A 52,655-nucleotide genomic window follows, 5' to 3' on the forward strand; every position below is an offset into this window, starting at 1 on the left:
CGACCACCGATCGAGCTGACCGTAGGTGACAAACCGACCCGAATCCTCGATCGCGACCGCATCCGGCGTCGACCCGACCCGCACCCCGAACCGCGAAACCAACGACATGGACGCGTCCCCCATACCTTCACCTCATTGAGCGATGCGCGAGTCAGGCCACCTTGGGAATCGCGGATGACTGTGCGCGTGCCGTCGGCGGCAGCGATCGGTAGATCTGCACCATGCCACCGAGTACCCCGCTGAGCCGGGGGAGCGCGGCGTACTCGGGGTCCTGCGCGAGGATGGCGTCGACCTCGCGCAGGCGCCACATCGGCGTCCTGGGGAACAGGTGGTGGACCAGGTGGAATCCTTCGCCATCGGTCTCACCGAACAAGAAGCGGGTCCAGAACCCGTAGTCCCGGTTCCACGACATGTAGAGGTCGATGCGCGGCGCGTTCTCGATGAGCGGGAAGTGCTCCATCAGCTCGGCGACCGCGCCGATCCAGACCTGGGTGGTCACCAGCGGAACGAACCAGAGCAGGATCAACCACAGCCACCAGCCGCCGAGCACGGCCCACACCAGCACGGCGACGAGCAACGCGATGCGCAGGGCGCGCTCGAGCGGTGCTTCAGCTTTCGACCAGATCCGGTGCCGCAGCAGGTAGAGGATGTACGAGCCGGTGGACTTCGGGCCGACCACCTTGCGCAGGTAGCGGTTCAGCGCCGGGCGGCCCAGGTTGTCGCCGCACAGCCCGTTGTCCTTGTACTGGCGGTAGTCGGGATCGCGCTCCGGGTCGCCCAGACGGCCGTGGTGTTCGCCGAGGTGGGACGCGCGGTACGCGGTCATGCTCTGCAGCACCGGGAACCCGCCGAAGAGGGCACCGAGGACAGTGCCGACACGGTGGTTGGCCATGAACGCGCGATGCGCGGACATGTGCAGCACGCCCGCCACCGCGCGCTGCCGGCCGCCGATGAAGTAGACGGCGACCACGTACACCGGGATCGACGCCCAGAGCGCCAGGTTGTTGAACGTCCACACCGACGCCGCGCACCAGAACGCGATCCAGAACCAGTGCCGGACGAGTTCGGCGGGACCGTGCCAGTTGTCCGGACGAGACGCGACGCGGACGGCGTCGAGAATCTCCGGAGCGAACCGATGACGAGTCCCTCGACCGCCTGACATGGTGTCGTCGATATTTGGCGACATGCTCCGACTGTAGCCAACTCCACCGTTACGATCTAGGAGCTGAGATCACCTCGCGCGGGCCGGTCGAGGAGCGTGCCGATCGGCTGGTCCGGCCCGGTCAGCGCCGCATCCAGAATGGCCAGCAGGTCGGCCCGCCACCGCGCGGCGGACTCCGGGTCGAAGGCGTCGGCGGCGTACTCGATCTCGCCGACCAGGCCGGTCGATTCGTGCCGCGCCGTCCAACTCAGTGCCGTCTTCGCCGTTCGAGAATGCACGAAATGCTCGACGATGGTCAGCCCGGCGATGCCGTCGAGGCTGTCGAGCGGTGTCGACTGGAATCCGAACATTGCCTGGAAGATGGGGTTGTCGCCGGCCCGTGAGCTGCGCGAGGACGCCTCGACCACATCGACGAAGGGCAACTCCTGGTTCGTCAGGGCTTCGGTCATCGCCACGTCGACGTCGGCGACCACATCGCGAAAGCTCATGGTTTGGTCCAACCGGGCGCGCACCACGACCATGTTCATCAGGTACCCGATGATGTTCTCGGTACCTGGGCGGTTGCGGCAGGCGACCGGCAGACCGACCACCGGCTCGTCCGTGCCGACCGCACGGCCCAAGGCGAGGAAAAAGGACGCGAGCAGGACGGTGAACGGAGTCGACCGGCACTCGCGGGCCACGCGCTCGACGGCCGCGGTGTCGATGGCCGACGGCGGCACCCGCAGCGCGAAGCCGGCCGAGCCGGCGCGGCGGGGCCCGGTGGTACGACCCGCTCGGTCCGCCGGCAACGGCGCGAGCGCGGGAGCGTCGGTCAGCTGCGCCGACCAGTAGGCCCGCTGCGCCGCCGCGTCCGGCCCCGCCAACCAGCGTTGCTGCCACGCGACGTAGTCGGCGTACCGCACGGTGATGTCCGGCAGCGGTCTGCCTTCGTAGAGCGCCGTGAGCTCACGCCAGAACACCGCGAGCGACCAGGCGTCGAACGCCGCGTGGTGCACGTTCAGCAACCACAACCATTCGCCGTCGAGCTGGAACGCGGACGAGCGCAGCAGCGGTCCCCTGCCCAGGTCGAAGGGCACCTCGGCCGCGGCCTGCGCGCGGTCGGCGGCGTCCGCGAAGTCGTCCGCGCGGACGACCTCGGTCCGGACCGGCTCGGCGGGCTGGATGTGTTGCCACACCGAGCCGCCCTTCCGGACCAGCACCGTTCGCAGCGCCTCGTGCCGGGCGACGATGGTGGTCAGGGCGGCGTCCAGGCGTTCGAGGTCGAGCGGTCCGGTGATCTGGTAGCACACCGGGATCGCGTACAGGGGCGCACCTCGGTTCACCTGGTCGAGGTACCAGAGGGCCTGCTGCGCACGCGACGCCGGCTGCCACTCGTCGCGGCTCGCGGCGGGAACGATCGCCTGCTCGGGGGTGCCGGCGGCCCGCAGGCGCGTCACCGCCGCGGCGATCCCGGCGACGTGCGGGGCCGCGCGGAACTGCGCGAAGGTCAGCGCCACGCCGGTCACCTCGGCGACCTGGCTCAGGATCCGCATGCCCTGCAGCGAGTCCACGCCTACCGAGAAGAAGTTCTCGTGCCGGTCGTGCACCGGCACGCCGCGGACGTCGGCGACGACCCTGGCGACAGCGCGCTCGAGCGTGGTCATGGCCGCGTCGTCGAGACCTCCGGCTCGTGCCCTGCCGACCGGCGGCAGGGCGGCGCGGGACACCTTCCCGTTCAGCGGCGAGCGCGGGATCTTCGCCATCAGCACGATCGCCGACGGCAGCATGGACTCGGGCAGCCGCTCGACGAGCCCGGTCCTGAGCCCCGCCTCCGACACGTCGGGTCCGGCCTCGACGTACGCGACGAGGGACGATCCCGTTGCCGGGTCGTCGACCACGACGGCCACGGCATCCTTGACGCCGTCCAGTTGGTGCAGCGCGCTCTCCACCTGACCGAGTTCCACCCGGCTCCCACGGATCTTCACCTGGCGGTCGGAGCGGCCGAGGAAGGAGAGCGTGCCGTCGGGTGCCCGGGCGGCGCGGTCGCCGGTCCGGTACATCCGTGCCCCGGGCCGACCCTGCGGGTCGGGGCGGTAGCGGTCGGCGGTCATCGCCGGGGCGCCGTAGTAGCCGCGGGTCACCGGCGGGCCGCCCACCCACAGGTCGCCGGGCTCGCCGTCGGGTACCGGCAGCAGCTCGTCGTCGAGGATGTACAGCGCCGCCCGCGCGAACGCACGGCCGAGCGATACCAGGGCATAGTCGGAACCGTCGGAACCGCCGATGCCGTCGCGGGCGGGATGGTGCAGGGCGACGCTGATCGAGGTCTCGGTCGGCCCGTAGTCCGACACCCAGTTGATCCGTTCCGCCCCCGGAACCTCGTACCAGGCCGCCAGCTTCTCGACGAGGATCTTGTCGCCACCGATGAACACGGTGCGCAGGCTCGGTGGCAGGCGCACCGCGCCGGCCACCAGGTCGTCGACCCACAGGTGCCAGTAGGCGCTCGGCAGGCTGACCATCGTCACCGACAGCCGCTCGACGAGGCTGGTGAACTCCCAGCTGGTGAACTTGCGCTGGGCGGGCATCACCACCGCACCGCCGGCCAGCCACGCCGGGAGGATCTCCTCCAGCGCGGCGTCGAAGGCCATCGCCGTGGACTGCAGCGAACGATCCCGCGGGCCGAGGGACAGTTGGTCCCGCAACGCCAGCGCGTGGTTGGCGAAGCTCGCGTGCGTGGCCGCGACCAGCTTGGGTTTGCCCGTCGAGCCCGACGTGAACACGCAGTACGCGAGGTTCGCCGGGTACACCTTCACCGGCGGCAGGACCGTGGGCGGGCCCGACAGGTCGAGGCCGTCGAGGTCGATCGTCCGAACTCCCGCGAGTTCCACCGCGACGGGACCGTTGCCGATCAGCAAGGTCACCCCGGCGTCCGAGACCATGCCCTCGGCGACGTCGCGCGGCAGCGACGCGTCGATCGGGACGTACGCCCCGCCGGCCTTCCAGATCGCGAACATCGCCACCAGGAGCAGTGGCGAGGGCTCCATGCTCACGCCTACCAGGCGTTCGGGCCGCACCCCGAGTTCGACGAGCAGGTTGGCGAGCACGGTCGCCCGCTGGTCGAGTTCGCGGAAGGTGTGGCTTCCGCCGTCCCAGGCCACCGCCTCCGCGTCCGGGGTCTGCTCGACCTGCGCCTCGATGAGCCGGTGCACCAGGCTCGATCCCGGCTCCATGACCGGCTTCATACGTAGGACTGCAGCTCGCCGCGACGGCGGACGTCGACTGTCGCGCAGTGGAACGAACCGCCGAAGCTGTTGAAGTTGCGGAACGGGCAGAGGACCGGGGTGATGCCCCAGCTCTCGGCCAGCCGCCGCATCGGCTCGTCCTGCGCCTCCACGAGCATGTGCTCCTCGTCGATCATCAGCACGTTCATGTTGATCCACTTGCTGGTCATGTAGAGCGGGTGGCTGTCCGGGATGACCGGTGGCGGCGCGGCTCGCACCTCCCAGTCCTTCAACAGGTCGGGCACCTCCGGCACCCGCTCGGGCTGGATGAGCAGCTTCCCGGGAGCGAGCGGCACCAGGCTCGCGTCGATGTGCATCGGGTGGTCGTCGTCGAGCGTGACCTCGTGGACGCGGTAGTCGTCGCCGAGGTGCCGGCGCAGCCATTCGATGCCCATCGCATTGGTGACGTGGCTGCGCTGGGCGAAGATGTCCCGGCCGAAGCGCATGAAGTCGGCCGCGTCGAAGGTCGGCTCGAACTCCGTGATCACCGAGCGGAACGGCTCACCGTCGGGCTGGTCGGTCCAGCCCTCGACGTACAGCTCGTCGGTCAGCTCCGGCATCGGCGCGGAGGCCCAGCGCGCCCCGCGCCGGAAGTACTCCTTCAACAGCGGTCGGAACGCCGACGACGCGTGGTGCCGCGACCGCCAGGACATCGGCGCTTCGATGATCTCGTCACCGACGACGAGCAACAGGTCGCGCGGCATCGCGTCGTACAGCCCGGTGCTCGACCAGCCGGGAACGCCGTACGAGACGGAGTGATCGCGCGGTTCCGGCCGACGCACCACGACGCCCATGCTCACCAGGATGTCCGCGAGCTGATCGAGCTCGTCCCGCGCGGCGGCCACCTGATCGGCCGGGAAGGGTTGCCCGGCCCGCTGCCGGAAGACCTCGCGCTGTGCGGGCGACAGCGGCGCGCCGACGGCGACGTGCCACGGCGGGAAATGGGCGTTGTCGACGATGCCGACAATGACTTCCTCGAGCGGATCCCACTCGTTGTAGGACTCGACCGGACCGGACGCCGCGGTCGCGGTGCCGAGAGCCTGGTCCAAGTCGTCGATCACGGTGTCTGTCCGGTCGCCGGCCAATCTGAACCCCCTACTCCGCTGACCCTCAGGTCGTGGATCTAGCTTAGTTGTACGTTCGGTCGGATGATCAACATGCGATGGCAGCTGGGACCATCAACGGCCTTGGCGTAGCTCGCCGAGCGGGACGGTGGGGTTGGACAGCACCTGCTCCACCGTGGCCGCCAGGTCCGCCGCGTACGGCGCGAGGTCACTGGCCTGCGACAGCTCCGAGAGGATCTCGAACCCGGTGCCGTGCTCCTCGACGGTCACCAACGCCGGCCGGGGCATGTGCTCGCGCGGCAACGCCAGTGGTGCGGCCGGGAACCCGAACAGGTCCCCTGGACTCTCGTACGCGTAGTCGAACGCGATGAAGGCGGCGGGAAGTTGGCGGTAGCGCCGCTCCTGCAACAGCCGGTACAGGCCGGCCGTGGCGTCCGAGGTGTCCACCAGCTGCGCCTGCACGTCCCTGGTCACGTCCGTCACGCTGTGACTGTCGGGGAGCTCCACGACGACCGGTAGCTGGTCGACGCAGAAGCCGACGAGCGGCTTGCCCGCGTAGTGCGGTTGCCCGGTCCGGTGGGCCATCATGATGGCCTGCGGGACCCCCATGAGCAGCGACGACGCCACCGCCACCACCGACAGCGCCGCAGTGTGCATCGTGGACCGGCCGGCGCGGGACAAGCCACGCAGGTCGGCCAGGCGCTGCTCGGAGAACGAGTCGACGCGGCTGACCGGGACGAACGGCCCGGTACCGTCGATCATCCGGCCCGCCGTCCAGTACCTGTCCAGCTTCGGCCGCCACACCGCGGCGTTCGCGTCGAACCGGGCGTCCTCCTCGGCTCGCTTGGACCGCGCGTACGCCAGGAAGCTGGCGGGCGTGGGTAGGGCCTCGCTCGCCGCATCCCCCAGGTAACAGGACGACAGTTCCGACCACAGAACCTCGAACGACCAGCCGTCCGCCACCGCGTGCGGCGCGGTTGCCTGAACGAACGAGGTGTCGCCGGTCCGCACGAGCTGGAACTGGAACAGCGACGGGACCGACATGTCGACCGGCCGGTTCGCGAACCGGCTGAGGATGGCCTCGACGTCCTCAGCCGACGCGTCGCTCATGGCGCACGTGGTCAGCTTCGGAACGGCGCTGGCGACGCAGTTCTGGGCGGCGCCGTCCTGGTCGAACCCGATCCGCAGCGCCTCGTGCCGTTGCGCGACCGTCGCGATCGCGTCCGCCAACCGCTGCTCGTCGATCGCGCCGTCGACCCGGCGCACGTCGGACATCTGGTAGGAGGCTCCGCGCTCGCCGCCCAGTTCGCTGCTCATCCACAGCAGCTTCTGACCGTCGGTGAGCGGAGCCTCGCCGACGACCCGCGCTGGGTCGTCGGTGGTGTCGGCGGGGTCGGGGGTCGGCGGTTGCGGTGACCGCGGCCGTGCTGGCGCCGCGCTGGTTCCCGGCCACAGGCCGCTCGCGGCGATCTCGGCCGCGGTGTCGGCGACGGTCCGCACGATGCGTTCGCGGTCCGCGTCGTCGTGCGCCGCGCTGAGAAAGCAGGTACGCCCCTCCCACACGTACACGCCGCGGCTGAGCAGGCCGAGGAAGAACATGTTCTCCGCGCGCTCGGAGCCGCCGACGTTGATGCGGAACAGGGACGAGAAGCTCTCGACCGTGACCGGATAACCGTGCGCCGCCGAGTGCGAGTTGATCGCCTCGGCCAGGTCCGCGGTCCGCCGGTTGAGGTCGGCCTGCAGCCGGGGCGACACCTTCTTCAGGTATCCGATCATGTGCTGCGCGACGGCCATCGCCATCGGTTGCTTGCTGAACGTTCCGGAGAACACCATGCTCGGCCGTTGCGGCAGTTCGCCCTGCCGCCAGCGACCGCCGTCGATGGGCGCCATGAACTCCGCGTCGCCCGCGATGACTCCGATGGGCATGCCGCCACCGATGACCTTGCCGTAGGTGACCAGGTCCGGGCGGACGCCGAAGTACCCGGCCGCGCCCGCCGGGTGGCACCGGAAGCCGGTGATGATCTCGTCGAAGATCAGGGCGGCACCCAGGTCGCTGGTGAGCGTGCGCAGCCGCCGCAGTAGCTCGCCGGGCTGGTATCCGGGACGTCGGCTCTGGACCGGCTCGACCAGCACCGCCGCCAGCCGTTCGCCGTAGAACTCGAGGATGGGGATCGCCGACTCGTCGTACGGGACGACGATGACGTCCTGGACCATGCCGGCCGGCGTGCCCCGGCCGAGGGTCGTCGTCTCGCCCGGCAGCCCACCGGCCCGAGGAGCCACCATGACGCCGTCGAACGTGCCGTGGAACGAACCGGTGAACACGGCGATCAGGTCTCGTCCGGTCCTGGCGCGAGCCGCGCGCACCGCCGCCATCACCGCCTCGGTTCCCGAGGTGGCGAAACCGACCCGGTCGACCCCCGTCAGTGACGCGATCCCGCGGGCCACGTCACCCGCGGTCGACGACTGCGGGCCGAGCAACAGTTCGGAGGGATCGAAGGAGCTCAGGGCCTGCCGCACCGGTTCGGACGCGTGTCCCAGCATGGTGACGCCGAAGCCCATGCACAGGTCGAGGTACTCGCAGCCGTCCACGTCGACGAAGTGCGAGCCCTCACCATGGACCCCGACCACCGGGTAGCTCACCTCGCGCCGGCCCGTACGCAGCGAGAACACCACGTTCCGCTGGTCGACGAGCGTGTACCGGTCCTCCTCGGTGACTCGTTTCGACACCGGGGTGCGCCTGGCCCACTCCTGCTCCTCCTCCGCCGGGAGCGCGGCGGTCTCCTCGAGCGACCGGGCGGGCTCGGACGGCGGAGCCGGGGTGCGGACCGGCGCCGGGGCCGCGGCGGGCGCTGCACCGTCGCCCGTCGGGTGCCAGCTCGCCGGCACGATGCCGGCGAGGTGCTCGGCCAGGAGGGCGGGCGAATCCCGCTCGAAGTACAGCAGACGGATGTCGACGGCGACCCGGAACTCGGCCGACAGCGCGTCCGCCAGCTGAATGAGCAGGAACGAGTCGTACCCGATGTCGATGAAGGACGCGTTCGGCGCCACCTCCTGCGTCGTGCGTCCCACCAGCTTCGCGACGACCCGGCGGATGCCTTCTTCGATGCTGTGGCGGTCCGCGTTCGGCAGCGGTTGCGCCGGCGCCGGGCTTGGTTCTGCCGACATTGGCTCCCTCTCCTCGCCGCCTCGGTCGACGTCGCCTCGGTCGACGTCGCTGCGGTCGAACGCGTAGGTGGGGGCATGGACGACCGCCGGCGCGCCGTCCGCGCGGTGCTTTGTGGTGGTCGGGAGCACCTGGTCGTGCCCGGCCGTCCAGGCCGTCGCGAGCAGCCGGGCGCGCGAGTTCGCGTCGTACCCGGCCTGGTCGGCGGTGGTCATGGCCACCGCGTCGGTACCGAACACGTCCTTGACGAACGGGGTGACGCCCGTGCTGGAGTCCAGGACGACGGCCAGGTTCGCGCCGTCCGCGTGCAGCGCGCTCATGGCGTCACCGAACCGGACCGTCCGGATCAGCTGGCCGGCCCAGAACGCGGGGTCCCGGGCAGTCGCCTCGTCGAGCCAGCCGCCGGTCGTCGGCGACATCAGTCGCAGCGCCGGGGCCCGCAGGTCGAGCTGGGCCCAGGTCTCGGTGTACTTCTCGACGAACGGCCGCAGGACCGCGCTGTGGAACGGGTGCGCGACCGGAATCCGGACCGAGGCGACCCGGTCGGCCCGCAACTCGGCGGCGACGGCCTCCACCGCGAGCGACTCGCCGCTGAGGATGCAGTCCTTGGCGCCGGGCACGATCGCCACCGAGACACCGTCGCGGAGGTACCGAGGCACCGAGTCCGCCGGCAGCCGCACGCGGATCATCGCGCCGGCCGGAGCGTTCGCCAGGATGCGGGCCCGATCGGTGATCGCGGCCGCGGCATCGGCCAGGGTGAACACCCCGCCGACCACGCCGGCTGCGACCTCGCCGAGGCTGTAGCCGCACAGCGACCGGGGCTGGATGCCGTCGGCGAGCAACGATCTCGCGATCGCCACGGATCGGACGAGCATCGCGAGCTCGGTGATCCGCGGCGTGGCCTCCGCCGCCGGCGCACCGGTGAGCCGGGCCGCCACCAGCGGCCGGTCCTCGACCGCCAGACTCGACAAAGCCGCCGAGAACACGTCGGCGAATCCGTCGATCTCGTCCTCGGCCACGGTCAGGTCACCGAGCGCGGTCCCCTGGCCGGGGAACACGAGCACGGTGTGGTGCTTCTTCTTCGCCCGCCGGATCCCCGTTCGCCACGTGCCGACATGCTCGGCGCGCCGCACGACGACAACCGCCTCCCGGTGGGCGAGCACCCGCCGGCCCGTCGTCATCGTGTGGGCGAGCCGGCCGAGAACGTCCGGGTTCCCGGTGGCGAAGTCCGTCACGCGGTTCGCCGTGTCCTCGGCGCTGCGCGGCGACGCGGCGCTGACCGGCAGCACGTGGACGCCGTCGCTCGGCAGCTGGGCCGGCTCGGGCACCGGCGCCTGTTCGAGGACGAAATGCGCGTTGGTGCCACCGACACCGAGCGAGCTCACGCCGGCCAGTCGCGGACGTCCGTCGTCCTCCCAGGGAGTCGAGTCGCCGGGAACGAACAACCGAGCGCTCGGCGTGATCCGCGGATTGAGCCGCGCGAAGTTCGCGACCGGGGGAATCCGGCCGTGGCCGAGGACGAGGGCGGTCTTGATCAGTCCGACGATGCCCGCCGCGGGACCGAGATGGCCGACGTTCGCCTTGACCGCGCCGATGGCGCACCGCGTCCCGTCGACACCGAGTGCGCGTTCGAGGGCCTCCCACTCGACGACGTCGCCGACCTCGGTGGCGGTGCCGTGGGTCTCCACGTAACCGATGTCGCCCTTGTCCACCCCCGCGGCGGCCAGCGCCTCGCTGACGACCTGGCTCTGCTGGTTGACGCTCGGCGCCGTGAACCCGACCTTTCGCTTGCCGTCGTTGTTGATGGCGCTGCCGCGGATGACGGCGTGGATCGCGTCGCCGTCGGCGAGCGCGTGGTCGAGTCGCTTGATGACGACCGCCCCCGCCCCACTCGCCGAGATCGTGCCACTGGCGGAGGCGTCGAACGGGCTGCAGCGGCCGTCGGCGGACCAGATGCTGCCTTCCTGGTGGTAGTAGCCACCCCGCTGGGGGTGCTCGACGTTGACGCCGCCCGCCACGGCCACGTCGGACTCACCGGACAGCACGCTCTGGCCGGCGAGGTGCAGTGCGACCAGCGAGCTGGAACAGGCGCTCTGCACGGTCATCGAGGGCCCACGGAGGTCGAGGGCATAGGCGATCCGGGTGGACAGGAAGTCGTGGTCGAGCAGCGCGACCCAGTTGATCGCCTCCGACGACTTGAGCGGCCTCGTCGCGTCGCCGTACCTCGGGTCGCCGACGCGCTCCAGGACCGTGATCGGCGACGCGGCGCCCCCGGCGGCGAACAACCCGATCCTGCCGGGATGGCGCAGCGGGTCGCACCCGGCGTCCTCCAGCGCCTCGAGGACGACTTCGGTCATGACCCGGTGATTGACGTTGATCCCCTGGGCCTCCCCGGCGGTGATGCCGAAGGCCGCGTGGTCGAACTCGTCGTGGTGCTCGATCGGCGCCGCGACGGGGACGTAGCGGTTTCCCACCTCCGCCGGGAGGCTGATCCCCTCGCGCCGGCGATCCTGCTCGGTGACCTCCACCATGCCGGTCGCACCGGCCTCGACATTGGCCCACAGCGCGCGATAGTCGTTGGCACCGGGAACTCGGCACGCCATCCCCACGATGGCCAGTGGCTCACGCATTCGGGCCTTCATTCATCGGCGGGGCCGTCCGGCTACCGCTTGAGGATCTCGGTCAGCCCGAGCGAGTCCATCGCGTTGTCGGGCTGCCGCAGCAGGGTTGCCAGGATCTCCAGGTACGCGTCGCAGTAGCGGTCGGCGAGTCGAGGTGAGTACGCGCGCAACGCGTACTGCCAGTCCAGGGCGATGCCGGCCGCGGTGATGTCGCAGACCACGCCGAGGTCGAACGGCCCCTGGGAGGTACGCGAGACCCGCTCCGACAGGTTGCCCTCGCCCAGGCTCAGCCCGCCGGCGGTCCCGGCGGAGAACGTCGTCCGGACCAGTTCGGCGTCGGACGGTGCGTCCTTGCGCCAGACCTCCAGCACCCGGCTGAACGGCACGTCCTGGTAGTCGATGGCATCCAGCAGACCGAGCGAGACGTCGGCCAGCGTGTCGGTGAACGTCCTGGACAGATCGACCCGCGACCGGGGCACGACCGTGTTCGCCAGCATCCCCACGGTGCGCGCGAATCTCGGGCCGCGACTGCTGGTCGTGACCCCGATGCACACGTCGTCGCCGCCGGTCGCGGCGGCGATCATGACGTTCATCGCGCCGAACAGCACGGCGAACGGCGTCGACTCGGCACGGCGCGAGAACGCGGACACCGCGGCGGCCAGCTCGGTGTCGAGCGTCATGCTCACCAGCATGGTGGCGAACGGTGCGGTGGAAACCGAGGTGGAGTCTCCCGGCAGCACACTGCCGATGGCTCCCGCGAGCCGTTCGCTCCAGTACGCCAGGTCCGCACCGGCCGCGTCGTCGGCCAAGCCGGCGAGCTGCTCGGTCACGAAGGCGCGGTATCCCGGCACGGCCGGCTCGGGGTCGGGCGTCGTGCCCAGCCGGGCCGAGCGGTAGAACTTCCCGAAGTCGTCGACGACGACCGCTATCGAGATGCCGTCACAGACGATCTGGTGAGCGGCCAGGACCAAGCCGGTCCGGTCGTCCGACAACAGCATGACGGTGAGCGTGATCGCCGGCCGGGCGGTCAGGTCGAACGGCGCGTCGGCCGCGGCGCTGATGGCGGATTCCAACCGCTCGGCCTGCTCGGCACCGGACAGCGTCCGCAGATCGACCACGTCGATCGGGATGCGCTCCGGATCGGGGCTGACGATCTGCACGACGCCGTCCGCCGTCTCGTGGAACGTCGTACGCAGGGCTTCGTGGCGGCGCGCCGTTTCGTGCAAGGCGAACCTGGCGGCGGCGAGGTCGAAGACGCCTTCGAAGAAGTAGACCTCCGGCATGACGTAGGCCGGGCTCTGCGGGTTGTGCCGCCAGAAATTCCAGATCGGTTCTTGCAGCGGGCCGAGTGGGAACGGTGTCGCCGGTTCGTCGGCACCCGTGCCCGTCAATGCACGACCCGGATGAGCTTGCAGAGGTTCCGGGTGTTGCGCGCCTGGAAGAAGTCCCGCAGTCGCACCCGCACGCCGAGTTCTTCGCGAATCTGAGCCAGGATGTTCAGCGAGTCCAGCGAACTGAGTCCCAGTGTGAAGAAGTCGTCGTCGATCGAGCAGTGGCTGTCCAACGTCGTGCGCACGATCGTGATGACTCGCCGCTCGACGTCGCTCAGGCCGGCGTCGTCGTCCTCGGCGTCCGGCGCGTCGGTCTCCGCCGGCTTGACCAGTGTCGCGAGCGCCGAGACGTCAACCTTCCCGCGTTCGGTCACCGGCAGGGACTCCACCCGCCGAAGGATCGCGGGCACCTCGTACGCGGGCAGTTCACTCACCAGGTGGTCGCGGACACTCGCCTCGCTGCCGTCACCGTCACCGTTGCCGACGTAGCAGGCGACCAGGATCGGGTTCGGTGCGTCGCGGTGGACGAACGCGACCGACTGGGCGACGGCGGGATGCCGATTGAGGACGGTCGAGATCTCGGTCAGTTCGATCCGCCGGCCGTTGACCTTGACCTGGTCGTCCAACCGACCCAGGAAGCTGTAGGCGCCGTTCGACGACGGCTTCACCAGGTCGCCGGTCCGGAACAGCCGCGACCCGGGCGGACCGGACGGGTTCGGAACGAATCGCTCGGCGGTCAGCCGCGGGTTGTTCAGGTAACCGCGTGCGACACCCGCGCCGCCCACGTACAGGTGTGCCGGCTCGCCGTCGACCGCGGGGTCGAGATCGGCGTTCCCGTACAGCTGAACGTGCACCCCGGGCAGAGCCGCGCCGATCGGCGCCTCGACGAACTCGTCGTTGTCCAACCGGCCGCCCGTCGCCGCGACGGTCGTTTCCGTCGGCCCGTACTGCACCATGACCGTGCAGCCGTTCGCGACCAGGGTGCGGACGAGGTTGTTGGGCACCGCTTCGCCGCCGATGAATCCGAGTCGCACGTTCGAGTCGGGCAGGTATCCCGCGCCCAACAATCCCGAGTACCACGACGGCACGCCACTCAGGACCGTGACCTTGTGTTCCGCGATGCAGTCGATGTGGTCCTGCCAGGAGCCTTCGGTCAGGTCCGGTGCGACGACGAGCTCGGCGCCCGCGGCGAGCAGCAGAACGGGGCGGAGCGACGCGTCGAAGGACAGGTCGGCCGACAGCAGCACCCGCTGGTCGCCCTCGCGGTGCACGCCCGGCTGGGTCACCAGGTCATGGAGATACTTCGTGTAGTTGTCCAACGCGCCGTACTCGACGCCGACGGGCTGCGGGACGCCCGTGGAGCCGGACGTGCAGATGGCATAAGCGAGATTCCGTTCGGTCGCGCTCGCGCCGTGCGCCCGGGTGCGTGCCTCGCCCAGGCGCCGGACCCGGAGTCCGGATTCCCCCGGCATGCCGGGCGTCGCCCCGGCGTCGGCCGGCTCCAGGACGAAGGTGGCCGACTCGGCGAGGACGAGCTCACGCCGGCGCTCTGGCCAGTTCTTGTCGACCGGCAGGTACGCCGCCCCGGCCATCCAGATGGCAAGCACCGCGACGACCGGGTTCCCGCCGCGCGGCAACACTGTCGCGACCACGTCTTCCGGGCCGACACCCTGAGCCAGCAGGAGATCGCTGACGCCCCGCACCGTCGACAGCAGATCGCCGTAGTCGAGGGATCCTTCGCCGGCGCGCAACGCGGCTCGGCGTGGGTCCCGTGCGGCGATATCGCTGACTCGCTCGAGCAGGAACGTTGCGGTCACTTATGTCTCCCCCCAGATCGTGGCTGTCTGCCGAAGACAAGGTCCCGAGCGATGCTACCGTGTTGGCCGAACGCCACGATAGAAGATCTTTTGGCGCCTGTTGGTCGAATCGGGCGAGACTGTCCACGCGCGAATGCCGGTGCGTGAGCCTGAGCAGCTGAGAGGAGAGGCGTGGCCCCGTTCACGCACCGCATCCCCGAGCTCGGGCCAGAAGGGATCGATCACCGATCGGCTGCCAGGTACTTTCTCGGGCTCATCGCGCTGCAGAAGGCCAGCACGGCCTGGGGCGTGGTGACCTCCGGAGTGTGGAACGTCAGCCAGGCGTTCATCCCGGTCTTCATCGGTCTGGCGGTGGATCGCGGTATCACCGGTGGTGACACCGGTGAACTGATCCTGTGGTCCGGCGTCGTCTTCGTACTCGGCCTGGTGCGAGCGGGGGCGGGAGTCGCGTTCTACCGACAGACGATCATCACCCGGACCGTGTCCAGTGGCCTGACGGTGCAGCTGATCACCCGGCATGTCACCAAGCTCGGCCGCTCGCTGTCGCGCGAGCACGACGTCGGCAACCTGACCGCGACGGTGACCTCGGACGTGACCACCATCGGACTCGGGCTGCTGCACGTCGGCCGGGTCCTCGGCTCGGTCGTGGCCGTCATCGCCGTCACCATCATCATGCTGACGATCTCGGTACCGCTCGGCCTTCTGGTCCTGGTGACGGTTCCCGCCCTCCTCGCGCTCAGCGGGCTGCTCCTACGAACCCTGCACCGGAACCAGGACGCCTACCGGTCGCAGCAGGGAAAGTTGGCGGTACGAGCCGTCGACATCGCGTCGGGCCTGCGGGTGCTGCGGGGGGTCGGCGGCGAAAAGCACTTCTCGGCGGCTTTCCATTCCGACTCCGCACAACTGCGGGTCGCCGACACCGAGGTGTCCCGGGCCGAGTCGAGTCTCGATTCGGCCCGCATCCTCGTACCGGCACTGATCACGGCGATCGTCACCTACGCCGCGGCGCGCTTCGCGCTCGACCAGCAGGTGACGATCGGCGAGATGGTGGCGTTCTACGGATTCGCGGTCTTCCTCGCCCTGCCCCTCGACGACATCATGATGGGCGCGAGCCAGGTGACCCAGACGCTCGTCTCGGCCGGTCGGGTGACGGCGTTGCTGAACACCGAAGTGCCGGACCGGACGCGCCCGGACACGCCCACCGGGGACTGGCACGGGGCCCGCCTCGTCGATCCGGTATCCGGATTGGACGTACCACCGTCGACGCTGATGTCGGTCGCCTGCGCCGATTCTTCCGATGCCGACCTGCTCGCTCAGCGGTTGACGCGCTCCGACGACTCCGGCGAGGTCACCCTGGGCGGCGAGCGGCTCGATTCGCTGCCGATCTCGGTCGTGCGTTCCCGAGTGCTGCTGGCGCACAACAGCGACCGGTTCTTCGGTGAAACCGTGCGCCACGAGATCGCACCGTTCGCGTCGGCCGGTCCGGAGCGGATCGCGGCCGCTCTCGAGGTCGCCTGCGCCGGGGACGTCATCGAAGCCCTTCCGGACGGCCTGGACACGAAGATGCACGGGCGCGGCCGCACGTTCTCCGGCGGTGAGTTGCAACGACTGCGACTCGCCCGCGCGATCCTGGCCGACGCCGAGATCACGTTGCTGGTCGAGCCGACCAACGCGGTCGACGCGTACACAGAGGACGCCATCGCCGCGAACCTGGCCAGGTACCACCGCGCTCTTCCGGACGGCCGGAGCACGATCGTGTTCACGGTGAGTCCACTGCTGCTGCAGCACGCGCAGCTGGTCGCCTACGTGGTCGACGGTCGCGTGGTGGCCACCGGGAAGCACCACGAGCTGCTCGAACAGCACCCCGGCTACCAGGACCTGATGATGCGCGACGAAGCCGCGGTGGTCGACGACTGATGAGTGTGCACATGCTTCCCGTCGCCGACCGGCGGACGGTTCGCCGGTTCGTGGTCACGCTCACGCGGCACCACCGGCGAGAACTGGTACTGGTGCTGGTGCAGTACGGGATCGCCGCGGCCAGCGGCCTCGTCGGGCCCAGGCTGATGGGCAACATCGTCCAGGGCGTGCGCGACGGTACGGCGACCACGGGCGACATCACGGCGATCGCCGGCGTGCTCATCGGATTCGTTCTGCTGCAGGCCTATCTCATCCGCGTCGCCTTCCGCGCGGCGGGCCGGCTCGCCGCTACCGTCCTGGGCGAGATCCGCGAGAAGTTCGTCGACGACACGCTCCGGCTTCCGCTGGCCGTCGTCGAGCGAGCCGACAACGGCGATCTGGTGAACCGCGCTTCGCGAGACGTGAACTCGCTGCGCCGAACCGCGCAGAAGGCGATACCTCAGGTCATCGAATGCGCGGTGTGGATCCTGCTCAGTCTCGGCGCGCTGCTGCTGGTGTCCTGGATTCTCCTGCTGGCGGCCCTGGTCGTGGTGCCGCCCCTGCTGATCGTCCTCCGGTGGTACCTGGCCCGCAGCTACGACGCGTTCCTGAGTGAAGCCGAAGCGTCCGCCCGCATCACCGAAAGTCTGACGGCGACCATCCAGGGCGCGACCACCGTCGAGGCGTACGGCCTGGAGGCCGACCGCGTCGACAGCACGGACCGCGACACCCGGGTCTGGTACCAGGCGGTCGACCGGACGCTACGGCTTCGCTCGGTCCTGTACCCGGTCCAGGAGTTCCTCTTCGTCCTGCCGCTGCCCGTCGTCCTGCCGCTCGGGGCCTACGCCTACAGCCAGGGCTGGGTCGACCTGGGCCAGGTCACCGCCGCGACGCTCTACATCCTGCAGGCGATGATCCCGCTCGAGACCATGCTCAGCTGGGTGGCCATCCTCCAGCAGGGCAAGGCGTCCCTGGCGCGCGTACTCGGCGTCGCGGAGACAGAAGAGACCGAGCCGACGCCCACGAGCAACGGCGCCATCTCCTCGTCCGACCTGTCCGCGAGCGGTGTCCACTTCGCGTACGAGGACGGCCCGGAGGTGCTGCACGGGATCGACCTCGCGGTGCGGCCAGGAGAGCGGCTCGCCATCGTCGGTCAGACCGGAAGCGGCAAGTCGACGCTCGCCCGGTTGCTGTCCGGGGTCTACCGCCCGCACGTGGGCGACGTGCGGATCTCCGGGGTGCCGCTGCACGAGATACCGCCGCACGAACTACGCCGGCACGTGATGTTGGTGACCCAGGACCAGTACATCTTCGGCGGCTCGCTCCGGGAGAACCTCGAGATGTCCGCCTCCCGCGCCGACTGGGACGAGCGGGCGCATCCCGACGACCGCGCGCTGTGGCGGGTGCTGGAGACGGTCGGCGCGAGCGACTGGGTCGCCGACCTGCCGGAGAACCTGGACACCGCGGTCGGCGTCGGCGGGGAGTCGCTCACCGACGCGCAGGCGCAACAGCTGGCCCTGGCCCGCCTGTTGTTGGCCGATCCGCCGGTGGTCATTCTCGACGAAGCGACCTCGCAGATCAGTCCGGGTTCGGCCAGAAGCCTCGAGCGGGCGCTCGGGACCGTACTCGAGGGCCGCACCGTCATCGCGATCGCACACCGCCTGCACACGGCATACGACGCGGACCGGATTGCCGTGATGGACCACGGGCGGCTCGTCGAGGTCGGTTCCCACCAGGAACTGCTCGACCAGGACGGCATCTACGCCCGGCTGTGGTCGAGCTGGCTCTGACTCAGTCCCGGCGTCGCTACGCCCGGTCGAAGACGAGGTCGAAGTCCTTGCGCCAGGTCGCGCCCCGGTCGTCGGACGCCTCCCAGCGGCCGTCGATGCGGTCCGGGCCCACCTCGGCGACGAACCGCTGGAACATGTCCGGGTCCTCGCGGCTCAGCGTCCAGTGTGCGCCGTCGAAGGTCATCGGGTAGACGCGGCAGGCGCCGCGTTCGTCGTGGTACAGGGCCACGTACTGGTCGTTCGCGTCGCTGCGGCCCAGGACCAGGACCATCTCGCTGGTGGCCTTGCCGACCTCGCCCTCCATCGTCCAGCGGAAGACCACGAAGGCGTCGCCGAGCCACTCGCCCGTCGCCGAACCGGATACCTCGAGGTCGGCCGGTTCCAGGAACCACGCGTTTCGCAGCGTCGTTCGCCACGTTCCGGTCAGGACGTTCAGGTGCTCCATCGGCTCGCTGCGCATCGGTGTCTCCCGGGGGTCGTAGAACGCCGGTCACGAACCGGCCAATTGTGGCCGGTGGCGCATCGATAGGGTGAATCCCGGGGTCGGCGGTGGCGAGAGGGACGATGTGAGCAGCCACTTCGGGGCGTTGCTGCGGGAGCTTCGACGGCGGGCGGGGTTGACCCAGGAAGCCCTGGCCGACCGGTCCAACCTCGGTGTGCGCACCGTTCGTCGACTGGAGACCGGGGACGGGGCGGACCCTCGGGTCGCCACCGTTCGGCAGTTGGCCGACGCGCTGGGGCTCGCGGACACCGAGCGGGTCGAGCTGCTCGCCGCCGCCGGGCACGTCACGGCCCAACCACCGACACCGGCCGCCCCGGTGGACGACGGGCTGGGCGGCGCGGCCCGCCAGCTCGCGCACGCGGTCCGCACTCGGTGGCAGCGCGAGGAGGAGCAGCGCCAGATCCACGACCCCTTCCCGCTCCCGGTCCGCTGGGAGACCCTGCCGCCCGACCTGACCGACTCCTGGGCGAACATCCGCCAGGTCCGCGCCCAGGACACCGCCACCCCCCTCGACCTGGCCGGGCAGCTCGACCACATCGTCGACGTCTACCGGCGGATCCCGTCCGGGCGGCTGGTGGTGCTCGGGCAGGCCGGCTCCGGGAAGACCATCCTCACCCTGCGCTTCGTGCTCGACCTGCTCGGGAACCGTGCGACCGGGGACCCGGTGCCGGTGATCTTCGGGCTCGGCGCGTGGAACCCGAACACCACCGGGCTGCGGGACTGGCTGATCGAGCAGCTGCTGCGGGACCACCCGGCGTTGAGCGCTCCCGGACCGGACGGCACCACCCTGGCCGCCGCCCTCGTCGAGACCGGGCGGGTGCTGCCCGTGCTCGACGGCTTCGACGAGATCGCCGCCGGACTGCACCGGGCCGCGCTGGCCGCCCTCAACGGCACCACCCTGCCGCTGCTGCTCACCAGCCGCCCGGACGAGTACGCCGCCGCGGTCGCCGGGACCGACGTGCTCACCGCCGCGGGCGGCGTGCGGCTGACCGACCTCACCATCGACGACCTCGCCGGCTACCTCCCCCGCACCACCCGCAAGGCCGAGTGGCACACCGTCCTCGACGAGCTCCGCGACCATCCGCACCTCGCCACCGTGCTGGCCACCCCGCTGATGGTCGGCCTCGCCCGCACCATCTACAGCGACACCCCCGACCACGACCCCACCGAACTCCTCGACACCACCCGGTTCCCCACCTCGGCCGCCGTCGAGGAGCACCTGCTCGGCCGGTTCGTCCCCACCGTCTACCGCTACCAGCCGGAGAACCGGCGCTTCGACCCCGACCACGTCCAGCGGTGGTTCGGTTACCTCGCCCGGCACCTGCACCGGCTCGGCACCCGCGACCTCGCCTGGTGGCGGGTCGGCACCTCCACCCCGCGCTGGGTCCGCGTCCTGATGATCGCGGCCGTCGTCGGGTCGATCGTCGCCGCGGTGGACATCGTCGTCGAGGGGATGGTGCTCGGCGCGACGACGTTGTACCTGGTGTCCTTCGGGACCGTGTTCGGGCTCGGCACCGGGCTGGCGTTCGGGCTCGCCTACGGCCTCGCGACCAGACGGACCGAGCACGAGCCGTCCCGGGTCCGGCTGCGGTTCGGCCGGATGACCAGGCCGTCGGGCGTGCGGCACCGGTTCGGGATCGGGCTCGGCCTCGGCTTCATGGTCGGGATCGGCTACATCATCGTCCGCGACGTGCTGCCCTGGCTCCTGTTGCGCGACGCGCTGTCGCCGCTCGTTGCCGTCGCGGACTCGCTCCTGTTCGGGACCATCTTCGGTCTCTCGGCGGGGTTCGTCGCCGCGCTGTCGGCCCTGTTCGAGACACCGCTGGACATCGAGTCGGTCGCCAGCCCGGCCGACCTGCTGCGCGCCAACCGCTCCACCGTGCTCGTCCAGGCGCTCCTGGTCGGGCTCTCGTTCGCGGTCGTGGCCCAGCTCGTCGGCCGGCTGGTGGTCCTGCTGGCGAACCTGCTGGTGGCCCCCGCCGAGTTCGTGCTCGCCCCGCTGTACACGATTCTGATCGGGATCATCGGCGGCCTCGCCGGCGGGTTGGGGTACGCGGTGAGCCTGACCGCGTGGGGCCAGTGGGTGGTGCTCGCGCGGCTGTGGCTGCCGCTGACCGGCCGGCTGCCCTGGGGCCTGCCGGCCTTCCTGGACGACGCCTACCGGCGCGGGGTGCTGCGGCGCGCGGGTGCGGTCTACCAGTTCCGGCACGCCAGGCTCCAGGACCACCTGGCGCGCTGACCCTCTTTCCCCTGGTCACCGCCCCCGGCCAGAAGTGGCCGGGCGGCTGGCCTGGTTCCGCGCGCCCGCCCGAGGACACGATTCGACCGGCAGGCAACAGGGGAAGGGGACTCCGGGTGACAAGCGGGGACGGGTCCGGCGTCAACTGGGACGCCTACACCCACGACGAGCTGTACCGGATGCTGTGGGAAGGCGCCGACGTCGCGGACGTGAGCGCGGTCGCCGACGAGTGGCGCCGGCACGGCGTCGCGCTGACCGACCAGGCCGCGCGGCTGCGGGACGAGCGGACCGCGCTGCTCGGCTGCTGGCACGGCGAGGCGGGCGAGGAGGCCGCGCACCGGCTCGGCCGGCTGGCCGACCGGGTCGACGAGATCGCCGCGCACGCCGCCGCCGGCCAACGCGCCGCGCAGGACGCCGCCGACGCGCTGGCCAAGGCACGGGCGATGATGCCGCCACCGCCGGCGGACCCGACCACGTTCGCCCCGGCACCGGCCGCCGTACCGTCGCCGGGCTCGTTGGCCCCGGCGCCGATGGGCGCCTCGACACCCGCGCCGACCGACCAGTTCGCGACGGCGCCGAACTCGTTCGCGGATCTGGGGCAGAGCTACGCGGGCATGGGCCAGACCTTCGCCGACCTGGGGCAGAACTACGCGGCCCTGGGGCAGGACATGGCCCAGACCTACAAGACCATGGGGCAGAGCTACGCCGACCTGGGGCGGAACATGGCCCAGACGTTCGGCGGGTCCCAGCCCACCTCGGGCTCCGGCACGGCGTTCAACGCCATCGACACCGGCGGGTACAGCATGTACTACGGCGCCGACGGCGCCGCCCAGCAGAAGGCCCAGGCCGTGCACGCCATGCGGACCTACGAGTCGAGCCTGCGCGCCGGCGACGACCTGATCGCCAGCACCAGCCCGTCCAGCGTCACCCCCATGCCCTTCGGCAACAACCCGGTGGTCACCGCACCCCCCAGCGGAGCCCCGACGGGCCCCGGCGTGCCGTGGCAACAGCTTGTCGGGGGCGGGGGCGGTCCGCTCCGGGTGACCACCCCGACCCCCGGCCCCGGTCCCGTCGCCGGTCTGCTGCCGCCCGTTCCCGGCGCCGCCCCCGCGACGGTCGCCGGCGCCGTGCCCGACGCGGCCTCCGCCCGCCCCGGCGGCCACGGCGTCATGCCGCCGGTCGCCTCGCGCGGCCGGGAGAGCGAGGACGAGGAGCACCGCAACCGCATGCCCGTCATCGACCGGGAGCTGTTCGTCGTGACGACGCGCACCAGCTCCTCGGTCATCGGCTAGAACGTCCAGGAGCAGCCATGTCCGAGTACCGCATCGACCCCGACGAGCTGGCCGAGCGGATCACCGCCCTCACCGCGCTCGCCGACGAGACCGGCGCACTGGTGGCCTCCGCGGGCAAGCTCGCCGAGCACCTGCCGATGCTCGGCACCGCCCCACCCGCCCAGCACTCCGCGGCCCGGCTGAGCGCGGCCGCCGGCCCGGACGGCCTCACCGGCGCCGTCCGCGCGGCGAACGCCGAGCTGGACGGCTTCCACCGCGCCCTGCGCGCCACCGCCGACAGCTACGCCGCCACCGACGCCACCGCCGAGACGACCCTGCGCACCGCCGAGGACCGGTCGTGACCACGACGGTCGCCGAGTCGGTCCAGTTCGGACTGGTCGAACTGGACCTGCTCGCCACGCACGCCGGGGTCGGCTTCCCGTACCCGCTGCGGGTGCCGTCCTTCGGCCGGGTCGCCGAGGACCGGGACAGCCTGCTGGCCACCGCCGGGTACACGCTGCGCGAACGCGGGCTCGCCGACGAGCACGGCCCCACCGGCACCGCCGCCGACCTGGTCGCCGCGCTGCGCGAGCACCGCGGCACGGTCGACGTCGTGGTCGTCCGGCCCGGCGGCGCGACCGGAGCCGTCGCGCTCCCGCACCGCACCGGCGTGGTGGTCTGCGACCAGGTGCTCGACGACGACCTCGCCGCCACCGTCCGGGTCCGGCGGGTCCCGCGCGCGGCCCTGGCCGACGAGCTGACCGCCCTGATCCCGGACGTTCCCGCCGCGCCGACGTTGCCGATCACGCTCCCGCCCGGCGTGGTCGGCGACGCGCTCCGGCTGGTCGACCAGGACGAGGCCGCCACCCGGCAACGCCTCCGCGACCTCGTGCGCGACCAGGGCGGCGACCCGGGCGTCGTCGACCAGCTCGCCGGCCTGCTGCCGAGCATCACCGGCCGCGGCCAGCTCGGCGCGACCCGACGCACCGACGCCGGCACCGTCCGCGCCGGCACCGATCTGTCCTGGTTAGACGGTCCACAGGGGAGGGTCCGGATCGACCAGGCCGACGACGGCTGGACGAGCGTCAACGCGCTGCGCCCGGCCGAGCTGCGGACCGCGATCACCGCGGCCGCCGAATAAGGGGATCAAGAAGGGGAAACACGAAATGGACACAGCACGACGATCGGCCCGAGACTGGCTCGCGGACTACGACGCCCGCCTCACCCGTGCCGCCGAGGGGGCCGAGGCGGCCAGCGCCGGCCTGCGGGAGGTCGGCGGAACCGCGAGCTCGCCGCGCGGTGAGGTGACCGTGTCGGTCGGCGCCAGCGGAGCGCTCGAGGACCTGCGGCTGACACCGGCCGCCCGCGCCCTCGAGGCCGACGCCCTCGCCCGGCTCATCCTGAACACCGCGCGACAGGCCCAGCACGCCGTCGGCACCCAGGTCATCGACATCATGACCCGGTACCTGGGCGACGGGCCGGCGCTCGACATGGTCAAGGCCAACCTCCCGGAGGTGGCCAAGTGACCGGCTTCGGCACCTCACCCGACCAGCTGCTCGGTCACGCCGGCACTCTCGGCGGCGTCGCCGACCGGCTCATCGACGTCGGCGGCCGGCTGCCCGACGGGCTCGGCGAGGCGTCCCTCGGCGCGTTCGCCCAGTTCCTGACCGCCGGACTCGGCGGGGCGATGGGCCAGACCAGGGACGCCTACACCCACGCCGCGTCCGCCGTGGACACGATGGGCATGGGGCTGCGGCAGGCCGCCGACGACTACCGCCGCGTCGACGACGACCACGCCGGCACCTTCGAGGGGGGAGTCCGATGAGCACGGCGACCGAGGTGGCGACGACGGAGCAACCGGCGGCCAAGGAACAGCCCACCACCGCCGAGCTGCTGGTCGAGCTGCGGCTCACCACCGACGCGGTGCGCGGCAAGGCGTGGCTGTCCGGCGAGATCACCGGGTCGACGGCGACGCTGAGCGCGCTCGGCTCCACCGAGAACCCGCTGACCGGGCTCTCCGGCGCCGGCCTCGACTGGCTGATGCCGATGGTGTCGTTCCTCGAGGAGCCGCTCAACCAGCTGCGCGGCAACCCCGACCCGGTCGCGGCCGGCGCCGACGGCTTCGACGGCGCCGGGCGAGACACGGCCACCGTGGCCGACGACTACCGCCGCTCGACCACCGAGGAGACCGACGAGTGGGCCGGCGAGGCCGCCGACGGCTACCGCGCGGCCGGTGCCCAGCAGGCCGACGGGCTCGCCGCGCTCGGCGAGGCGAGCACCACGGTCGCCAGCGCCGTAGCGGGTGCCGGTGAGGTGGTCGCGCAGGTCGTCGACATCGTGACCCGACTGGTCGCCGAGGCCGTCGGGAAGATCGTCCCGATCATGACCCAGGCGGTGGCCGCCGCTCCGGCGACGTTCGGCCAGAGCATCGTCGCGGCCATCCCGCAGTGCGTCGGCATCGCCGTCGACTACGGCCAGCGGATCCTCGGCAAGCTGGCGGCCCTGCTGGCCAGCGGGGACAACCTGCTCAAGCTCGTCGACGCCGCGCTCGCGGTCCTCGACCTGGTCAAGCAGGTACTGACCCCCATCGGCCAGCAGAGCACCCAGCCAGAGCAGCAGCAGACCACCCAGCCGGAAGACCAGCAGACCACCGAGCCGGACGACCAGCCGAGCACGGACCGCGAAGAGGAGCTCGTGTGACCAGGAAGATCACCCGGTGGTTGGTGACCGCCGCGCTCACCGCCACCGCCGGCACCGCGTTCGCCGCCCCCGCCCAGGCGGCCGACCACCCGGACACCCAGACCGTGCTGGACCAGTACCTCCTGCAGGCCGGTCCCGGCGCCGCGGTGTACGCCGGCGACGGCACCGAGTCGTGGACGGTCGCCAGCGGAACGTCGAGGTTCGGCGCGAACCGGCCGATCGAGGCCACCGACCACTTCCGGATCGCCAGCCAGACCAAGACGTTCGTCGCGACCACCGTGCTGCGACTGGTCGACGAGGGCCTGGTCGACCTGGACGCGCCGATCGAGACCTACCTGCCCGGCGTGGTCGGCGGCGAGCACTACGACGGCAACGCGATCTCCGTCCGGCAGCTGCTCCAGCACACCAGCGGGATCGCCAGGGACGCGATCAACGCCCAGGCCAACCCGGACGGCACCTTCGACCTCGCCGAGCTGGTCCGGGCCGGCCTGGCGCAGGCGCCGCAGTTCGCCCCCGGCACCGGCTACGGGTACTCGAACATCAACTACCACGTGCTCGGCATGCTCATCGAGGCGATCACCGGCCAGCCGTACGCGGACGCGGTCGCCGACCTGGTCATCGAGCCGCTCGGCCTGACCGCCACGTCGGTCCCGGCCCCGGGCGACCGGTCGCTGCCCGACCCGTACGTGCACGGCTACCAGGGCGTCCGCATCGGCTCGTTCCAGTTCTGGATCGAGACGACGTCGAACCTGGAGATGACGTACGCGGCGAGCGCGGGCGCCATGACGTCCACGCTGACCGACCTGGCGACGTTCCACAGCGAGCTCGACACGCTGCTGTCCCCGGCGTCGCTGGCCGAGATGCGTACGACCGTGCCCGGCGCGCACAACCTGGACTACGGCCTGGGCATCATGCGCCTGAACCTGTCCTGCGGCGGCGAGGCCTGGGGCCACGCCGGCAACCTCACCACCGGCCACTCCTCGGTGACCATGGTCACCGACGACGGCCGGTACGCCTCGATGACGACGAACACGTTCCCCGCCGGCGAGAACGCACCGACCCGGTACGACGTGCTGGGTACCGCCCTGTGTGAGGCCTAGCGGCCCACGCACTACCGTGGGTGGATGCGGGTACTGATCACGGGTGCCGCGCGGGGGATCGGGGCCGCGCTCGCCAGGCGGCTGGCCGGGCGGGGCGCGCGGGTGGCGCTGTGCGGGCTGGAACCGGAGACACTGGCCGGCGTCGCGGACGAGTGCGGGGCGCCGTGGCGGGAGTGCGACGTGGCCGACCGGGACGCCGTGGAGCTGGCGGTCGGGGAGCTGGCCGGCGAGCTGGGCGGACTGGACGTGGTGGTCGCGAACGCCGGGATCGCGCGGCAGCTCGCCGTCGTCGGCGGTGACCCGGAGGTGTTCGAGCGGACCATGCGGGTCAACACGCTCGGCACGTACTACACGCTGCGCGCGGCCGGCCAGCACGTGTCGCACCGGCGCGGGTACGCGCTCGCGGTGTCCTCGCTCGCTGCCGCGGTGCAGCTGCCGCTGCTCGGCGCCTACAGCGCGTCGAAGGCCGCGGTCGAGGCACTGGGCAACACGCTGCGCGTCGAGCTGGCGCCGTCCGGAGCCCGCGTCGGCGTGGCCTACTTCGCCGAGCTGGACACCGACATGACCAGCCGCGGCTTCGGCACCCGCGCGGCGGCGGCGCTCACCGGCGGCGGCACGGTCACCGGCACCGCGCCGCTGGCCGGTGCGGTCGACGCGCTGGAGCGCGGTATCGCCCGGCGGGCCAGGCGGATCGTCTCGCCGCGCTGGGTCGGTCCGCTGCTGCCGCTGCGGATGGCGGTGCAGCCCGTGGTGGAACGGCACCGCCGGTCGCACGTCGCGGCCGCGCTGGAGATCGCCCGCACCGAGGACGCGCCGTTCACGACCCCGCAGCCGGACTCGTGACCGCCGGCGTGCGTCCTGGCTCGCGGCGCGAGGTCGGACTGTTCACCTGGGTGGCCGCGCGGGTCGCCGGCCGGGTGGCGGGCACCGGGCCGCTGAACCTGTTCCTGGTCCTCGGCCGGCACCGTCGGCTGTTCCGGGGCTGGCTGCGGTTCGCCGGCCGCCTGATGCCGGGCGGCGTGCTGCCGAGGCGGGAGACGGAGCTGGTGATCCTGCGGGTCGCGCACCTGCGGGAGTGCGCCTACGAGCTGGCCCACCACCGCCGGCTGGCCGCCCGCGCCGGCGTCTCCGAGGCCGACGCCGAGCGGGTCGTCGCCGGACCCACGGCCGACGGCTGGACGTCCCGCGAACGCGCGCTGCTCGCCGCCACGGATCTGCTGCACCACGAACGCGACCTGTCCGACGAGGCGTGGCGGGCACTGTCCCGGCACCTCGACGAGCGGGAGTGCGTCGAGCTGTGCCTGCTGGTCGGCCACTACGAGCTGCTGGCGACAGCGATCGCCGCGCTCCGGATCGAACCGGAGCGCGGCGATCGCGGTCAGGTACGGCGCCGGGCGAGGTAGACGGTCGCGCCGCCGGCGAGCAGGAGCACGGCGCCGATCGACACCGGAAGGATCGTGCTCACCCCGGTCCTGGCCAGCACGTCGTCGTTCGCCGCGGGCGTGACGCCGCCCCGGGCGTCGCCGCCGCCTGGGGTCTCGGTGGTCGTGGTCGGCGGCTCGGTGGTCGGCTCGGTGGTCTCCGGGGGAGTGGTCGGCGCGCCGCCGGCGGTGCACGTCGCCTGGGAGAGCACGACGTCCGCGCCGGCGATGCCGCCGATCGGGCCGCCGACGGTCACGTGCACGGCGTTCACCGTCAGCGTGTCGCCGGTGCGGATCTGCTCGCCGATCCGGACCGTGGCGACGTCGAGGACGTTGATCGTCGCGGGGGCGGTGACGTCGATCCGCTGTCCGAGCACGGTCAGCTCCGCGATGTTCGACTCGCCGGTGAGGCCGTCGGGGCCGGCCTGGCACTCCGCGGTGACCGCCTTGGCGCTGAGGACGCCCTGGACGACGGCCTGGGCGATGTCGGCCCGGCTGGTGAGCACGCCGTCGCCGTCGACGTCGGAGGCGGCGTCGAGCACGCTCGCGCTGACCAGGCCGGCGAGGTCGGGCCCGATCCGGGCGACCGACTCGGCGCCGCCGTCCGGGTAGCTGACGCTCGGGCGCGGGTCGATCTCGACCAGCGGCGCGTCGAGGAGCTCGGTGCGCACGGAGAGCGCGAACGCGGAACCGCTGGGGCCGTCCGGCGGGTCGGCGGCGGCCGGGCCGGTGCTCAGCAGAGCGGCCAGCACGGTGGCGCCCGCGAGTCCGCCCACGGTGGTCAGGGAACGACGCAAGGTCAACTCCACTTCTGAGCTGTGATCGGGGAATGCGGCCCAGAATCGCTCCCACCGATGGCCCAGTCAATGGTCGGAGCTGCGACGGAGCGTGGTCGAAAACAGCCCGGAAAGTGTCTGTGTCCGATGGTCGACACTGCCCGTTCCCCCAGGTCCGCCACGGAAGAAGCACCAAAGCCCGATGCCCTGAGTCGTTCGAGGAGCGTTACTAGGCTGTTCGGGTGATACAACCGTGATGTAGCTCATGTCGGACTGGTCGAAAATCGGAATGCCGCCGTGAACGCCTTTCCGGTCATTTGATAAGGGGCCATCCGCCGCGACCGGCGTGGCCGCCCCGGGATGACAGGTGAATCGATAACCAGATGTCGATCGGTCCCGAAACCTTCCCATGGGGTGCCCTCGTGTGTTCGGATGGTCACAGCAGGTTGGTGTGACAGATGGAGGCAAAGTGAAACGGACACGATGGTTCGCGGCATTAGTCGGCGCGGCACTCGTCGCCACCACGGTCGTCAACGTGGTCGGTACCCCGCAGGCCAGTGCCGCGCCGGCGTTCCAGATGCCCTTCCCCTGCGGGCAGACGTGGCAGGGTCAGACCAGGACCAACCACAGCCCGGCGAACGCGGTGGACTTCAACCGCACCAACGACTCCGGTGACCCGGTGGTCGCGTCGGCCGGCGGCACGGTGTCCAGGGTCGCGAACGAGGGCAACACGAGCTACGGCCGGTGGATCGAGATCAACCACGGCAGCGGCTGGACCAGCCGGTACGCTCACCTGTCGGTGCAGCGCGTCAGCGTGGGCCAGAGCGTCTCGAAGGGCCAGCGGATCGGCGACGTCGGCAACACCGGCGGGTCGACCGGCGCGCACCTGCACTACGAGCAGCGCTCCGGCGGCGTCGCGGTGAAGATCAGGTTCAACGGCTCCCAGATCTACTACTGGGGCACCCGCAGCTACACCAGCAACAACTGCGGTGGCGGCGGCAACCCGTACACCCCGCAGGAGGTCTGCGGCTCCGGCTACTCGGTGATCAACTCGCACCGGCTCGGCGACGCAGGGCGGGTCTACCTGCTGTACAACTCCGGCAAGAACTGCGTGGTCACCATCAAGACGACCAACGTCGGCAAGGCGACCCCGATGTCGGCCTTCCTGGAACCCCAGGGCGGCACCCGGGGGACCGACTCCGGCTCGTTCTCCTACTACGCCGGGCCGGTCGTCAAGTCCGCCCCCGGCACCTGCGTCAAGTGGGGCGGTTCCGTCGGCTCCGCCAGCTACACCAGCCCGTGGGAACACTGCGGCTGACCCGGTGAACCGGGGCGGGCCGGCGCCCGCCCCGGTTCAGTTCCAGAACCCGCAGTGGTGCTCGGCCGCGAGGTCGACCGGGCGGATGTCACCGGGCGCCAACGACCGGGTGTACCCGGTGTCGAACTCCGGCCACCCCGGGATCCGGCCCGTCTCGGCGAACGTCGTCCAGTCCTCGATGATCCGGTCCGACAGCCGCTGCTGACCCGCCGTGAACGGCGGCGCCATCCCGCCGAGGTCGAACAACGACCACAGGTCCGACGCGTGCTGCGCGCCCATCGGCATCGTCGGCGGCAACGGCGACAGCGGCGGTGCCTGCGGGTCGGCGTACTCGTACTGGAACACCCTGGTGTGCCGGGCCAGCTTCCGGGACGTCGCGTACTGCGAGCACGCCCACTTCCGGTCGGTGACGATCGCCGACCAGGCCAGCGCCGCCGAGTCGTAGTCCGACCGCGGGTACTCGGCCCGGACGGCGGCCTCGTCGTCCCCGAACGTCGCCGCGAGGACGGCGTCGTAGGTCCGCTCGCTCATCGCCTGCCCGCCGTCGTAGATCGAGGTCGACGAGGTGGCCTCGTTCCGGGTGTTGCCGGCCAGCACCGGCACTCGGTGGAACCAGCCGCGCCGCACCGCGTCGGCGGGGTGCAGCGGCAGCACCGGCGTCCCGTAGGCGGGCTTGATGAACTTCCGCTGCACCGGCATCAGCGCGTCCACCGACAGCCCCCGCAGACAGGCCAGGGCGGTCGTGGGGTCTCCGCACCCGAGATCCGCCGCCACCCGCCGCCCCTGCTCCTCGACGCCGCCGACCGGCGGAAAGATCGACGCCGCCCGCTCGCCCCGGTACTCGAAGTTGTCCAACCAGGACAGGTCGCACGACCCGCTCTGCATGATCGCCCGGTCGAACAACCCGGCCGCCGAGGGCGAGGTCAGGTGTGCGCAGGCGCTGATCCCGCCCGCCGACTGCCCGGCCACGGTCACGTTCCCCGGGTCCCCGCCGAAAGCCCCGATGTTGCGCCGCACCCAGCCAAGCGCCGCCTGCTGATCCCGCAGCCCGAACGTCCCCGACCCCTTCAGTTCCGGATGCCCGAAGAACCCGAACACCCCCAGCCGGTAGTTGACGGTGACGACCACGACGTCCCCCCTCGCGGCGAGCCGCGTCGCGTCGTAGCTGCCGCCGGCGCCCATGTAGAAGCCCCCACCGTGCAACCACACGACGACCGGTCGCCGGTCCTGCCCCGCCGGCGCGGTGACGTTGAGGTAGAGGCAGTCCTCGCTCCGGCTCTCCTCCGGCAACTCACCCCGGTGTTGCGCACAGGCCGGTGCGGGCCGGGTCGCGTCCCGAACACCCCGCCACCGCTGCGCCGGCGCCGGATCCCGCCACCGCAGCGCCCCCACCGGCGGCGCCGCGTACGGAATCCCCCGGAACACCACCGCGTCCCCGTCCACGGTTCCCCGCACCAGCCCCGTTTCGGTCCGCGCCAGGCTCGGATCGGTCCCCGCACTGGCCGGAACCCCGCCCACCAGCCCGAACACCACCGCGACCACCGCCGCGCACCGCTGCCACCCGTTCATCCCGTGCCCCCTTTCGTCGCCCCCAGTCCACCGCGACCGCGCCCCGGGCCACCAGCGCCCAAAGCAGCCGACGATGTCGACGAAAGTCTGATTCGGGCGGCGGTCAGTCGCCCGAGCGCGGCAGGGGAGTGCCGACCGGCACCAGCTCGGCGACATCGGGATGTGCCTCGGCCAAGCCCTGGTCGAACGTGACCAGGCGTCCGTCCCGCTGACGGGCGACCTGTGCCAGGTAGGTGTCGGTGACCTGCCGGTGCCCGATGACCCCGGTGAGTGGAACGTCGCGATAGGACACGTCGTCGGCCCAGAACTCGTGCCGTCCGTCCTCGGCGAGCGCGGCGAGGATCGCCTGCGCGGTCACCGCCGACTGGCCTTCGCGGATCAGCAGCCGAACCAAGCTGCTCTGGGTGATCGGGCAGGTCGCGAACGGCTCGTCGGTTTTCGCGAGCCACGTCTCCGCGGCCGGGTGATGCACGTGGTCGACGACCACCAACGCGATGAGCACGTTGGCGTCGAGCAGGTTGGTCACGAGTCGTCGTCCAGCGAACGCACGTCCTCGGTGGTGACGACGGTGCCGAGCCGGACGACGGGCAGGCCGGTGGTGCTGCTGCGGGTCACCGTCGTGCTGCCGCCGCCCTGACTGAGCCCCCGACGCATCAGGTCGGCGACGGTCTCGCTGAGCGTCCGGGACGTGTCCCGCGCGATCGACAACGCCTGCCGATGCAGATCGTCCGGGAGATCGACGGTGGTTCGCACACCCCTAGACATCAGCGCATCACGGTGTGCTGATGATGCAATTCGGTTGATCCACCCTGTTCCTACGGAGGATCGTTGCCCCGGTTGATCTTCCGGCGGCCTGGGGGACCGAACATGACCTACAAGCACAGCAGTGCCGAGAAGGCGGACATCGCGAAGCGGTTCACGATCCTGCGCACCCAGGTCGGCTCCGGCGTGCACGGGGTGTCCATCGACGACCAGGACGACCGCGACGAGATGGGCATCTGCGTCGAGCCAGCCGAGTACGTCGTCGGCCTGCGGCGGTTCGAGCAGTACGAGTACCGCACCCAGCCGTTCGGTCATCGTTCCGGGCCGGGGGACCTCGACCTGATCGTGTACTCGCTGCGGAAGTGGATGCGCCTCGCGCTACAGGGCAACCCGACGGTGCTGCTGCCCCTGTTCGTGCCAGACACCGAGGTCGTGGAGATCGACCGGCACGGCCGGTACCTCAGGGCGCACCCCGAGCTGGTGCTGTCCCGGCAGGCGGGGGAGCGGTTCGTCGGCTACCTGCGTTCCCAGCGCGACCAGCTCCTCGGCCTCAAGGGCAGGAAGCACACCAACCGCCCCGAGCTGGTCGAGCGGTTCGGGTTCGACACCAAGTTCGCATACCACATGGTCCGCCTCGGCGTGCAGGGCGTCGAACTGCTGACCGACGCCCACGTCACCCTCCCGATGCCCGACGAGTGGCGCACGTGGCTCCGCGAACTCCGCCGAGGCGAGCACACCAAGGAGGAAGCACTGGCCGCCGCCGACGACCTCGAGGCACGACTACTGACCCTGCTCGACACGAGCCACCTGCCCCCGAAACCCGACCACACCGCGGCCGACGCCTGGCTCATCGACGTCTACCGCTCCACCTGGGACTCCTGACTCAGGTGGGTGCGTGCGTCGGTAGTCCGACGTCGCGCGCGGCCGTGGCGAGTTCGTGGTCGTAGGTGACGAAAGCGGTCAGGTCGCCCCGAAACGGGTCGGCGGTGGCGAGGTGCACGGCGTCGAGCGAGCCCAGCTTCGCTGTGCGGTATGTCTTCGCCCGCGCCAGCACGGTGCTGGTCAGGTCGGCGACGTACACGCCGTGCACTGCCTGGTCGACCAGGTATGGCACCCGCTCGTGGTCGACTCCGATCCGGAGCAGTGCGCGGGTGATCTCCAGTTCGGCGAGTTCGCTCGTGAGCAGTTCGGTGTCCGGCGGCAACCGCTGACGCCAGGACCGGAGCGCGTCGGTCTCCGCTTCGCGCTTGATGAACTTCAGCAAGACGCACGAATCGAGATAGATCACCGGTTGCGCTCCCGATCGCGATCCGCGATCAGGAGATCGGTGAGGCTTTCTGTTTCGGGCACAAGGTCATCGACGACATCCGGCATGCCGGACTGGGCCGGAGCGCGCACCTCCCCGTTCGCGACCAGTTGGTGGAGCATGTCGCCCGTTCGCGGTTCGGGCACCATGCGGAGCACCGGTCGCCCCCGGTCGGTCACGAGGATGCTGTTCCCGGCGCGGACACGAGCCACCGCTCTCGACGGGTTCTGGTTCAGCTCTCGCAGACCGATTGTCTCCACGGGCACCAATGTACCTACAAGACGTAGTTATGACCAGTGCGGGGAAGCGCCGGGTCGCGGCCCTGAGTCATCCTGCCTTCTTCGGCTTGTACGCGTCCTCGTCGACCGGGTACGACCTCACGCATGCGCGCGGCGACCTCGGCGGACGCCGTGGCCCGCGCCGCCAGCACGGCCGAGGTGAGATCGGCCGACAGCTGCTCGGTCCTGGGCCGCCTGCGGTCGACCGGTGCGATCGTGACGGCCACGAGCGCGCCCGCACCGGTCACCGTCGCCGTCACCCCGCCCGCGCTCGCCGTGAACCGCTTCGCGGCCAGTTCGGCGGTGACCCGGTCCAGCCGGTCGGTCAGATCCCGTGCCTCGCGGTCCGCGCCGTCGGCGAGCCGGGTGAGCTCGGCGATCGCGGAGTCGGTTGCGTAGTCGATGGCGGAGTCGCCGGTCATCGCCGCGTCCTTTCCTCGGTTAGTTCGTCGAGCAGTTGGTCGACCTGGGCCACCAGCTGGACGCCGGTGGCCGGGGTGAACGCGACCCACCCGTCGCGCCGCAGCTGCAGGAAGCGGCCCGCAGGGGTGTCGTGGTAGCCGACGACCCGCCGCGCGGCACGCAGCCGTCCGTCCCGGTCCGCCCGGCGGGCGCTGAACTGCCCGCGCGCCAGCGCGCCAGCGCACATCCGGCCGACCGCGCGAGCGTCCGCCGGGCGCTCGCCGAGCGTGATCAGGCTCTCGGCTCGACACCGCCATGGGTTTGCACCGGCGCTACCTCCGCGCGCTCGCCCAGACGGCGTGGCAGGACGGCGTGGTCACCGAGGCTGAGCGTGCGGACCTGCTGGCGGTGGCGGGTCTTCTCGGCCTGACACCCGATGACGTCGACTCCGTCCTGACCGACGCCCGCAGTGAGCAGCACCCACCGAAGTGGGGGGCCTTTCGCCTGCAACCGGGGGACACCGTCGCGTCACCGGCCAGATGACGACCCAACGCGACGAGTGGGAGACCCGAGCGGCGGCCTTCGGTCTCACCGTCACGGCCGGCGGCGTCACCAAGCGCACGCGCCTGCTCGTGGCCGCCGACCCGGACTCCCTGTCCGGCAAGGCCGGCAAGGCCCGGCAGTACGGGCGAGGACGCCTTCGCCACCCTGCTCGACCAGCTTCGCTGAGCTGACCTCACGTCCGACGGCTGTACCGCCGCTCACCCCGCGGGCCGCGGCGGTCCAGCAGGCCACCTTCGTAGAGCGCGCGGAGCAGATCCTGGGCATGGTTGGCGCTCACCCGCAACGCCGTGCGCACGTCGGCGTTGTTGATCGACCGGCCGGCGGCCAGCTCCCACACCGCACGCAGCTCGGGGTCGTCGAGCACCTCGGGTTCGGCACGCTGCTGTTCCGCTCGCGGCTCGGCGAGCACGTACCGCGTCCCTCGACGCTGTCCCTGCTTGTCGAGTAGTCCTTCGGCGACCATGGCCGCGAGCGTGGTCCGAGCCGCGTCGGCGTCCACCCCGAGAAGGTCCCGAACGATCTCGTTGGTCAGCGCCTGCCGACCGGCCGCGTGCAGCACCCGGGCACGGTCCTCGTCGGTCACCACCGTTCTGGTGGCCCACAGCCTCTCGGGCTCGCCGGTGGACGCCACACTTCCTGGCAGGACGTAACGCGTACCGCGGGTCTGACCGGTCCGTTCCAGCAACCCGGCCGAGACCATGCGCGTCAGCACCTCGCGTGCCTCCGCGGTGGTCATCCCGTACTCCTCGGCGACCTGGGCCGACGACAGCGGACCGGCGTTGGCCAGCGTCGTCAATGACCTGGTCAGCTCGTCGTGCGTCAGGTCCGACACCGTGGGAGACGGTGGCGGTGGCGCCGTCACCACGGGGTCGATGGGAACGGCGACAACCGGCACCGACTCGACGGCTTCGATCTCGTCGGGCTCGAGGTCGTCCTGCACGGCCTCGTCTGGCGCCAGTGCGGTCCTCGTCGGGGTCCACACCGTCTCGGGAGCGTCGGTTCCGGTGGCGTGTGGGCCGATGCCCAACCGGTCGAGCGTGGGCCACAGCGACGACAGCGCGCGTTCGCGATTCAGGTAGTACTGGGACTCTCGCACCCGCCAGAACGTCCAGCCGCAGCGCTTCAGCTCCTGTTCGCGCTGGAGGTCGGCGGCGCGCTGTTCCGGGGTGGTGTGGAAGGCGTCGCCGTCGCACTCAACGGCCAGCTTGCCCGCTGCCCCGGTCACCACCAGGTCGATCCTTCGGCCGTTGGTCTCCACCTGCGGGGTGACGTGGTACCCGCGTGCGCTGATGTCGAGGAACACGCGCTGTTCGAACAGCGAGTCGAACGGTGGCTGCCGGACGTCGGCTGAGACGTCGGTGAGTGCCGGCGACAGCGGTGCCGAACCGGTGCTCAGCATGTAGGTCAGCAACGAGTGGCGCAGGTCGTTGGTGCGCAGCAGATCGGCGGTTACCGAGTGGAACAGCCAGAGTTGGTCCTGAGCTCTGGAGGCGGCCACGTTGAACCGGCGACGAAACTCGTCCCGGGTCAGCGCCGCGAAGTTCTGTTCCGGCGCGACGACCAGCGACAACCACACCACGTGTCGTTCGTCGCCCTGGAAGTCTGGTGGCGTGCCGACCCGGAAGCGCCGCCGGTCCCAGTCCTCGGCACTCATCCGTGCGCTGATCTCGGCCGTGATCACGTCCACCTGGGACTGTCCCTGCAGCACCACCACACCGAACGTCTTGCCCTCGTACGCCGGGTCCTCGAGACAGGCCAGCACGGAGTCCGCGATGGCCCGCGCCTCCGCGGGATTGGTCAGAGTGGCGTTCTGCCCCTCGACATAGCCACCGTCCACGTAGGTGGTGCGCAGCGGGGGCAATCTGTCGGCGCCGAACTGCCGCACCGGGACGAGCGGGGCGTCGCGGTAGAACTCGTTCGACGACCAGGCGATGATCTCCGGCATACACCGGAAGTGCTCGCGCAGGCGGACCATCTGTCCGAAGCGGGAGCGCAGCATCGAGAAGACGCTCGACTTCGGGGTGAGGTCCGCCCGAAGGTACTGCGGGACGTCCGGCAACTCGGTGTCCAACCGCTGGAAGATCGGGTCGAGCGAACCGGCGCCGATCTCGGGGGGCGTGCACTGCTTGTCGTCGCCCACCACGATCACCCGGGGTGCCAGCCACAGCAGGAAGCTGCTGGTCAGCTCCGCCTGGCTGGCCTCGTCCACGATCACCACGTCGAACGCGTTGGGTTCGGCCGGGATCGACGCGAGCACCTGCTGCACCGGCATGACCCAGGCAGGCACGGCTCCCTGGGCGACGACCATCGCCTCCCGGGCCGCCTGCCGGAACTTCTCCGCGTACTTGCCGGTGCCCTTTCCGACGTTCGCCATGGCCGACCGGTAGCTCTGCAGGGCTTGCACCTGGCGAGCGCTCATCCGCTCCATCGAGGCCTTCCATGCCTTGGCTGCGGCGAGGTCGACGGTCAGCACGGAGACGTCCCGCACCGTCGAGTGCAACTCGGCGTCGAGCTGGTCCTCCAGGCCGGGCTGGGCTCGTTGGTCGAGCCACGTCCTGGCGCACGCCCACGCCCACGCCGATGACCACCGCGTGAGCCGCGCCGACCACGCGGGGTCGTCCGGCGTTTCGGCCAGCATGATGCGCAGTCCGGGCGCGGCGGCGGCGAGCCGCTGGTCGAGCTCATCGCAGACGTGCTGGTCGCGCTGCTGGGTCCGCGCGTGCTCCAGGCTGATCAATGCCTCGACGTAGCGGTGCGGATCCATCGTCTTGATCGCGTCCGCCACGGCCATCAGCTCCGGTGGCCGTGCGGTCGTGGGAACCAGTGCGAGTACCTCATCGGCTGTGCGGTCCACCTCGGCCCGTGCCAAGGCGGCCTGCATGCTGTCCGCCACGGCGCTCGTCACCGAGCCGATCAGGTCCAGACGTTCAACCGACGTCAGCGGAGGGCGAGTCGTCGCGGGCAGGACGGACAGGGGTTGCACGAGTTCGGTGCGGGCAGCGAGTACCGCGTCGACCAGCGAGCAGACGTGCCGAACCTGCCGCAGGCGCTCCACCAGGGAGCCGCGGTCCAGGTCCAGTGCAATCGTCAGCCCGAGGGGCGCGAACCCCATGGCGAGAATCCTGGCCAGCGCCAGGACCCGCAGGTGCCTGGCGGCGGTGGTGGCCGTCTCGCTTGTGCTCGGCACGGTGCCCGCGACCAGGACGGCGTCGCCGAGGGCTTCGACGGCCTTCTGCTCGTCGCTCTTGAACACCTTGCGCAGCTGCCCACCGGAACCGAGGTGTGCGGCGAACCGTTCGAAGACGCCGGCACCGATCTCCGGATCGAGGCCCGATGACACCGACACCTGGACGAAACCGGCGTGCTGGTCGTGCGCGATCGCATCGTCGACGAGCGGGAGCTGCCCGGTCGCGCGCTGCCACAGGTGCAGTGAGGTGCCGGCGAGCAACGAGTCGGTGAGGTGGAGTGCCCACGCGGCGTCGGTGGGCGCGGCGCGTAGGGCGGCGGTCGCCTCCGCGGTCCGGCGGCAGGCGGCGTCGAGGTCGTGCAGTACCTGGCCGGGCAACGCACCGAGGACGGCGACCAGCCCGCTCGCGTCGTCGGCCCGCACGGAGTCGCCCCGGGCGACGGTCTCGGCCTGCTTCGCCAACCACGTGTCGGAAGGGAGCGAGCCGGTCTTCGGAATCCGTTGGTCGCGACGCGAGCGGCGCTGGTCGCTTCCGGTGCGCATGAGTTCGACCAGCTGGAGGATCTCGCTCGACGAGAGCGGCTCCTGGCCCGAGACCTGTCCGGGGATCCAGCCGTCGACCTCGGCGTTCGCGGTGGACTGCCTGGCAATGTCCGCGAGCGTGCCGCCGTATCCGGGTGCGATCTCGGGATGCCGGTACGTCTCCGACTCGCGCAGGGCGCGGATGTCCTCGACGATCCTGCTCTGTCGAGCCCGAGCGCCGCCGCGCCGCGCGGTCAGGTCGGCGATCCGCCGAGCCACCGCCGCCGGGTTGAAGTCGGTCTTCGCGCCAGCCAACGCCGCGACGCTGCGAGCCAGGTCGGAGTTGCCCCGTGCGGACGCGTCGGTGAGCGAGACGCAGAGATCCTGCATCTGCGGTGGCAGCTTGTCCCGCAGGACCCGCAGGGCCTGCGCCTTCTCGGCGGTCACCAGGATCCGCTGCCCACTGGCCAGCAGCGCGCTGACCAGGTTGGCGATCGTGTGGGTCTTGCCGGTGCCAGGAGGACCCTCCACGACGACGCCGCTGTCGCCGCCGAGCCGGCCGATGATCTGCGCCTGGTCGTCGTTCGCGGGCAGCGGGAAGAGCGGGTCCTCGGCCAGCGCGGCACCGCCGACCTCGCCGGTGCGTTCCAGCCACGCCAGCCGGTCCGCCGGCTCGATAGCCTCGACGAGCTGGGCCAGGCCAAGCGGAACGGGAGTGTCCTCGTCGTTGAGCGACTTGGTGATCGCGTCGTAGTACTCCCGGAGTGCGAACGCTCCACGCCGGCGGGCCACCAGGGCCGGAGCGAACCCGAGCTGGGTGGTCTGCCCGCTCGGCAGCGCCCAGTCATCGCTCACGGTGTGCCCGGTCACCAATGCCCGCCCGGCCCACTCCTTGAGGTACGCGACCGCGGCCGGGTCCAGCGGCGAGGACACCGTCTCCAGCAGGCGATCGCGCAGAACCGCCGTACCGCTCTGGTCGAACATCTCCAGACCGGCCAGCACCTCCTCGGCCTCGATGCGGACGGCGCTCTCCGGCATGAGCGTGCACACCATGGCGCCGGACTGCTGGTCCTGCTCGACGCTGACGGCCTGGGTGAGCAGGTGCACCCGGACACCGGCCTCACCTTGTTCGCCGGGAGCGTGCAGCAACCCGGCGGCGACGACGATCTCGATCGACTCCGGGCGTTCCTGCGCGATCCGGTGCAGGTCGAACAGCTTCTGGAACAGCTCGGCGCGCGGCCGTCGCCGACGTTCCTCGGCCGCCCAGGGCCGCCAGTCGCGCATCCAGGTCGAGAACTGCCGGGTCACGTCGGGGTGATCGGCGATCGAGCTGGGCCGGCTCGCCCCCGGCAGGACGACGCGGTCCCGCAGTACAGGTTCGTCGAGCGACCCCTTGACGCGCTCGACCCAGGGGACAACGACCCGTGGGCAGGGCGGCTCGGGATCGCGCCGCACCCGGTCGGCCCGCAGGATCTCGTCGCCCGGCTCGGTCGCGGTGCGCACCGGAAGGTGCTCGGCCGCGTCGGCGAGCAGCAGCATCTCCTCGTAGGCGGTGATGGACCGGATCGGCCGCGTCTTGGCGACGGCGAGCTGCCGGAGCACACCCATGAGCCGGCGGACCTTGTCGCGCAACACGGGATCGTGTTCAGGGAGGTGGGCCACGGAAATCCCGTCCTTGCCGTGTGGACCATCAAAGTGGTGGTGCCCGAGCAGCACTCCCTGCCTGCATCGTCAGTGCACCACGCAAACGTCACACGCGCACGCGAGATTCGTCCGATCGGGCTAACCGGTCGGACGGGCTCAGAACAGGTCCGGTGGCAGTACCTCGGCCAGGTTGCGCAGTTGAACAGGCGAGGCGTGTCGGGCCACGAAATCTCGAAGCGACAGCGGGTCGGCACCGAATCGCTCCTCGTATCGGGCGCGAAGGTGCTGGGACGGCCTGGACAGCAGATTGGTGACCACGGGGTGCCGACGCGCAGGAAACGTATTGGTTTGTCGCCAGCCACCCATAGCTCGGGCCTGCGCCCGGACCGGTCGAGCGCGAGGTGAACGAGGTCTGCGGTCACAGTGCGTTTGCGCATCTTGTCGCCGCCGGACCATAGCGAGAACTTGAACTCGGCCACGCTGTCCGAATCGGAAGCTCGCCGATATGCGAATCCATGGTTTGCGTGTTGTGGAACAGTTCGGCCTCAACGCATCAAAGGACGCAGAGAAGTATCCGCGCGTATGGTCGACGAGTGGTGGAAGATCTGGACCTCACGGCCAGGATTAACCCGCGAAATCGCTGGACTTGAGCGAGTTGGTGATCGCGCGTGTCAGCAAACACAGGTTTACCGGTGTGGGTGCCGACTGGTCAGGCGGGTGGACCGACCTCGACCTGCGCCACGGGTTCTACGACACGCGCCAGGGGCGGCGGTTCACGATCGACCCCACTGTGCAGGTCGAGATCCTCGATCGGTTGCTGGAGCTGAAGCTTCAAGTGTTACGACGAAGAGGTCAAGGCCGGGCGGCACGCCATCAGGCGCAAGAGCGCCAAGGCTGCGGCCCGCCCGTAGCCGAGGAGGGGACGCTGTTCTTTGGCTGATCGGTGAGGCGTCTCCGGTCAGGGCCGTTCGGTGCTGGCGATGATCATATCTCGGCAGGTCAGCAGCGTAGCCGTGCTCACCGAGCGGTGGCCAGAGGCGGCCGTCATCAAGCGCTACCGCGAGCGCGTCAAGCGTCGCAGCACGCGCGTTACAGCCTCGGCAGGAATCGGTATCAGGTCGGCCACCTGGACCGCTGGTACTTCAACGCTTCCTGGCCTTCCAACTCCTGCGTCGAGTTGTTGATTCGCACGAGGAACTTCGGCTTCTTGTCGCCTTTGAGTGGTGTTGTCGCGAACACTGGCGTGGCGGACGGACCGACATCGATCCGGGCCACGGTGCCCTCGTCGAACTGGCCCATCTGGACGCTCAACTCCGCCGCGCTGGCCTTGCCGAGGGTTCGGGCGACCACCTCGGTGAGCCAGAGCTCCCAACCGTCCTGGTCGCGCTTCGAGACGAACGGGAAGTCCTCCTCGATTCCGACTACGCCGCCCTGGTCGTTCACGCCGACGAGCAGCGTGCCGCCGTGTGCGTTCATGAACCCGGCGATGGTCTTGACCACGCCCCATTCGATGGCCGGGTCCTTTTCGCCGGTGGCCAGGTTCTTTCGCCCGGTTGACTTGAACTCGGCGACCTTGCTCTCCTGGGCGTCGATCACCGCCTGGATGCTCGACCGGACGTGCTCGGCACCCAGCCTGCTGTCGGCGTACGGGCTCTCGGACCGGTCGGCGGTGCGGTTGACCGGCTTCCCCATCGCTTCCGCGATCTGTTTGAGGAGTCGTTCGAAACGGGTGTTGAAGAACGCCGCGAAGTCGTCGCGGCGCAGGGCGACCGAGTCGATGTCGTGTGAGCGCAGGATCGCGTCCAGGTCCGCCGGTTCGATGCGCTCGTTGCTCTCCAGCCGCGCCAGGTACTTGCTCGGCGCGCTGGCGCCCATCCGCCGGATGGTGTGCGCGTCGATCGCGGTCTTGTTGACCACACAGTTCGCGATTCGGTCCGCGACACCGTTGGTCGCGCACCATCGCTGCGGGAAGATGTGGTGAATGTCGATGGCGTCGTCGAAGTAGGCGTGGATGTCGATCGTGTTGCCCGTGCGGAAGTCGCGCCCGCCCCGCTTCATCTGCAGCGCGTAGATTCCCTTGTACGCGGCACTGTTGCGGGTGCGCAGGGTCAGTAGGCGCTGTGCCTGGAACTGCGCCTCACGCACAGTTCGCGGCTCGTCCTCCGCGTTGAGCACCCACGCGGTCACGTCCTGCAGGTCGATCGCGAACCGGGTCTCCGTGGAACCGCCGTACATCTCGCCGAACACCCCGCACCAGTACCACTGCCGCAGCATCTGGTGAATACCGTGCCCGTCCGCCTGCTCGCCGAGCACGGCGAAGATCGCGGCGAGCGGCACGAGTTGGGTCGCGTACGGGAGGTCGGGAGCCTTGTAGATGTGTTCGGCGTGCAGGAACCGGACGACCCTGCTGAGCGCCTCGGTGGCCTGGTCGGCCCACTTTCGGTAGTCCTCCAACCGAAGGTTGAGGATGTCTCGGCGCTTGCAGGACACGGCGGGTGGCTTGTCGTCGCCGGGCTTGTCGGCGAGGTGGCGCCGTCGACGGTCGAACGTCGAGAGCAGGGCCAGGATCTGGAGGAAGTAGGTGGCTTCGAACCGTTCGAGCAGGGTGTGCTCGGTCAGGCGGGCCGATCGTTCGTCCCAGTCCGTGCGCAGGTTGAAGTCGTCGGCCGCGTAGGTCGCGGTGAGCAGTTCGAACACGGTGAGGGACACGCCCCCGGTGTTGACCTTCTCGAAGACCTGGCAGACCGCCTCCTTGGGCGTGGACTTCGCCAACTCGATCGTCGGCACCTGGTACCGCTCGAACGCGTTGATCACGCCTTCCTGGAAGCGGCGCCACTTGCCGAACCGCTCTTCCAGCGTCCCAGGACCGTGCTCGAGGTAGGTGAACTGCCACGCGCCCTTGGCCTCGGAGTCGAAGACGATGCCGAGCGGGAACATCTCGCTCGCGACCTGCTTGTCCCTGGTCGACACGTCCGTCGTGGTCTCGCCGAGAAACGTTCGCGCCACGCCGCCCTCGGGAACACTGACGATCGCGTCCTCCGGATCCTGGTTGGGATCCAGGCACTTGTTGATGTCGGCGAAGTACACCCTGGAGAGCTTGTTCCGCCGGTCGTCCCGCGTGGGAACCGGATTTCCCGACCGGAGCGCGAGATAGAGCGAGGTCATTCGCTGCTGGCCGTCCAGCAGCAGGACCTCGGGCTCGACGGTTCTCGCGAGGTCGACCCCCTCCAGCGGCCGCGGCCGGAACCGGACGTCGGGGTTCCCGGTGCGCAGCGTCATAACGGCGCCGATCGGGTAGGACAGCGAGATCGAGACGAGCAGACTCTTGATGTGGTTGTCGTCCCAGACCCAACCGCGCTGGAAGTCAGGCAGTTGCAGGCTTCCGCTTCTGGCCTGGTCCAACAGTTGGCCGAGCGGAACCTCGTCGCTGGTGAACTTCTTCTCCACGGATTCTCCAGGTAGGTGGAACAGAATGCCTCGTCCGGCTTTCTCCTCCATCGTCCCCGGGCGCCCACCAGTTACGGGAAGGCCGCCAGCCAGCCGCGCACATGGATGCGGCCGGCTACGGGCGTGGTGTCTCTGCTCTACCGGCTGACGTGCCGCAGTAGTGCGGTCAGACCGGCGCGGGTTCCCGTCAACACGGTTGCGTCCGGATTCTTGCTGTCGCGCAAGGCGAACCGGTCGCCGTCCAGCAGCGCGGCCTCCACGCAGTTGCCGCCGCCGGTGCCTCCGCTGCCGGAGAAGCTGCTTTTGCGCCAGACGAGGGTCATGGAAATCCTTCCGGGTTTTGTCCTACCCGCAAGTCTCCCCGGCGGCCTTGATGGCGTCCAGCGACTCGGCGGGGGACAGTGCGCGTTCGGTAAGGATGCCCCACCGTTGCAGCAGTTCTCGCACGTGCTCACGATCCTCGATGTACATCGATCCGCCCTGTCCTTCCGCGTAGCCGAAGTCGGGGATCGGGTCGGGCAGGGTGAGGATCGTGAACGGACCGTCCAGAGCTGGGGTCGCGCCGGCCGAGCGGGGAAGCACCTGAATGGTGATGTGCCTGGCCTCGGCCGCGTCGACCAGTCTCGCAATCTGGCCACGCATCACCGACGGCGTGCCAACGGGCGTGCTGAGCACCGTCTCGGCGAGGATCACGTGGTACTTCAGCGGCTTCGGCCGGTTGAGGACTCGCTGGCGGGCCATGCGAGCGAGCACCCGGCGTTCGGTCAGTTCGAAGTCCAGTGCGGGGTTGGCTCCGATGATCAGCGCCCTGGTGTAGTCCGGCGTCTGAAGTAGGCCAGGCACGACCTGTGTCTCTATCTGGCGGGCGGCGAGCAGGGTGGCTTCGACGTGGAGTAGCTGCTGGAAGTCCTCCGGCAGGTCCTTGCGGATCGCCAGCCAGTAGCCGCGCTTGTCCGCCCGTTCGGACAGGCCCATGATCCACTCGCGGGTGTTCGCGTCGGTCACCTCGTAGGCGTCGAGCAGCCGCTCCACGTCGAACGACTTCACGCCCTGTTGCCGCGTCTCGATCCGGCTGATCTTCGACGTTGACCACTTGCCGCCGATCTTCGCCAGCCGCTCGACCACCTCCTCCATCGTCAACCCGTGCTGTTCCCGCAGCTGGCGCAGCGTCTCGGTGAGCTGCCAGCGCCGCACGGTCGCCGTCACGACCCACTCGTTCTCGTCAGGCATCGCTACCCCCGTTCGAGTGGAAAATGGGATTCCCACTTTTCAGTCCAAGGTCTGATGAGCGACCGTAGTTTACGGCAGGTGATGGTTCGAACACGGGATGTGGCATGAGCGAGTTGACAGCGATGTGCGGCGAGGACGAGTTCGCCGAGCTGATGAAGGAACTGATCGACGAGGAGGCGCCTCGGCTGTTCGCCGTGGTTCAGGAGCTCGGCGAACGAGTTGACGGCCGGATAGCCGCGTGGGGCATGGCCTTCGCAGACCACGTCGAGGTCATCGCCGACTGCGGCACTCGCCTCAGCCTCCGCGATCCGGACCGCGCCTGCCACCTTCTCAGCCTCGCCCCGGACGTCACTGCCCGGCTGGTCTGGATCACCCCACCGACCCCGGAGTGACTTGTGTCCGCCGACGTCAGTTGGGGCCACTCGGTCCTCGAACCCACCCGAGGACACGTGCGCGATCCGGACACCTACCTGGTCGGCGGCGTGTCGGTCGGCTTCGCGATCTGCGGCGCCTGGCTGGTCGCCGACCTCCCCGACCAGCACGGCACGTTCCCGAGGTGCGCGACCTGCCTCGACCTGCTCGACGAGCGCTCACCATGACCGGTCCGCCGCTCGGCGACCCCACCTGGCGGCGCGGCTTGTTCACCGCCCGCCATCACGTCGTCATCACCACGGCCGATCGGATGACCTTCCACGGCCTGACGATCGTCTGGTCGCTGTGCGGCCGCGCCACCGTCGACGAACCGAACCCGGTGGGCACCGACCTGTCACCGTGCGACCGCTGTCTGTACCTGACCTGGGACACTCGGTGAAACACCATCTGGTCGTCCGACGACGTATGAGGTCGTGCAGCTCCTGGTTGGCGGGAAAGTCAAGGACAAGCGCCGTGACGCGTGGCTGGCGTCGTTGGCTCATCGTCTCCAGCCGGGCGAGCAGGTCCTGGCTCTCGTACGCAATGGCCTCCTGCGCCCGCTGTGCGACGGCCTGGCAGTCACCAATGCCCGCATCCTCGCCTTCTACGGTGCCGAGGTCGAGTTCAACGGCGCGCGGCTGGAGGTCTTCGCGAGCGACCTCGCCCGGGTCGAGATCGACCTTCGCCGGGGCAGCCATTACCTGGTTGCCCATCGCCGGTCCGGGGACGAACTGGTCCTCGGCTCAGTCGACAAGCAGGACGCCACCGCGGTGCGTCAGATCGCCGAACAGCTGTGCATGACGGGCACTCCGACCGACCTGCAGGGCCCGGTGCTGGCGCAGGTCGCCGAGGTGTCGGTGGGACGGGACCGGTGGGACCAGGTCGAGGTCATCGGCAACGCGCCCAGCGAGGAGGCCTGGCAGACCCTTCGCGACCACGCCACACCGGACGAGGCGCCGTTGTTCGTCATCGGTACTGGGGCAGGTGGCGTATTCGCGGCCTTCACTGACCGCTGCATGATCGTCAAGGTCGGGGCGCTCACCGCGATCACGGCCGACAGCCGCGGCGACGGTCGGGCAACGACCTTTCCCTACGGCGAGATCACCGCCATCGAGTACAAAGCGGGCCTTGCTTCCGGCGTGCTCGAGATCCTGACGCCGGGCCACCGCGGCACCGCCGACGCGAACGACATCTCAACCTTGTCCAACACCCTCCCCCTGTCCACCACGATCTACCGCCAGGTGGCATCGCGACTTGATGAGCTACGGGCCAGGATCACCGAGGCCAAGCGGCTGACAGCGAACGTCCCCGTGTCAGGCCAGAGCACGCTCGTCGACGAACTGGCGAAACTGGCCACCCTGCGTCAGCAGGGGGTCCTCACCGAGGTCGAGTTCGCCGCGGCCAAACAGGTCGTAATCAGCCGTCACGGCAGCGCCTGAACCATGCGCTCCAGGTGCCGTACCAGCTCGACCCGTCCCGCCGGTTCCACTCGCACCTGGTCGTCACTGTCGAACAGCAGGACGAAACGCCCTTCGCTGGTGTCGGTGTACCGCACCGGTCGCGGGTAGCGGTGTCGGCGTCCCAGTTCGTCCCGTTTCGCCACCGACAGCTCCCCGTGTCCGGTCGTTGGCAACGCGGCGAGCCGCTGCGCGTCCCGCACCTCCGGCCCGGCCCGCCGGACTCCGACCCCGGCCGGCGTGCGCTGCCGCCCGTCGCGCCGGGTCGCTCGCACCTCGGCCGGGGACACCGTCAACGCCCCGCCCCGTCCGGCCGGCATGTCCGGTGTTTGCGCGACGAGTCGTTCCGCGAGCCGGGTGGAGTTGACGGAGGTCAGCCAGATCGTGGAGCCCGGCTGGTTCACGGCGAGCACGGCTTCCTTGCCGATTCTTCCGGCGAGCACTCCGATGGTCTGCTCGTCGTGTGCGATCCAGCCGTAGTACTCGACCCGCGGCCTGCACAGCACGGTGAGCGATCCGGCGACTTCCCGTTCGAGCTTGCCGTGGCGGTCCCGCCACCCCAGCTCGGTGAGCATGTCGTGTCCCTGCCGGCGTAGCGCGTCCTGCCCGGCAGGCGGCAGCCATAGGGCTTCCGGAGCGAGTGTCTTGTGCAGTTCGCCGAGGTTCGCGTCCGTGACCAGCCACGCCAGTAGCGACGCCGGCACCCGAACCGGCGCTGGCAGCACCATGTCAGTCGTCCTCGTCGCCGATCGTTGGCGGCGCGGTGAGGACGTCGGTGTCGAACAACTCGTCCGGGTCACCGCCTTCCAGCCACTCCGGCCGCTTGTGCTCGGTGTCCTCGCCGTCGCGGCCCCGGCCCGAAGCCCCCATCGGGAACCCGCCCGCCGTCGCGCCGCCTCGCCCGGCCGCCGCCAGTGGCCCGGCTGCTGGCCCTGACCGTGTGCCCGAACCATGGGGCTCCGCCCCGACACCAGCGGCCGGTCCTCCCGGCACCGCACCGCTACGCGCTCCGAAGCCGCTACCGGGGCCGCCACTGCCGAACCCGCGACCGCCGAATCCACCGCGTGGTGAACTCGGGGCGCCATCCGGTCCCGTCGCGACGACACCCAGGCCAGGCGCCGGTCCACCGGTCGTTGCACCGGGCACCCGAGCCGCTCCGGGCTCCGCCGGGGAAACCGGTTGACCGGGCACGAACGTCTCCGGCGTGGTGGTGCCACCGGGTACGGCGGCCCTCCCCGGTGTGGCGCTGCCCGCGTGCGACGTGCCGGCGTCGGGGGCGTCCGGGACCGCATGCCCAGGACCGTCGACTGACGCGCCAACGGGCGTGGGGTTGCCCCCACCCATGCGCGGACCGGTGCTCCCACCAAATCCTCTGCTGCCGACCTCGGTGTCGGCGGCAGAGCCGGCTGAACCCGTTGTGGTTCCTTCGGCGGCGATCCCGATCCCGATCCCGGTCAAGTCGTCGCTCAGGGTGCCGTAGCTGCCCGGCAGGTTGGTGATGTTGTACGCGGACGCGCCGGAGTAGCCGTTCATCACGTCCACGTTGTTCTGCGCCGCCACACTGTGCTCGTCGACCTGCTGTTCGTGGTCGAACACGGCCCCAGGGATGACGAGAACCTGCATCGGATTTTCCAGCTTCGGCTTCGGTGGCACGGGCACCACCCGTCCCTTCGCCTCACTGAACGACCCCGCCTGTCGCCCGGTCAGATCCTGGGCTGTGGACAGCGCCATGCTGGCCTGTTCGTGCTCGGCGGCCAGTGGCTCCGCTCCCCGTCGGGCGAACCCCGCCGCCTGCCCCTGCCAGGCCGACTCCATCCGACCGGCCAACCGCCGAATCTGTTTGGCCCGTGTGCTGTAGGTCTTGGCGATGCTGCTCACCATGTCGGCGCCGCCAGTGAGCCCAGCCGGCCCTTTGCCTTCCTGGAAGTTCCGGTAGATGGCGTCGCCACTCATGCCGAACATCAGCGGGCCTCTTGAATCGTCGTCAACGCCGCCGCCGCCACCTGCTTGGCCCGATCGCAGGAACCGGACGCGTCCAATTGGCCTCCTTCGGTGGCTCGAAAGGCCAGGGTGTCGCTGATTCCCACGTACACGGTGCACATGCCCGATGAACGAAGGTCTGGACTGTTGGCGAACACGGCGGGATACTGGTCCACCTCGACCGGCCGGAAGTCTTCGAACTGCTCGCGACCGCGATAGATGTCGGACAAACCGTCCTTGTTGCCCGTGATGAAGCCGACGCCTATCGTGCTGCCGAGTTCTGCTGCAGCGTGCCAGACACAGAACGGGCCGGATCGTTCCGCCACGGAACCCGTGGTTTCCGGGATTCCTGGCCTGGTGACGTCGAATGCTGCTAGCTGCGTCTGAGTGAGAACGGCGCACGGATCGGCGAGAAACCGGCTCGCATCCAACGGGTTCTCGACCTCGGGGTCGGTCGAAGGGTCCGTCGTTCGACTCTCTTCTGCTCGGCCGGAGGAAGTTTGTGGAATAGGAGTGCCGTCCGCGTCCGTAGAGCACGCTGTGCCGGCAAGAGTTACGAACGCCAGGCTCAAAGCCGGAAGGATGCGGGACTTTACTACATCATTCCACATCGATTTCTCGCATTCGTACAGCGCCCGACTCGTCGTCCGAGGAATACTGTTTCTTGGTGGCGGTCAGCTTCTCTATATAAGCTCGAGCGTATGCGCTCATGTTCGCGTTATGTGTGATTGCCTTGTCCAATGAATGATTCATGGCGGCTGGCTGGAGATCGCTCATGATGTCCTTGGCGGGCGGCTCGATGAGGCTCTGCGCTTGGACAAGCACCTGCCTGTCGAACTCGATGTCGTCGCGGATCATGGTCCATTCCTTGATGACATGGTCCAGTTCCTCCAGCGAAGCGAAGAAGTAGCCGCCGCCAGAGATGGCCTCGCCGGCTCTGCCCAGTACGTGGTCGTCCGTCACCCCATACCTCCCCAGGTCGGGCAAATCCTACTGTTCGTGTTCCCCTCAGCACTCGGCGCACCTGAGGGTACGACGGAACTCCCTGATCGAGGACCGCTTCGCGCAGACTCACCCGTCCGGAGGACGGCGGCACTGTGTCGGTGTGGCTGGCTGCGCCGGTGACCAGGTTGATAGCCGTCGCTTGGGGGAGGACCGAGACCGCGCCTGTTCGCCGTCGTCGGCGGACGATCCCGACAGCTGGATAGCTACGTCGGGCGTCGCCTTCGCCGATCGTGTTGAGATGACCGCGGAGTGCGGCTCACTGGCATCGAAGTGACCGTGTGGGCGTAAGTCAGCTGGGGTGTGCGGTGCTGGCGGACGAGCGGAGGCACGGGTTTCGGTCGCCAGCCGAGATCGTGCCGGTGCCACTTCCGTGACTACCAGCTTGGCGGGCGTGGCCACTAGGGTGGGATCGTGCCTGGACGGGAGCCGACGCCTGAGGACGGCCCCCTGTTTCGATCGGCTCATGAGCACGCGGACGCCGTCGACCGGGCGGGGCCGGGTGCTGAGCGTCGGAAGGCTTGGACCCGCTTCATCCCGTCCGCTCTGGTCGCCCTCGCCGAGGGGTTCCTCCGCGAGGCGATGATCACGGGTGCGGTGCTGTTCTCGGTCATCGCCGCCGTGATCGGCGCGACCTCGGGTGAGGTGGCCTGGGCGGTCGCCTGTGTGGCCTCGGGGGTGGTCGGTGTCGTGCTCGTCCTGGTCGCGGTGGCACGACACTGGTCGTTCGGGCGCCAGTGGGCCGTGCTCCTCGGTGTACTCGCGCTTCAGGTCGCGCTGATGGTCACCTTCTGGCAAACAAGTTAGTCGTTTTCGCGTTCCGCACCTGTGGCGTCGCTCGCCGTGACATGCTCGCCGAGTCCCATCGAAGGCGGGTATGAGGGGGAGCTCATGGCGGACTTCACGGTGGAACTCAGTGACCTGCGGGGTTGGGCTGACCAGGTCGAGCGAGGTTCTGGCGACCTGGAGGCGGCCCACGGCTATGCCACCAGCAACATCGCCGACGCCGACTTCGGCCGGATCCTCGAGCTGATCACCGACGACTACCAGGCACTTCTCACCGCCTTCCACACCGTTCTCCAGGCCGACGCCGCCGGCCTCGACCGCGCGATGTCGGCACTCGACGCCAGCGCCGACACCTACCAGGCGGCGGACGACCGCTCCCGGAACCGGTTGACGGAAATAGACGGTCAGACCGCCGACATCACCGACGACGGGGCCGCGAACGGGTTCACGGACCAGGCCGCGGCCGCCGCCAAGCTGACGCCACCGACCGATGGTGGCGAAACGCTTCCCGAGGTGTCCTTCGGCTGGATCCTCGACAAGGTGTGTGAACTCGTGGTCTGGGTCGGCGGCCCTGATCCGCGCGAGTACGTCACCCAGTGGATCGCCGGCGACGTGGCGAAGGCGTCGCGCCAGGTTTCCGCCTGGGAACATGTCGCCGACTGCGTCGACGCGGTCGACGTCAATCTCGACTCGGGTCGCGCCGCGATCACCCGCACCTGGACCGGCGCCGCGTCCACCGCCTCGGCCTCCCACATGGACCTGTGGAGCACCTGCCTGACCGAACAGAGTTCGGCCATGCGGCAGGTCGCCGCCCATCTTCGGGACGCCGTCGACCAGGCGGTCAAGATGGCCCAGGTTGTCGTCGACATCATCAAGACGGTGATCAGCCTGGTCTCCGCCGCGCTCAGCAACGCCGCGATTCCCGCCTACGGCCAGTGGAAGCTGATCAAGACCGTCAAGAGGCGATCACCATGATCAACAGTGCGCGCAAGGTCATCATGGTCTTCTGGAACGCACTCAACATGGTCAAGGCGCTCTTCATCGCCGCGATCAGCACCTTCAGTGCGGAATCGCTGCCGCCGGCGCCTTCGGCGCAGGTCCCGGCGTGACCGGTGACTTCTCCGGCCTCGCGGACGACTTTCGCGCTGCCGCCGCCGAACTCGATCGGGTAGTCGCCCAGGCCAGGCAGGACCTGGCTCGCTTTCGACGTGAGAACCAGCCCACGCAGGCGGAGCTGCGACAGCTGCAGGACGCGGCGCTGCGGGGAGAGCTCGGCTTCGACATGGAAGAGCTGGCACGCCGGGTCGACGAAGGCCGAGACGACTGGAGCGCGATCTTCTCCGGCGAGTCACCCAACTCGGTCCTGCTGCGTGGGCTGCTCACCCGGGTGATCGACGAGAACCGGGAGGCAGCCCGCACCGCGATCGAAGATGATCCCGACTTCGACCCGTTCCCACCGCCCGAGGACCTGTGATGGGGGTTTGCCAGCGTCGGGCGGCGGCAAACCTCACCGAACACGACCTGAGGAGGCCGCAATGGCGACCGTCGAGCTGACTACGGAGAACTTCTCCGACGTGGTCGGCAACGAGGGCACGGTGCTGATCGACTTCTGGGCCGCCTGGTGCGGGCCGTGTCGGAGTTTCGCGCCGGTGTTCGAGAAGGCGTCCGACGACCACGGGGACATCACCTTCGGCAAGGTGGACACGGAGGATCAGACCGAGATCGCGCAGGCGTTCGGGATCTCCTCCATCCCGACGCTGATGGCGGTGCGGGACGGGGTCGTGCTGTACGCGCAGCCGGGGGCCCTGCCGGCACCGGCGCTGGAGGAGCTGATCGGCAAGGTGCGGGACGTGGACATGAACGAGATCCGCGCCGCCATCGAGGCGGAGCAGGACAACGCCTGACGTTTCAACACGCCTGGTCGGCGGAAACCTTCATCCAGCAGAAGGAGGTGGCACGACGATGCCAGCGTCACAGGAACTGCCCAGCACACTGCAACGGTCCTCGAAGAAGGCCCAGCGCACCTGGAGCAAGGCCCACGACTCCGCCGTCGAGACCTACGGCGAGGGCCAGCGCGCCCACCGCACCGCGTTCGCCGCGCTCAAGCACAGCTTCGAGAAGGTCGGCGACCACTGGGAGGCCAAGGACAGCAAGGGCCCCTCGGACAAGCAGGCGAAGCGACGCACGGCCAAGCAGGGCAACACCGCCGGCGGGGTGGACGCCAACGCCTCCAAGCAGCACCTCTACGACCGGGCCAAGCAGCTCGACGTCCGCGGCCGCTCCTCGATGAACAAGCAGGAGCTGGTCAAGGCCATCGAGAAGGCCAACAACCGCAAGACCGCCAAGGCCCGGAGCTGACCATGACCGACCCCCGCTCCGAGCAGGACGGCGACCTGGAGCTGGACGCCGAGCCCCCGTACGAGGACCCGCGCGCCTGGCGCGACCACGACCCGGACCTGGCCGAGAACGCCGACCCCGACCCGGCCGAGCAGCTCACCGTGCCGGGCGGGGGCGGCGAACCCGGCGACACCGAGCCCACCGCGATCGCCGAGGAGTACGACCCGGCCTACCCCGGTGGCCCGGAACAGGACGCCGTCCGCGTGGACGAGGAGTGAACCGGGCCGAGGACGGCCACCATGGTGGGGATCGTCAGCATGATCAGGATCGCGCCCAGGACGTC

General features: G+C 70.1%; 51 protein-coding genes. 28 read left to right on the forward strand and 23 right to left on the reverse strand.

The genetic code is table 11. The features are described from left to right. Window positions 1-151: 151 nt before the first annotated feature. The 6 genes from JT362_RS04280 to JT362_RS04305 form a co-directional block, all read right to left on the reverse strand. Entirely contained in the window at window positions 152-1,162 is a 1,011-nt protein-coding gene (locus JT362_RS04280) for a fatty acid desaturase (RefSeq protein ID WP_260189688.1), read from the reverse strand. A gap of 56 nt (window positions 1,163-1,218) precedes the next feature. After that, window positions 1,219-4,380, reverse strand: a complete 3,162-nt coding sequence (locus JT362_RS04285; protein WP_260189689.1) for a non-ribosomal peptide synthetase — start codon at window positions 4,378-4,380, stop codon at window positions 1,219-1,221. After that, window positions 4,377-5,480, reverse strand: a complete 1,104-nt coding sequence (locus JT362_RS04290; protein ID WP_260189690.1) for an amidinotransferase — start codon at window positions 5,478-5,480, stop codon at window positions 4,377-4,379. Before JT362_RS04290 ends, JT362_RS04285 begins: the two co-directional genes overlap by 4 nt. 117 nt (window positions 5,481-5,597) lie before the next feature. Beyond that, on the reverse strand, window positions 5,598-11,276 hold the full coding sequence (locus JT362_RS04295; RefSeq protein ID WP_260189691.1) for a type I polyketide synthase: 5,679 nt from the start codon (window positions 11,274-11,276) through the stop codon (window positions 5,598-5,600). Between the two features lie 32 nt (window positions 11,277-11,308). Beyond that, on the reverse strand, window positions 11,309-12,658 hold the full coding sequence (locus JT362_RS04300; RefSeq protein ID WP_260189692.1) for a condensation domain-containing protein: 1,350 nt from the start codon (window positions 12,656-12,658) through the stop codon (window positions 11,309-11,311). Continuing rightward, window positions 12,655-14,415, reverse strand: coding sequence for a non-ribosomal peptide synthetase (locus JT362_RS04305; protein WP_260189693.1), 1,761 nt, complete (start codon window positions 14,413-14,415; stop codon window positions 12,655-12,657). Before JT362_RS04305 ends, JT362_RS04300 begins: the two co-directional genes overlap by 4 nt. Window positions 14,416-14,586: 171 nt before the next feature. Between JT362_RS04305 and JT362_RS04310 the strand changes: the two genes are divergently transcribed. Next, a complete protein-coding gene (locus JT362_RS04310; protein ID WP_260189694.1) occupies window positions 14,587-16,332 on the forward strand; it encodes an ABC transporter transmembrane domain-containing protein in 1,746 nt (581 codons plus the stop codon). Beyond that, window positions 16,332-18,101 carry an ABC transporter ATP-binding protein gene (locus JT362_RS04315; protein WP_260189695.1) on the forward strand — a complete coding sequence of 590 codons (1,770 nt, stop codon included), beginning with the start codon at window positions 16,332-16,334 and terminating at the stop codon, window positions 18,099-18,101. Before JT362_RS04310 ends, JT362_RS04315 begins: the two co-directional genes overlap by 1 nt. A 16-nt stretch (window positions 18,102-18,117) precedes the next feature. On the opposite strand, the gene JT362_RS04320 is transcribed toward JT362_RS04315, so the two are convergent. After that, entirely contained in the window at window positions 18,118-18,561 is a 444-nt protein-coding gene (locus JT362_RS04320; protein WP_260189696.1) for a hypothetical protein, read from the reverse strand. Between the two features lie 106 nt (window positions 18,562-18,667). On the opposite strand from JT362_RS04320, the gene JT362_RS04325 reads away from it, so the two are divergent. The 10 genes from JT362_RS04325 to JT362_RS04370 all read left to right on the forward strand — a co-directional run bounded on the left by JT362_RS04325 (window position 18,668) and on the right by JT362_RS04370 (window position 27,316). Beyond that, the gene (locus tag JT362_RS04325) at window positions 18,668-20,842 is read left to right on the forward strand and encodes a helix-turn-helix domain-containing protein (RefSeq protein ID WP_260189697.1); all 2,175 of its coding nucleotides are present in this window, start codon (window positions 18,668-18,670) and stop codon (window positions 20,840-20,842) included. Window positions 20,843-20,958: 116 nt separating this feature from the next. After that, on the forward strand, window positions 20,959-22,134 hold the full coding sequence (locus tag JT362_RS04330) for a PPE domain-containing protein (protein ID WP_260189698.1): 1,176 nt from the start codon (window positions 20,959-20,961) through the stop codon (window positions 22,132-22,134). 17 nt (window positions 22,135-22,151) lie between these two features. Then, entirely contained in the window at window positions 22,152-22,475 is a 324-nt protein-coding gene (locus JT362_RS04335; RefSeq protein ID WP_260189699.1) for a hypothetical protein, read from the forward strand. Further along, the gene (locus tag JT362_RS04340; RefSeq protein ID WP_260189700.1) at window positions 22,472-23,254 is read left to right on the forward strand and encodes an ESX secretion-associated protein EspG; all 783 of its coding nucleotides are present in this window, start codon (window positions 22,472-22,474) and stop codon (window positions 23,252-23,254) included. The genes JT362_RS04335 and JT362_RS04340 overlap by 4 nt, the downstream gene beginning before the upstream one ends. Window positions 23,255-23,279: 25 nt before the next feature. Beyond that, window positions 23,280-23,639, forward strand: a complete 360-nt coding sequence (locus JT362_RS04345; RefSeq protein WP_260189701.1) for a YbaB/EbfC family nucleoid-associated protein — start codon at window positions 23,280-23,282, stop codon at window positions 23,637-23,639. Then, the gene (locus JT362_RS04350; RefSeq protein ID WP_260189702.1) at window positions 23,636-23,938 is read left to right on the forward strand and encodes a WXG100 family type VII secretion target; all 303 of its coding nucleotides are present in this window, start codon (window positions 23,636-23,638) and stop codon (window positions 23,936-23,938) included. Before JT362_RS04345 ends, JT362_RS04350 begins: the two co-directional genes overlap by 4 nt. Next, window positions 23,935-24,813, forward strand: coding sequence for a WXG100 family type VII secretion target (locus JT362_RS04355; protein ID WP_260189703.1), 879 nt, complete (start codon window positions 23,935-23,937; stop codon window positions 24,811-24,813). The genes JT362_RS04350 and JT362_RS04355 overlap by 4 nt, the downstream gene beginning before the upstream one ends. After that, entirely contained in the window at window positions 24,810-25,913 is a 1,104-nt protein-coding gene (locus JT362_RS04360) for a serine hydrolase domain-containing protein (RefSeq protein WP_260189704.1), read from the forward strand. The genes JT362_RS04355 and JT362_RS04360 overlap by 4 nt, the downstream gene beginning before the upstream one ends. A 24-nt stretch (window positions 25,914-25,937) precedes the next feature. Next, on the forward strand, window positions 25,938-26,756 hold the full coding sequence (locus tag JT362_RS04365; RefSeq protein ID WP_260189705.1) for an SDR family NAD(P)-dependent oxidoreductase: 819 nt from the start codon (window positions 25,938-25,940) through the stop codon (window positions 26,754-26,756). Further along, window positions 26,753-27,316 carry a carboxymuconolactone decarboxylase family protein gene (locus JT362_RS04370; RefSeq protein WP_260189706.1) on the forward strand — a complete coding sequence of 188 codons (564 nt, stop codon included), beginning with the start codon at window positions 26,753-26,755 and terminating at the stop codon, window positions 27,314-27,316. The genes JT362_RS04365 and JT362_RS04370 overlap by 4 nt, the downstream gene beginning before the upstream one ends. Here the strand turns inward: JT362_RS04370 and JT362_RS04375 are convergent. Then, window positions 27,292-28,110, reverse strand: coding sequence for a choice-of-anchor P domain-containing protein (locus tag JT362_RS04375; protein WP_260189707.1), 819 nt, complete (start codon window positions 28,108-28,110; stop codon window positions 27,292-27,294). The two genes, JT362_RS04370 and JT362_RS04375, sit on opposite strands and share 25 nt — an antisense overlap. Window positions 28,111-28,579: 469 nt before the next feature. Here JT362_RS04375 and JT362_RS04380 point away from each other — a divergent pair, with 469 nt between their 5' ends. Then, complete coding sequence (locus tag JT362_RS04380; protein WP_260189708.1) at window positions 28,580-29,428, forward strand: M23 family metallopeptidase; 849 nt, start codon at window positions 28,580-28,582, stop codon at window positions 29,426-29,428. 36 nt (window positions 29,429-29,464) lie between these two features. Here the strand turns inward: JT362_RS04380 and JT362_RS04385 are convergent, their stop codons facing one another. From JT362_RS04385 to JT362_RS04395, 3 genes are all read right to left on the reverse strand, one after another. After that, the gene (locus JT362_RS04385) at window positions 29,465-30,997 is read right to left on the reverse strand and encodes a carboxylesterase/lipase family protein (protein ID WP_260189709.1); all 1,533 of its coding nucleotides are present in this window, start codon (window positions 30,995-30,997) and stop codon (window positions 29,465-29,467) included. Between the two features lie 103 nt (window positions 30,998-31,100). Continuing rightward, complete coding sequence (locus tag JT362_RS04390) at window positions 31,101-31,523, reverse strand: TA system VapC family ribonuclease toxin (protein ID WP_260189710.1); 423 nt, start codon at window positions 31,521-31,523, stop codon at window positions 31,101-31,103. Next, a complete protein-coding gene (locus JT362_RS04395; protein WP_260189711.1) occupies window positions 31,520-31,750 on the reverse strand; it encodes an antitoxin in 231 nt (76 codons plus the stop codon). Before JT362_RS04395 ends, JT362_RS04390 begins: the two co-directional genes overlap by 4 nt. 114 nt (window positions 31,751-31,864) lie before the next feature. On the opposite strand from JT362_RS04395, the gene JT362_RS04400 reads away from it, so the two are divergent. After that, complete coding sequence (locus tag JT362_RS04400; protein WP_260189712.1) at window positions 31,865-32,641, forward strand: DNA polymerase beta superfamily protein; 777 nt, start codon at window positions 31,865-31,867, stop codon at window positions 32,639-32,641. Window position 32,642: 1 nt separating this feature from the next. Here the strand turns inward: JT362_RS04400 and JT362_RS04405 are convergent, their stop codons facing one another. From JT362_RS04405 to JT362_RS04420, 4 genes are read right to left on the reverse strand one after another with little or no spacing between them, the layout of a single operon-like run. After that, window positions 32,643-33,047: a type II toxin-antitoxin system VapC family toxin gene (locus JT362_RS04405; RefSeq protein ID WP_260189713.1), complete on the reverse strand. Its 405-nt coding sequence runs from the start codon at window positions 33,045-33,047 to the stop codon at window positions 32,643-32,645. Continuing rightward, on the reverse strand, window positions 33,044-33,325 hold the full coding sequence (locus JT362_RS04410; RefSeq protein ID WP_260189714.1) for a type II toxin-antitoxin system Phd/YefM family antitoxin: 282 nt from the start codon (window positions 33,323-33,325) through the stop codon (window positions 33,044-33,046). The genes JT362_RS04405 and JT362_RS04410 overlap by 4 nt, the downstream gene beginning before the upstream one ends. Window positions 33,326-33,339: 14 nt before the next feature. Further along, window positions 33,340-33,765 (reverse strand): YbaB/EbfC family nucleoid-associated protein, encoded by a 426-nt coding sequence (locus JT362_RS04415; RefSeq protein ID WP_260189715.1) that lies wholly within the window; start codon window positions 33,763-33,765, stop codon window positions 33,340-33,342. Beyond that, window positions 33,762-34,040, reverse strand: a complete 279-nt coding sequence (locus JT362_RS04420; protein WP_311202662.1) for an ESX secretion-associated protein EspG — start codon at window positions 34,038-34,040, stop codon at window positions 33,762-33,764. Before JT362_RS04420 ends, JT362_RS04415 begins: the two co-directional genes overlap by 4 nt. A gap of 20 nt (window positions 34,041-34,060) precedes the next feature. Here JT362_RS04420 and JT362_RS04425 point away from each other — a divergent pair, with 20 nt between their 5' ends. Further along, window positions 34,061-34,288, forward strand: a complete 228-nt coding sequence (locus JT362_RS04425) for a hypothetical protein (RefSeq protein WP_260189716.1) — start codon at window positions 34,061-34,063, stop codon at window positions 34,286-34,288. Continuing rightward, the gene (locus JT362_RS04430) at window positions 34,285-34,479 is read left to right on the forward strand and encodes a hypothetical protein (RefSeq protein WP_260189717.1); all 195 of its coding nucleotides are present in this window, start codon (window positions 34,285-34,287) and stop codon (window positions 34,477-34,479) included. Before JT362_RS04425 ends, JT362_RS04430 begins: the two co-directional genes overlap by 4 nt. A 2-nt stretch (window positions 34,480-34,481) precedes the next feature. Here the strand turns inward: JT362_RS04430 and JT362_RS04435 are convergent, their stop codons facing one another. Beyond that, window positions 34,482-39,650 carry a PDDEXK-like endonuclease domain-containing protein gene (locus JT362_RS04435; RefSeq protein WP_260189718.1) on the reverse strand — a complete coding sequence of 1,723 codons (5,169 nt, stop codon included), beginning with the start codon at window positions 39,648-39,650 and terminating at the stop codon, window positions 34,482-34,484. Between the two features lie 658 nt (window positions 39,651-40,308). On the opposite strand from JT362_RS04435, the gene JT362_RS04440 reads away from it, so the two are divergent. Then, window positions 40,309-40,602 carry a hypothetical protein gene (locus JT362_RS04440; protein ID WP_260189719.1) on the forward strand — a complete coding sequence of 98 codons (294 nt, stop codon included), beginning with the start codon at window positions 40,309-40,311 and terminating at the stop codon, window positions 40,600-40,602. Between the two features lie 173 nt (window positions 40,603-40,775). Here JT362_RS04440 and JT362_RS04445 read toward each other — a convergent pair whose 3' ends face one another. The 3 genes from JT362_RS04445 to JT362_RS04455 form a co-directional block, all read right to left on the reverse strand. Beyond that, the gene (locus tag JT362_RS04445; RefSeq protein ID WP_260189720.1) at window positions 40,776-43,109 is read right to left on the reverse strand and encodes a GmrSD restriction endonuclease domain-containing protein; all 2,334 of its coding nucleotides are present in this window, start codon (window positions 43,107-43,109) and stop codon (window positions 40,776-40,778) included. Between the two features lie 137 nt (window positions 43,110-43,246). Beyond that, window positions 43,247-43,432, reverse strand: coding sequence for a DUF397 domain-containing protein (locus tag JT362_RS04450; RefSeq protein WP_260189721.1), 186 nt, complete (start codon window positions 43,430-43,432; stop codon window positions 43,247-43,249). Window positions 43,433-43,454: 22 nt separating this feature from the next. Next, complete coding sequence (locus JT362_RS04455) at window positions 43,455-44,339, reverse strand: helix-turn-helix domain-containing protein (protein WP_260189722.1); 885 nt, start codon at window positions 44,337-44,339, stop codon at window positions 43,455-43,457. Between the two features lie 104 nt (window positions 44,340-44,443). On the opposite strand from JT362_RS04455, the gene JT362_RS04460 reads away from it, so the two are divergent. The 4 genes from JT362_RS04460 to JT362_RS04475 are packed head-to-tail and all read left to right on the forward strand — an operon-like array spanning window position 44,444 to window position 46,189. Continuing rightward, window positions 44,444-44,731 carry a hypothetical protein gene (locus JT362_RS04460; RefSeq protein WP_260189723.1) on the forward strand — a complete coding sequence of 96 codons (288 nt, stop codon included), beginning with the start codon at window positions 44,444-44,446 and terminating at the stop codon, window positions 44,729-44,731. A 3-nt stretch (window positions 44,732-44,734) separates the two neighbouring features. Beyond that, window positions 44,735-44,938 carry a hypothetical protein gene (locus JT362_RS04465; RefSeq protein ID WP_260189724.1) on the forward strand — a complete coding sequence of 68 codons (204 nt, stop codon included), beginning with the start codon at window positions 44,735-44,737 and terminating at the stop codon, window positions 44,936-44,938. Continuing rightward, the gene (locus JT362_RS04470) at window positions 44,935-45,150 is read left to right on the forward strand and encodes a hypothetical protein (RefSeq protein ID WP_260189725.1); all 216 of its coding nucleotides are present in this window, start codon (window positions 44,935-44,937) and stop codon (window positions 45,148-45,150) included. Before JT362_RS04465 ends, JT362_RS04470 begins: the two co-directional genes overlap by 4 nt. 34 nt (window positions 45,151-45,184) lie before the next feature. After that, entirely contained in the window at window positions 45,185-46,189 is a 1,005-nt protein-coding gene (locus JT362_RS04475) for an SHOCT domain-containing protein (protein ID WP_260189726.1), read from the forward strand. Here JT362_RS04475 and JT362_RS04480 read toward each other — a convergent pair. From JT362_RS04480 to JT362_RS04495, 4 genes are read right to left on the reverse strand one after another with little or no spacing between them, the layout of a single operon-like run. Then, window positions 46,174-46,935, reverse strand: coding sequence for an ESX secretion-associated protein EspG (locus JT362_RS04480; RefSeq protein WP_260189727.1), 762 nt, complete (start codon window positions 46,933-46,935; stop codon window positions 46,174-46,176). The two genes, JT362_RS04475 and JT362_RS04480, sit on opposite strands and share 16 nt — an antisense overlap. A 1-nt stretch (window position 46,936) precedes the next feature. Next, window positions 46,937-48,160 (reverse strand): hypothetical protein, encoded by a 1,224-nt coding sequence (locus tag JT362_RS04485; protein WP_260189728.1) that lies wholly within the window; start codon window positions 48,158-48,160, stop codon window positions 46,937-46,939. Between the two features lie 8 nt (window positions 48,161-48,168). Then, window positions 48,169-48,759, reverse strand: a complete 591-nt coding sequence (locus JT362_RS04490) for a DUF3558 domain-containing protein (RefSeq protein ID WP_260189729.1) — start codon at window positions 48,757-48,759, stop codon at window positions 48,169-48,171. 28 nt (window positions 48,760-48,787) lie between these two features. Then, window positions 48,788-49,150: a hypothetical protein gene (locus JT362_RS04495; protein WP_260189730.1), complete on the reverse strand. Its 363-nt coding sequence runs from the start codon at window positions 49,148-49,150 to the stop codon at window positions 48,788-48,790. Window positions 49,151-49,603: 453 nt separating this feature from the next. On the opposite strand from JT362_RS04495, the gene JT362_RS04500 reads away from it, so the two are divergent. From JT362_RS04500 to JT362_RS04530, 7 genes are all read left to right on the forward strand, one after another. Next, window positions 49,604-49,996 (forward strand): hypothetical protein, encoded by a 393-nt coding sequence (locus JT362_RS04500; RefSeq protein ID WP_260189731.1) that lies wholly within the window; start codon window positions 49,604-49,606, stop codon window positions 49,994-49,996. Window positions 49,997-50,017: 21 nt separating this feature from the next. Continuing rightward, the gene (locus JT362_RS04505; protein WP_260189732.1) at window positions 50,018-50,950 is read left to right on the forward strand and encodes a hypothetical protein; all 933 of its coding nucleotides are present in this window, start codon (window positions 50,018-50,020) and stop codon (window positions 50,948-50,950) included. Beyond that, window positions 50,947-51,084, forward strand: coding sequence for a hypothetical protein (locus JT362_RS04510; RefSeq protein ID WP_260189733.1), 138 nt, complete (start codon window positions 50,947-50,949; stop codon window positions 51,082-51,084). The genes JT362_RS04505 and JT362_RS04510 overlap by 4 nt, the downstream gene beginning before the upstream one ends. Next, window positions 51,081-51,449, forward strand: a complete 369-nt coding sequence (locus tag JT362_RS04515; RefSeq protein ID WP_260189734.1) for a hypothetical protein — start codon at window positions 51,081-51,083, stop codon at window positions 51,447-51,449. Before JT362_RS04510 ends, JT362_RS04515 begins: the two co-directional genes overlap by 4 nt. A gap of 61 nt (window positions 51,450-51,510) precedes the next feature. After that, a complete protein-coding gene (trxA, locus tag JT362_RS04520; RefSeq protein WP_260189735.1) occupies window positions 51,511-51,879 on the forward strand; it encodes a thioredoxin in 369 nt (122 codons plus the stop codon). 58 nt (window positions 51,880-51,937) lie between these two features. Next, on the forward strand, window positions 51,938-52,333 hold the full coding sequence (locus JT362_RS04525) for a ChaB family protein (RefSeq protein ID WP_260189736.1): 396 nt from the start codon (window positions 51,938-51,940) through the stop codon (window positions 52,331-52,333). Window positions 52,334-52,335: 2 nt separating this feature from the next. After that, complete coding sequence (locus JT362_RS04530) at window positions 52,336-52,590, forward strand: hypothetical protein (RefSeq protein WP_260189737.1); 255 nt, start codon at window positions 52,336-52,338, stop codon at window positions 52,588-52,590. The last annotated feature ends 65 nt before the right edge of the window (window positions 52,591-52,655 follow it).

The organism is Actinophytocola gossypii (genome assembly GCF_025165815.1).
In the GTDB taxonomy this organism is placed as follows: domain Bacteria; phylum Actinomycetota; class Actinomycetes; order Mycobacteriales; family Pseudonocardiaceae; genus Actinophytocola; species Actinophytocola gossypii.

What these genes read in the sequence shown, in the direction of transcription:
- JT362_RS04280 (WP_260189688.1), bottom strand. Translation starts at nt 1,162, where the DNA reads ATGTCAGGCGGTCGAGGGACTCGTCATCGGTTCGCTCCGGAGATTCTC.
- JT362_RS04285 (WP_260189689.1), bottom strand. Translation starts at nt 4,380, where the DNA reads ATGAAGCCGGTCATGGAGCCGGGATCGAGCCTGGTGCACCGGCTCATC.
- JT362_RS04295 (WP_260189691.1), bottom strand. Translation starts at nt 11,276, where the DNA reads ATGCGTGAGCCACTGGCCATCGTGGGGATGGCGTGCCGAGTTCCCGGT.
- JT362_RS04315 (WP_260189695.1), top strand. Translation starts at nt 16,332, where the DNA reads ATGAGTGTGCACATGCTTCCCGTCGCCGACCGGCGGACGGTTCGCCGG.
- JT362_RS04320 (WP_260189696.1), bottom strand. Translation starts at nt 18,561, where the DNA reads ATGCGCAGCGAGCCGATGGAGCACCTGAACGTCCTGACCGGAACGTGG.
- JT362_RS04335 (WP_260189699.1), top strand. Translation starts at nt 22,152, where the DNA reads ATGTCCGAGTACCGCATCGACCCCGACGAGCTGGCCGAGCGGATCACC.
- JT362_RS04345 (WP_260189701.1), top strand. Translation starts at nt 23,280, where the DNA reads ATGGACACAGCACGACGATCGGCCCGAGACTGGCTCGCGGACTACGAC.
- JT362_RS04355 (WP_260189703.1), top strand. Translation starts at nt 23,935, where the DNA reads ATGAGCACGGCGACCGAGGTGGCGACGACGGAGCAACCGGCGGCCAAG.
- JT362_RS04365 (WP_260189705.1), top strand. Translation starts at nt 25,938, where the DNA reads ATGCGGGTACTGATCACGGGTGCCGCGCGGGGGATCGGGGCCGCGCTC.
- JT362_RS04385 (WP_260189709.1), bottom strand. Translation starts at nt 30,997, where the DNA reads ATGAACGGGTGGCAGCGGTGCGCGGCGGTGGTCGCGGTGGTGTTCGGG.
- JT362_RS04400 (WP_260189712.1), top strand. Translation starts at nt 31,865, where the DNA reads ATGACCTACAAGCACAGCAGTGCCGAGAAGGCGGACATCGCGAAGCGG.
- JT362_RS04415 (WP_260189715.1), bottom strand. Translation starts at nt 33,765, where the DNA reads ATGACCGGCGACTCCGCCATCGACTACGCAACCGACTCCGCGATCGCC.
- JT362_RS04425 (WP_260189716.1), top strand. Translation starts at nt 34,061, where the DNA reads ATGGGTTTGCACCGGCGCTACCTCCGCGCGCTCGCCCAGACGGCGTGG.
- JT362_RS04430 (WP_260189717.1), top strand. Translation starts at nt 34,285, where the DNA reads ATGACGACCCAACGCGACGAGTGGGAGACCCGAGCGGCGGCCTTCGGT.
- JT362_RS04450 (WP_260189721.1), bottom strand. Translation starts at nt 43,432, where the DNA reads ATGACCCTCGTCTGGCGCAAAAGCAGCTTCTCCGGCAGCGGAGGCACC.
- JT362_RS04455 (WP_260189722.1), bottom strand. Translation starts at nt 44,339, where the DNA reads ATGCCTGACGAGAACGAGTGGGTCGTGACGGCGACCGTGCGGCGCTGG.
- JT362_RS04460 (WP_260189723.1), top strand. Translation starts at nt 44,444, where the DNA reads ATGAGCGAGTTGACAGCGATGTGCGGCGAGGACGAGTTCGCCGAGCTG.
- JT362_RS04470 (WP_260189725.1), top strand. Translation starts at nt 44,935, where the DNA reads ATGACCGGTCCGCCGCTCGGCGACCCCACCTGGCGGCGCGGCTTGTTC.
- JT362_RS04480 (WP_260189727.1), bottom strand. Translation starts at nt 46,935, where the DNA reads ATGGTGCTGCCAGCGCCGGTTCGGGTGCCGGCGTCGCTACTGGCGTGG.
- JT362_RS04485 (WP_260189728.1), bottom strand. Translation starts at nt 48,160, where the DNA reads ATGAGTGGCGACGCCATCTACCGGAACTTCCAGGAAGGCAAAGGGCCG.
- JT362_RS04510 (WP_260189733.1), top strand. Translation starts at nt 50,947, where the DNA reads ATGATCAACAGTGCGCGCAAGGTCATCATGGTCTTCTGGAACGCACTC.
- trxA (WP_260189735.1), top strand. Translation starts at nt 51,511, where the DNA reads ATGGCGACCGTCGAGCTGACTACGGAGAACTTCTCCGACGTGGTCGGC.
- JT362_RS04525 (WP_260189736.1), top strand. Translation starts at nt 51,938, where the DNA reads ATGCCAGCGTCACAGGAACTGCCCAGCACACTGCAACGGTCCTCGAAG.
- JT362_RS04530 (WP_260189737.1), top strand. Translation starts at nt 52,336, where the DNA reads ATGACCGACCCCCGCTCCGAGCAGGACGGCGACCTGGAGCTGGACGCC.